Source organism: Candidatus Pelagibacter sp. HIMB1715 (assembly GCF_052047595.1).
Taxonomy (GTDB): domain Bacteria; phylum Pseudomonadota; class Alphaproteobacteria; order Pelagibacterales; family Pelagibacteraceae; genus Pelagibacter.
In genome coordinates, this window is sequence record NZ_JBNAJY010000004.1 from 1 (window position 1) to 57,671 (window position 57,671).

Here is a 57,671-nt window from a genome sequence, read left to right on the forward strand (position 1 = left end):
TTATTACAGCACTTATATGTAAGGCAACTAAACCAATAAGCACATAGTTTGATATTATATGAATGTTATAAAATTTATCAGCAAGCTCAAAATTGTCTTTTATTTTTATTTCTTTTAAAAAAATCATCAGAGGCTCACCATTGAAGAGTTTCTTTAATATTCCTGATATGGTTATTGATAAGACTGCGATGTATAACAATAAATGATTGAGTTTAGCAATAAACCTTTGTCCAATAAAAGTAGCAGGTCCTAACTTTGGAACAGGGTTAATTAAATTATTAAGTAACCTAAAAATTATAACGTAAAATATCCAAAGCCCAATTGTCACATGTATATTTTCAATAGTTATTCTTTCCTCTCCAAAATCTAAATCTACTAAATAAAAGCCAAGAGGAATTTGTATCAAAAGTAAAATTGCACTTAACCAGTGCATTAATTTTGAAATTAGTCCATATTCTGTTAAGGTGTTCTTAACATGCATAACTTATTAAACCATACCAAGAAGATCTTTGGTACAATAATATTATCTTCAATTATGGTGTTTTCTGGCTCATTAGCTAATGCAGAGTTGTCAGTAGAAGATATTATAAAAAGTAGAAAAGCACTATTTAGTAAGAATTATAGCACCGCTAAGAGGGTTCAGTCTTTTTCCTCAAATGGAGATTTTGATAAAGCGATAGAACTAATGAAAGAAATGAATGAAAATTACATTACTTTGTTAGATCTATTTCCAGAAAATTCTAAAGAAGGATTTAAAACAGAAGCACTTCCTATAATTTGGGAGGAAAAAGATGCTTTCAACGCATTAATGCAAAAATCTGCTGATGATATGATTAAACTCACTTCTATTATAGAAGATGCAGATGATATTAGAGGAACTCTTAGAAAATTAATGTGGGCAAATTGTAAGGCCTGTCATTCCAAATATAGAAAACCTCATTAATAAATTCATATACCCATTTTGGTTAATTAAAATTAATTTTGTTTAATTAATTTGAAATCTTAGTAGTTTCTTTTTTTATGGATAAAATTCAATCTCACGCAAAGCTTGTAATTGTTGGCGGTGGAATAATGGGAGTTAGTTTACTCTACCATCTTACAAAAGAAGGGTGGAGTGACGTCGTATTAATTGAAAAAAGCGAACTTACTTCTGGATCAACTTGGCATGCTGCAGGTCAATGTCCTCATATGTTAACAAGTTTAAATCTTGCAAAAATACATCTCCATTCAACTAACCTTTATAAGTCACTAGAAAAAGAAACTGAGCAACCAACAGGATTTCACGAGACAGGAAGTTTAAGGTTAGCATATACCAAAGAAGATCTTGAGTGGTTTGATTATACTAAAGGAATTTTAGATATAGCTGGTTCTCCATGCTCAATTATATCAACAGAGGAAATTCATCAATATCATCCCTTTATTAAGTTAGATGGAATTAAAGGTGCTTTTTTAACTCCAGAAGATGGCTACACAGATCCAACTAGCACAACAAATGCAATGGCTAAAGGAGCAAGAAATGGTGGAGCCAAAATTTATAGAAAAAATAGAGTAACTGATATTGAACAATTGCCTTCAGGAGAGTGGAAAGTAATTACTGAAAAGGGTGATATTGTTTGTGAGCATGTTGTTAATGCTGCAGGAAGTTTTTGTCCAGAAGTAGCACAGATGGTTGGTTTAAAAAATGTTCCAAGTATAAATATGATCCATCAATACTTAGTCACAGAAGCACATCCTGAAATAGAAAAATTAAGCAAAGAATTACCAGTTGTAAGAGATCCAGACTCTTCTTCTTATCTAAGACAAGAGGGTAAAGGACTTTTAATTGGTCCTTATGAAAAAGATGTAGCAGCTTGGGCTTTAGATGGAATGGATTGGAAATTTGATATGGAGTTGTTAGATCCAGATCTTGATAGAATTGCAGAACACTTAGAAAAAGGAATGGATCGTATTCCACAGTTTAAAGATGTAGGTATTAAAAGAATTATATGTGGTCCTATTACACATACTCCTGATGATAATTTTTTAGCTGGTCCTGCACCTGGACTAAAAAACTTTTGGATGTTTTGTGCAGCAAGTATTGGAATTGCTCACGGAGGGGGAGCTGGGAAATATATGGCTCAGTGGATTGTACATGGTGACTCAGAAATAAATATGATGGAATTTGAACCAAGAAGATACATGAGCTGGGTTGATAAAAATTATTCAGTTGAAAAATCAAAAGAGCAATATCGAAGAATGTATGTAACTCCAATGCCTAATGATGTTGTAGAGGTTGGAAGACCAATGAAAACAACGCCAATTTACCAAAAGTTGAGAGAAAAAGGTGCTGAGTATTTTGATTTATATGGATGGGAAAAACCAGCTTGGTTTAATAAAGATAATATTAAAGAAGAATTAAGTTACAAAAGAAATAATTTATTTCCCATAATTCAAAAAGAATGTCTACATGTTCACATCAATGTAGGCTTGATAGATCTATCAACTTTTTCAAAATATGAAATTACTGGAGAAGATAGTTATAACTTTTTAGAAAGACTTTGTGTTAATAGAGTTCCAAAAAAAGATGGAAGTATTGTTTTAACTCATCTTTTAAATGATATTGGAAGAATTCAAACTGAAATAACTTTAACTAAATTAAAAGATAACCATTATTACGCATTATCAGGTGCAGTATCAGAAATTAGAGATTTGGATTGGCTAAATCAGAATAAAAAAGAAAACGAAAAAGTTGAAATTAAAAATATAACTTTAGACAAAGGTGTAATTGGTATTATAGGACCAAAATCAAGAATGGTTTTACAAAAATTAACAGATACAGATTTAGGAAATGAAAATTTCCCTTGGTTAAAAAGTAAGGAAATAAGTTTAGGTAACATTACTGTAACAGCCTTAAGAGTAAACTATATGGGTGAACTAGGTTGGGAACTGCATCATGACTTTAATGACATGGAAAAACTATATGAGTTATTAAGTGAAGCTGGTAAGGAATTTGATATTATAGATTTTGGAGCTCATGCAATGAATTCTATGAGGATTGAGAAGGGATACAGAGGTTGGGGGTCAGAATTAACTCCAGAAATTAGCGTAGTTGAAGCAGGCTTGGAAAGGTTTTTTAATATTGAAAAAAAATCTGAATTTAAAGGATCCAAAATTGTATCGAATTTAATAAAAAATGGTCCAAAAATTAAATTAGTTTATATGGAAGTTGATGCTGTAGATGCGGATGCTCGTGGAAATGAACCAATTTACTCTGATAGTAATATAGTTGGTCTTACAACATCAGGTGCTTATGGGTATAGAGTAAACAAAAGTTTAGCTTTTGGATATGTTGAAACTAAATTTGCAAAAGTTGGAAATGAGTTTTTGATTAAAATCCAAGGAAAAGATGTTAAATCAAAAGTTATTGATGAACCTGCTTTTGACTCAAATAACGATAGGCTAAAGTCTTAAAATAAACAATGCTTCCAGTATCAGTAACAGATCATATAGAGGAATACGTTTCTCAAGAGATATATGTTCAAGTTGCAATAATTAAAGGTAAAGAAAAAATTTCTACAGATTTAGCAATAAAAAAATATTTTATTAGCAATCATTTTAAAGAATTAAGTTTAGGAAAACCTTACGATCATTTTATTGATGGTTTGAAAGACAAATGTTTAGGGAAATTAAAAAAATCACCCATGAGAAATACAGAAACTGATGATGAAACAATTATAATGTTACAAAAAAAATTAAATGAATTAAGTGAAGTGGAATTAGAGGATACTTACTGGGAAATAGAAACTGGAGAATTTTTTTCAGGTGAACAAATTAAAGAGTTAGAAAAAGATCGAGATAAATTAATTACAAAATTAAACTCAAAAGATGAAAACGAAGTTGTAAAAACAATTTTTAACTTTTGTGAAATTTATGAAAAGATGTGTGAAAAAAAATATCCAGAAGCACCACTTCCGCTAGAAATACTAAAGTCTAAAAATTAATTTTTAAAGGGTTCGCTCTTTAGTTGATACCTAAAGAGCTCCCTTTTTATCGCCTCTTTGGCATTAAATCCAAACGGATTTTATTATTTTAAGTTTTTTTATATCTAAAGATCTTCAGCTAAGTATCAGGTGGTAGCAATTTTAACATAAACCTCCTTCATATAAAAAGGTAATTAAATCAAAATTATTTTCAATAAATTTATTTGCATTTAATGCAAATATATAACTTGAATACAACCTACTGCTTTAGTAGATTCTCGATATCTTATTTAACTTCCTTCAATTATTTTTTATTAATTAATTCACTAATAAAATTTTCTCCATAACCATCATCAACAGCTTTTTGAAAATAATTTTTATTTAGTTCAGCAACTTTTTCAGCTTCAGGAAAATCTTTTAAAAGATCCTGAATGTAAGTTAAATCTTTAACAGAGTTACTTGCGGTAAATTTAAATCCTGTGTAATCACCTTTGAGTAAGTTATCAAAAACTCTGTTCAGAGCAGCAGAGTTTCCAGATCCTAGCTTTGCAACATCAAATACTTTTTTTAGATCTAATCCTAATCCAGTAGCACATTTTGCTAAATGATTTACTAATGCTCCATTTCCTAAAGACAAAAAGTTATTTAAAAGTTTTGATTTTGCACCCATACCTACTGGACCAAAATGAAAATAATCCTTACAAAATATATTAAAATAAGGCTCTGCTATTTTAAAATTCTCATCTGATGCCCCAACAATACCACCTAAAACACCTTCTTCTGCTTGGACAGGTCCTCCCATTACTGGACATTCAACGTAGTTGATATTATTTGATTTAAAAATTGCCTCAGTTTCAATAGATCCTGTTTTATTGTGAGTAGTAATATCAATTACAATTGTTTTATTGCTTAAGATATTTGATAATTTTTCTGAAATAGATTTCGCAATGGGTGTATTGGTAACACACATAAACAAAGCATCTAAATTTTTAGATGCAAAATCTTCAAAAGATTTAACTTCTTTAGCTCCCTCACTTACTATCTTTTCAATAGGCTTACGATTTTTGTTAGCAATTACAAAAAGATTATTTTTGTGCTTAATGATGTTTTTAGCAATTCCATAACCCATATAACCAACACCAATAAAACCAATATTTTTCATCAAACCTCCAATTTTAAGTTTTTTTACCTTCAGTTCTTATAAATAATAAACCAAATATTATTACACCCACAACACCCACAATCTTATTTATATCAAATGGTACACCAAAAATGAAAAAATTAAAAATTGTAGACCAAACTAATTGAGAATATTGAAAATTAGTTACAAAAGATAAATTTGATAATTGAATTGCATAAATAATTAAAGAGTGGCTTACAAAGCCTGCAAAACCAAGTAGCGCTAAGTATAACCAAAAAATATTATTACTTAATGGTTCCCATTTAAAAAAAATATAAATACTAAATATTATTGCTCCCAAAATAGAAGTATAAAATATTGCTGCAAATGGATCGTTATCACTTGATACTACTTTTGTAAAAAATTGGTAAAGCGCCCAACATATAGGTGGAACGATTGGAAAAATTAAATCTACACTAAATATTTTCATGCTAGGACTTAAAGAATAAACAATTGAACTAAAACTAAGGAGCATCAAAAGAATTCCTTTAAAAGTCAAAATATCTTTTAAAAAATAAGCAGAAAGTAAAGCAACGATTAATGGGGCTGTAAAGAAAACTACATAAATATCTACTAGGTCAAACTTTTGAAGAGAAAAAAACATAAACGTTGTAGCTGTCACCATTAATGTTGATCTAATTATTTGAACTTTGAAATTTTTTTTTAAGTTTACTTTGGGTTTCAATATTAAAAAAAATATTATCAAGGAAACTAAATGGAAAAAAAACCTTCCCCATATAGCCTGTGGAATAGGCATGACTGTTCCTAGATATTTTGCAGTAGAATCCATACAAACAAACATAAAGAAACCACTTGCAGCTAATATAATTACCTTTAATAAAGATGTTTGATTTTGCACTTTAGGAAATTTTTTACATTACAACGCCTACTTGCCAAGGATTAAACTCCTCGTCACCGTAGCCATTGATTTCACTCTTAGATTTATTTCCTGATGCAGTATTTACTACTAATTCAAATATTTTTTGACCAACTTCTTCAACTTTTTCTTTTCCTTCAGCTATTGTTCCGCAATTAATATCCATATCTTCTGACATTCTTTCAAACATTGCTGAGTTGGTTGATAGTTTTAAACTTGGTACTGGTTTACATCCAAAACAAGATCCTCTTCCAGTTGTAAAACAAATTACATTTGCACCTGATGCAACTTGCCCTGTAACAGATACTGGATCATATCCAGGTGAATCCATAAAATTAAAACCTTTATTTTTAAGAGGTTCAGCATAATTCAATACGTCTTGTAAAATTGAGTTTCCACCTTTAGCAACTGCTCCTAAAGATTTTTCTAAAATAGTTGTAAGACCACCTTTTTTGTTTCCTGGGGCAGGGTTATTATCCATAGAACTATTATTTATCGATGTATAATGCCTCCACCACTCTATTCTTTTTATTAATTTATCTGCAGTTTGTTGTGAATTAGCTCTATTAATTAATAAATGTTCTGCCCCATAAATTTCTGGTGTTTCAGATAATATTGAGCTTCCACCTTTTTTAACTAAAAGATCTGCAGCAACTCCCAATGCAGGATTTGCTGTAATTCCTGAATAACCATCAGATCCTCCACACTGTAAGGCTAAAGTTAAATGACTAACAGGCTGAGATGTTCTTTGAACATTATTTGCTTCAGATAAAAGATTTTTTATTTGAGATAATACTTTATCAACAATTTTTTTAGTTCCACCTTCATCTTGGATTGTTAGAAAATGAATTCGGTTATGTTTCTTTAATGACTCGTCAAATAAACTTACCTGAGCACATTCACAACCTAAACCTATAACAAAAACATGAGAAAAATTAGGGTGATTTTTAAATCCATCTATAGTTCTTTGAAAAATTTGCATTCCTTCACTTTCAGTATTCATCCCACATCCTGTTGAATGAGTAATTGGCACAATTCCATCTATATTTGGATAATCTTTTAAAATTTCTGAATATTTTATTTTTTCAACAATCATTTTAGTAACTGTTGCAGAGCAATTAACGGTACTAACTATTCCAATATAATTTCTTGTAGCTACTTGACCGTTATCTCTTAATATTCCATTAAAGAAAGTATCTGCTTTTTCTTCAATATTATTTGATTTATCAGTTACTTTAAAATCTCTTTTAAACTCTCTAAATTCTAAATTATGAGAGTGAACATGCTCTCCTGGTTTAATATCATTTAAAGCAAATCCAATAATTTGATCATATTTAATAATAGGATCACCTTTTTTAATCTCTTTTAAACATACTTTATGACCAAAAGGGATTGGATCTAAAGTACTTATATCGTGACCTTCAATTTTAGTTTTTTCTGGTATGATAAATTGACTTACGCCAACATTGTCATTGCCATTTAAAACTATTAGATTATTCATTAAAATATTATATAACTATTATCTCTTGCAAACCATTAATAAAATTTATGCCTAAAAAAAGAAAAAAAGTCTTTAGAAGTCAGCAGTGGTTCAATAATCCAAAAAATCCAGATATGACCGCATTATATTTGGAAAGATATTTAAACTATGGTCTTACAAGAAAAGAATTACAATCAGGAAATCCAATTATAGGTATTGCTCAATCGGGCAGTGATCTTTCTCCATGTAACAGACATTTTATGTCTTTGACTAAAAGAATTAAAGATGGGATCAGAAGAGCTGGAGGAATTCCAATGGAATTTCCAACTCATCCTATTCAAGAAACTGGAAAAAGACCAACAGCAATGTTGGATAGAAATTTATCTTATTTATCTTTAGTAGAAGTTTTATATGGTTATCCAATCGATGGAGTTATTTTAACTACAGGGTGTGATAAAACTACTCCTGCAGCCTTGATGGCAGCAGCCACAGTTAATATTCCTGCAATAGTTCTCTCAGGTGGTCCAATGTTAGATGGAGTTTACAAAGGAAAACTTGCTGGATCTGGTTTAGTGGTTTGGGAAGCTAGAAAGATGTTAGCTAAAGGAGAAATTAAATACGAAGAATTTATGGACATGGTTGCATCCTCTGCACCAAGTGCTGGTCATTGTAATACTATGGGAACAGCATCTTCAATGAATTCAGTTGCAGAAGCTTTAGGCATGTCTTTACCGGGAGGAGCTGTAATTCCTGCACCTTACAGAGAAAGAGAGCAGATTTCATATGAAACAGGAAAAAGAATTGTCGGAATGGTTCATGAAGATTTAACACCATCGAAAATCATGACACGTAAAGCATTTGAAAACGCAGTAGTAGTTGCAAGCGCAATAGGTGGATCAAGTAACTGCACAACACATTTAAGTGCAATAGCTAAACACATGGGAATTAAGTTTGATTTATCTGATTGGCAAAAATTAGGACACGATATTCCTTTGCTAGTTAATTGTCAGCCAGCTGGTGAATATTTAATGGAAAGTTTTCACAGAGCAGGAGCGATACCAGCGGTAATGAAAGAATTAATTAAGAATAAAAAAATTCACACCAATATAAAGACTGTAACCGGAAAGACAGTAGGTGAAAATTTGAAAAAGAAAATTGATGTAGATAGTAAAGTAATCAAAACATTTAAAAATGCTCTAACAGAAAAAGCTGGTTTCTTAGTTATGAGAAGTAATTTCTTTTCATCTGCAATAATGAAAACATCGGTAATTAGTAAAGAATTTAGAGATCAATATCTATCAAACCCAAAACACCCTAATGCTTTTGAGTGTAAGGCAATTGTTTTTGAAGGTCCTGAAGATTACCACAAAAGACTTAATGATAAGAAATTAAAAATTGACGAGAACTCAATATTAATTGTTAGAGGATGTGGTCCAGTAGGTTACCCAGGTTCTGCAGAAGTTGTGAACATGCAACCACCTGACAGGTTGTTAAAAAAAGGTATTAGACATCTACCTACTTTAGGAGATGGAAGACAAAGCGGAACATCTGAAAGTCCTTCAATACTTCATGTGTCACCAGAGTCTGCAGTTGGAGGAGATTTAGGAATAGTTAAAACAGGTGACAAAATTAAAATTGATTTAAATAAAAGAAGAGTTGATTTACTAATTTCTCAACCTGAATTTAAGAAGCGAAGAAAAAATAGAAAGAAATTTAAAGCAAATAATCAAACACCTTGGCAGGAAATATTCAGAAATACAGTAGGTCAATTAGATGATGGTGCTTGTATTAATTCTAGAGGAAAATATTTGGATGTATCTCATACAAAAGGTTTACCTAGAGACTCACATTAAATGAAACCAAAGATATTAGTTTCTAGAAAAATTTCAGATTTAGCAGAAGAAAAATTAAGTAAAGAATTTGATGTAACATTAAATCCAAAAGACGAGCCAATTCAAGAAAGTGAATTAATTAAGATAATAAATGACTATGATGGGATGATTTCTACAGGATTTGATAAAATTGGAGAAAATTTTTTTAATAATCTGAATGGTAAATTAAAAATCATCGCTCAGGTAGGAGTAGGGTACGATAATATTTCTGTTAACTCTGCTTTAGAAAAAAAAATAAAAGTTACTAATACACCTAACGTATTAAACGAAGCTGTTGCAGAACTGACTATTCTTTTAATATTAGCTGCCTCAAGAAGAATTGGTGAAGCTTATAATTTAGTTAGAACTGATAATTGGAAAAATCAAAAACCTGACTTAACTAAATTTATGATTGGTAACTCAGTTACTGGCAAAACTTTAGGTATTATTGGTATGGGACGAATAGGAAGAATGGCTGCTAAAAGTGCAAAAGCATTTGGAATGAAGATAATTTATTATAATAGAAATAAGTTGTCTGCAGATTTAGAAGATGGTGCAAAATATTATTCAGATTTAAATTCGATGTTACCAAACTGTGATTTTGTAAGCATACACACGCCAGCTACTGCTGAAACAAAATACATTCTTAATAAAGATACAATTAGCTTACTACCAAAACATGCAGTTGTCATAAACACATCAAGAGGATCAACAATTGATGACGATGCATTAATTGATGCACTAGAAAATAAAAAAATTTATGCAGCTGGTTTAGATGTTTTCAACAATGAACCAAATTTAGATAACAGATATTTAAAACTAGATAACTGTTTTGTTCTTCCTCATGTAGGTAGTGCGACACATGAAACACGTCTTGCAATGAGTATGATGGCAGTTGATAATATTTACTGTTTTTTCAATAAAAAACCCTTGATTTCAGAAGTAGTTTAGAACAATTCTATTCTCTGTGTTTATAAAATATATATAATTTCTATATATAATAACTAAACTGATTTAATTGAAATAGAAAATCATTTATGATTAACTTTCAAAAAACATAAACGAGAGGAAGATAATGTTTAAATTAATATCTAAAACTTTAGCAGCAGTGGCTATGGTTTCAGTTGCTTTATTTGGCTCTGCAAATGCAAAGACTTTAAAGATTGAAACTCACTTTACTGCTAGCTCACCAAATGGTGAAGTTGCGGCTCAGTTCGCAAAAAATGTAGAAAAGTTTTCTGGTGGAAGCTTGAAAATTGAAATGTTCTACTCATCTTCAGTAACAGGTAAATCTGCTGAGGTATTTAACTCTGCACAAACTGGAATTATCGATTGTGATATGACTGGTGCTGGTTACCAAACTGGTAAAAATGCAGCGTTCCAATTCGCAGGTGATGTAATGGGTGGATACGATAACCCATACCAACAATATGAATTCTTGAACTACCCAGGTGCTCAAGAAGCTGTTGATGCATTATACAACAAATATGGAATGACTTTAATTGGTTGGTGGATACCAGGACACGAGTCTTTAATATCTAGCAGACCAATTCCAGATGTTGCTTCATTGAAAGACTTTAAATTTAGATCACCTCCAGGAATGGAAAGTATGATCTTTACAACTTTAGGTGCGAAGCCAATCGTTATGGACTTTGGTGAAGTTCCTACAGCTTTACAAACTGGTCTAATCGATGGTGCTGACTATTCATCTTTAGCAACTAACTATGCTGGTGGACACTATGAGCAAAACAAATATGCTACATACCCAGGTTTCCACTCTATGCCAGCTGACCACTTAGCTTGTAACACAAAAGTATGGAACAAGTTAAAGCCACATGAGCAAGGTGCTATGAAAGCAGGAATAGAAATAGCTGGAAGAACTATTACTAGCTTAGTTGAGAGAAAAAACGCTGAAGCTGTTAAAGCTTTAAATGAAATGGGCGTTACTCTTCATGACTGGTCTAGAGAAGATAGACTTAAATTCAGAACAGCTGCACTTGCTGCTTGGGAAGAATGGAAGACTAAATCTCCAGAAGCTGCGGCTTTAATAGAAATACACAAAGCTTACATGAAAGCTAATGGTATTATGTAATAAATAAATTTTGAAGGGCCTGAAAAGGCCCTTCGAATAAAATCTAAAATTTTTACTCAATGATAGATAAAGAGTTACAAGAACAAAACGAAAAAGTAGCGAGTAAAGATGATTTTCCAATAAATTGGATTGATAGAGTTTCCTTATTTTTAAGTCACACAATAAAATATTTAATTCCTGTAATTGTAATTGTGATGATGTATGAAATTTTTATGCGATATGTATTATTTAAGCCAACCTTGTGGGCAAATGAGTTATGTTTGTGGCTTGCTGGTGTTTGTTATTTAGTTGGTGGAATTTATGCCACAAGGTTAAGAAGTCATATTAGAATAGTTTTACTTTATGACTGGGTTGGAAGACCAACTCAAAGAATTTTTGACCTAATTAGTACGATTATTATTGTACTTTTTGCTACAGCAGTAATTTATGGTGGATGGGAAGATGCGCACAGATCTTTCACTACCTGGGAGAGATTTGCAACTTATTGGGATCCTCCAATTCCGGCTACAATGAAACCACTTACACTTTTATGTGTATTTCTTATAGCAGTTCAATCTGTAAATAACCTAATCATTGATTGGAGAAATCCAAAAGAGAAACAATACGACCCTTCTAAAGAATTAAAGTAAGATGGAATTTGAAATAGGAACACTTTCGATAATATTAATAGTTGGATTATTAGCACTAATATCTATTGGTGTTCCGATGGGATTTGCATCAGGTTTCATGGGTGCAGTACTAGTATTTTTATACATAGGTGAGCATGCATTAGGAATATTGCTTTCGAGGTATTACTCACTGGTTGTTACTTATTCTTTTTTATCAGTACCTTTGTTTATCTTTATGGCCTCCTTGCTCGAACGCTCGAATATTGCACGAGATCTTTATGATGCTTTAAACGCGTGGTTAAGAAAAACTAGAGGTGGAGTAGGTGTAGTTACTGCAATCATGGCAACTATCATGGCTGCAATGAGTGGAATTATTGGAGGAGAAATAGTTTTATTAGGATTAATTGCATTACCTCAAATGTTAAGACTTAAATATGATCAAGACATGTCTATTGGTATTATTTGTGCATCTGGATCTTTAGGAACAATGATACCTCCATCAATTGTTTTAATTATTTATGGATTAACAACAGAGACTTCTATTACGATGTTATTCCAAGAAGCAATTGTTCCAGGTTTAATGATTTCAGGTTTAATTATTACATACATTCTTATTAGAACAAGGTTACAACCTCATTTAGCTCCATTGAGTGATGAGCCGGCTTTAACTTTAAAAGAAAAAATGTCTTACTTACCAGGTCTGCTTCCACCAATTGGAATTGTAATTATTGTATTAGGTTCAATTTATTCTGGAATGACTGGTATTACCGAAGCAGCAGGAATGGGTGTTGTTGCTACTTTAATTATTATTTTTGCTAGAAAAGAACTGACATGGTTTTTATTTAAGGATGCATTAACAAGAACTTTCAAAGCATCTGGAACAATTTTAACTATTACTTTTGGTGCAACGGTTTTAGCAGGAGCTTATTCTCTTGCCGGTGGACCGAAATATGTAGCAGAAACAATTTTAGCGTATGATTTGAAACCAATGTATTTAATTTTCATGATGCAGATTATGTTCTTAATCATGGGAGCATTTATGGACTGGGTTGGAATTGTATTATTAGCAATGCCAGTATTTTTACCAATTGTAATTGCACTTGGTTTTGATCCTATTTGGTTTGGAATATTATTCTGTGTAAATATGCAGGTTTCATTTTTAAGTCCACCTTTTGGGCCCGCCGCTTTCTATTTAAAATCGGTTGCTCCTCCACACATATCTTTAACAGATATCTTTAGAGGTTTTGCTCCATTTATAGTAATTCAGTTAATTGTATTAGCATGTGTTATGTTCTTCCCTGAAGCAATGACACAAAATTTCCACGAGTTTAAACCAAAACCATGATAACAATTGGATTTATTGGAACAGGCCTAATGGGCCTTCCAATGGCTAAAAATATATTAAAATCTGGATTTAAATTAAAAGCCTTTAATAGATCAATAGAAAAAGCAGAACCACTAAAAGAGTTTGGTGCAGAAATTTCAAAAACTATAGGTGATGTAGTTAAAGACAGCGATTTTATTATTACTATGTTAACTGATGATAGTGCTGTAGATGCAATAACTTCTAGTTCAGATTTTCTAGATAACTTAAAATCAGGCTCAACAGTTATTGATATGAGTTCTGTAAAACCTACTACAGCAACAAAACATGGAAATAATTTAAAATCGAAAAACGTAAATTATTTGGATGCACCAGTTTCTGGGGGAACAATTGGAGCAGAGGAAGCTTCACTAGCTATCATGGTTGGGGGTGAACAAAGTGTTTTTGATAATTCTGAAAAAATTTTAAAAGCAATGGGAAACCCAACATTGGTTGGACCTATTGGAAGTGGACAAGTATCAAAACTAGCAAATCAAATTGTTGTTGGAGTTACAATAGGAGCTGTTGCAGAAGCCATAACATTATGTGAAAAGGCTGGAGCAGATCCAAATAAATTAATCAAAGCTCTTTCAGGTGGATGGGCAGATAGTAAAATACTTCAAACACATGGAAAAAGAATGATTGATAAAGATTTTAGCCCTAAGGGTAAGACTTATACTCATTTGAAAGATATGAATAACATTTTAGAATGTGCAAATTCTTATAATACTCATTTACCTATTTCAAATTTAGTCAAAGAAATGTATAAGACCTTAGTTGATAATGGTCATGGCAACACTGATCACAGTTCACTTTATAACGAGATTGAAAGGATAAATAAAAAATGAGTGGAAGACTTAATGGCAAACAAATTGTTGTAACAGCAGCAGGACAAGGAATTGGAAAAGCAACAGCAATTGCATTTCATAAAGAAGGAGCTCATGTAACGGCTACAGATTTAAACGATAAAACTTTAGCAGAATTAAATAAAGAATATCCAGATATTAAAGTTACCAAATTAGACTCAACTGATAACAACGCTATCTTAGAATTTACTAAAACTCTTGATAAAGTAGATGTATTATTTAATGCAGTTGGATTTGTTCACCATGGAACAATTCTTGAATGTGATGAAAAAGATTGGGATTTCTCATCAAATGTGAATGTGAAATCAATGTATTTTATGTGTAAGGCGATATTACCATTGATGGTAAAACAAAATGGTGGAAGTATAATTAATGTGTCTTCATGTGCTTCAAGCTTAAAAGGTTTTCCAAACAGATTTGTCTATGGAACAACAAAGGGTGCTGTCATAGGTTTAACTAAAGCAATTGCTGCTGACTTTGTAAAACAAAATATTAGATGTAATTCAATTGCTCCTGGAACAGTTTTCTCACCATCTTGGCAAGACAGAGTAAACCAGAGCCCAGATCCAGTTCAGGCAAAAAAAGATTTTATTGCAAGACAACCAATGGGAAGATTAGGAACTGCAGAAGAGATTGCTGCAGTTGCAGTTTATTTAGCAAGTGATGATGCAACATTTACAACAGGAACTACAATTTCTGTTGATGGTGGAATTTCAATATAATTTAATAACAAAAGGACAATTATGAAATTATTAAGAGTAGGTCAAAAAGGACAAGAAAAGCCAGCAGCTTTAGACAAAGATGGTAAAATTAGAGATATAAGTTCACATATTTCAGATTTAAATCCTGATCATTTAAATTTTGAAACTATTTCAAAATTACAAAGTGCTGACTTAGCAAGTCTTCCAGAGATATCTTCAAGTGAAAGAATTGGTTCATGTATTACAAAGCCAGGAAAATTTATTGCAATAGGTTTAAATTTTTCAGATCACGCTGCTGAAACAGGAGCAGAAGTTCCGTCTGAGCCAATTACTTTTATGAAAGCAACAAGTTGTATCAATGGTCCTAACGATGATATCGAAATTGTGTCTGGTTCAAAAAAATTAGACTGGGAAGTAGAATTAGGAATTGTAATTGGAAAACATACAAAACATATTTCAGAAGCTCAATCACAAGATCACATCTTAGGATATTGTTTAGTAAATGATATTAGTGAAAGAGAATGGCAAATAGAAAAAATGGGTCAATGGGTTAAAGGAAAATCTCATGACACGTATGGACCAATTGGACCTTACTTGGTAACCAAAGATGAAATTGCTGACATTAATAATTTAAAAATGAGTTTAGATGTTAATGGTCAAAGAATGCAGACTGGAAATACTAATACTATGATCTTTAATGTAAACGTTATTGTATCTTATTTAAGTAAATTTATGTCATTACAGCCAGGTGATATAATTACAACTGGTACACCTCCAGGAGTTGGTATGGGAATGAAACCACAACAATTCTTGAAAGCTGGTGATACAATGAGATTATCAATTGAAAATTTAGGAGAGCAAAACTCTAAAGTAGTTGCTTTATAATCTTTTGTGAAAATAACTTCTATTAAAAGTCATGTACTTAAATATGAGTTAGAGAAAGAACTGGGTTATTCACAACAATATTATAAACACCGAACAGCCCATTTGGTTGAAGTACAAACTGACGAAGGCATTACGGGATGGGGTGAATGTTTTGGTCCGGGTAATATTGCTTTAGCCAATAAGTTCATTGTTGAAAAAGTAATTCAGCCTTTAATAATAGGCGAGGATCCTTTGAATAAAGAACATATCTGGCAAAAAGTTTACAATCTTTTAAGAGATAGTGGTCAAAAAGGAATGCCAATACAAGCTTTGTCAGGAGTTGACATAGCTCTATGGGATATCTTAGGAAAAAAAACAAACTCTCCTCTTTATCAACTTGTTGGTGGAAAATGTAATAACGAAGTTCCTGTGTATGGATATGGAATGATGTTACAAAACAAATCAATTGATGAGCTAATTCCATTGTTTGAAGAAGAAGCTAAACAGATTAAATCAAAAAACTTTAAAGCAATGAAAATGAAGGTTGGATTAGGTCCAAAAGAAGATTTAAAGTTAGTTCAAGCAGTTAGAAATTCTATAGGTAAAGATTTTAAATTAATGGTGGATGCTAACCATGCTTATAATTTGAAAGATGCTCTTTATGTTGGAAAAGGACTTGATGAACTAGATATTTATTGGTTTGAAGAACCTGTCGCTCCCGAAGATTACAACGGTTACCGAGAATTAAAAAAAAATATATCAACCAGTGTTGCTGGAGGTGAAGCAGAATTTACAAAGTATGGATGGAATAAATTAATTACTAATGAATGCATTGATATAGCCCAACCAGAAGTATGTGGATTAGGAGGTATTACAGAATATTTGAAAGTTGTAGCCTTGGCACAGGCTAACTTTGTTCCTGTAATTAATCATGTTTGGGGATCTGCTGTAAGTATAGCGGTAAATCTACATTTATTGACTGCACAACCAGATATGCCAGGGGGATTATTCCCAACAAAATCTATGCTCGAATTTGATACAACAGAGAAAAATATCTTTATTACAGATCTACCAAAAGAAAATTTTTCAATTTTAGATCAAGTTAAAAACAATAATGGATTTGCATCAGTGACAGACAATGTAGGTATTGGTATAAATCCTAATGAGGACTTTATTAAGGAGTTTGAAGTAAATGAATAAAATTAAAACTACAGAGCCAAAACCTATTTGGAAAATAAGATGTACTTTAGGCGAAGGAACACTTTGGGTTAAAGAACACAACTCAATTTATTTTGTTGATATAAAGAAAAAGAAAATTTGTTCTTTAAATATAAAAAATAAAAAAAAGAAAATATTTAAAGTAAATAAAGAGATAGGTTTTATTGCTCATATAAGAGACCATATATTTATTTTAGGATTGCAAGGTGAAATAAGAATTCAAAATTTAAAATCAAAAAAAGTTTTAAAATCGATACCTATAGAACACAAAATAAAATTAAATAGAATAAACGATGGTAAAACAGATCCTGCTGGAAATCTTTGGTTTGGAACTATGGATAATTTAGAGAGAAAAATTGAAAAAGGATCTTTGTATAAATTAGATAAAAATTTAAAATTAACTAGAGTTGATAAAAATTATAGAATTACAAATGGCCCAGCATTTATTGATCAATATAATTTTTACCACACAGATAGTCCTAAAAAAACAATCTATAAAATTAAGATAAATAAAAATAATAAAATAATTAGTAAAAAAATATTTAAAAAATTATCTTTAGAAGAAGGTTCACCAGATGGAATGACTGTAGATAAGAATAAAAATTTGTGGGTTGCACATTTTCGTGGGGCATGTGTCTCAGTATTTAATAGTAGAGCAAAATTAATTCACAGAATTAATTTTCCAGCCAAAAATATTACTAATTGTGCGTTTGGTGGTAAGAATAATCAAGAACTGTACGTTTCAACAGCTACAAAAGGAATGGACAAGGCTGATTTGCGAAAATTTAGATATTCAGGATTCTTTTTTGGTGTAAAAACAAACACAAAAGGAGTTTTACAAAAAAAATTTATTTTAAGTAATGAAGCAGAGAGATCTTTACTATGAACGAATACCTACTAAGCTTTTAAGAGAAGATATAAGATTATTAGGAACTTTTCTTGGAAGAGTGATCAAAGATCAAGAAGGCACAAAATTTTTTAATATTGTTGAGCGATTAAGATTATTATCTAAAAATACCTTATTAGATAAAAATAAAAGTAAAGTATTTTCCAAAATTTCAAAAGATATAAGAAAGCTTTCACCTGAAATTACTTTTAAGGTCACTAGAGCTTTTTCACATATTCTAAATTTAATGAATTTAGCTGAATCGTTAGATGCTTCTAGAAAACTTAATGAATACGATAATCCATATTTTAAGAACAAAAAACAAAATCTATTTATTGAGGATATAATTAACAATCTATTTAAAAATAGAAAAATCTCTGACAAAAAAATTTATGATCAGGCAACAAAACTTGATATTGGAATAGTTCTCACAGCACATCCAACAGAAGTTAAGAGAAGAACACTAATTCAAAAATACGCAAATTTAACCACTTTGATGGAGCAACGCCATCTTTATAAAAAATACCCCGCAAAGATTATTGAAATAGATCGAAAACTGTATTCTGAGATAGCTATTATATGGAAAACTGATGAACTAAAAAGAACCAAGCCATCACCACTTGATGAAGCTAGATGGGGTTTGGCTGTAATAGAGGATAGTTTATGGGACACAATTCCAAGAGTTTATAAAAGGTTGAATGATATTTTTAGGAAAAATTTAAATAAAGATCTTCCCAGAAATTTTAATCCTATTCAATTTGGTTCCTGGATGGGTGGTGATAGAGATGGAAATCCAAATGTTACATCTGAAGTAACAAAAAAAGTGATTTTATTTTCAAGATGGCAAGCTGCAAAGTTATACGAAAGAGAACTCACAAAATTAATTCAAGATTTATCAATGGAAGAATGTTCTAATAAAATTAAAAAAGTTACTGGAAATAGTTTTGAACCTTATAGAGTTTATTTAAGACCTTTAAGAGACAAAGTAAGAAGAACACATCAGTTAATTGAAGCACATATAAATTATAATAAACCATTAGATGAAAATAAATTACTAAAAGATAAGTATGAAATTATAAATCCATTAAGAGAAGTTAGAACTTCCTTAAACATGAACAAAGGTCAACACATTGCTAATGCAGATTTGTTAGATTTGATAAGAAGAGTTAGATGTTTTGGAATAAATTTAGCAAGATTAGATATCAGACAGGAGTCTGATAGACATGAAAAACTTTTAAATGAAATATTTAAAAAGAAAAATAAAATTAATTATTCACAATTACCTGAAGAAAAGAAAATTGAATTACTTAATAAATCAATAAAACAAAAAAAATCTTTTGTTAATAAAATTAATTTAAGAGACAAAGAGAATTTAGAAGTTTGGAAAACATTTAAACAAATATCTAAAGAGCCAGAGCAATGTATGGGTGCTTATGTAATTTCAATGACTTCAAAAGCATCTGATATTTTATCTGTTTATTTATTGCAATTACAGGCTGAAACAAAGAATTTGTTAAGAGTAGTACCACTTTTTGAAACTTTAGATGATTTAAAGAATGCCAAAGGTGTTATGCAAAATTTATTTAAACTTCCTTGGTACAGAAAAATGATCAACTCAAAACAAGAAGTAATGATTGGATATTCAGACTCTAGTAAAGATGCAGGAAAACTATCAGCAAGTTGGCATCAATATAAACTTCAAGAAGAACTTAGAAATTTAGCTAAAAAATATAAAATAGATCTTGTATTTTTTCATGGAAGAGGAGGATCTCCAGGAAGAGGAGGAGGACCAATTCAGGCAACTCTTAAATCTCAACCATCTGGAACAGTAAATGGAAAAATTAGAATTACTGATCAAGGAGAGGTGATACAGCAAAAATATGGATATAAGCCTTTAGCTGAATACAATCTATGTAGTTATATCGGAGCAGTAATGGAGGCAACTCTAAATCCACCTCCTAGATCAAAACCAAATTGGCGAGAGCTTATTCAAAAAATGTCTGAGATTTCTACATCTGCTTACCGAAAGTATTTAAATCAAAGCGAAGATTTTATTAGATATTTTAAAACTGTTACTCCGCATAAATCTCTTGGAAAACTTGCAATTGGTTCAAGACCTACCAAAAGAAAAAATGTTGATAATATTCAAAGTTTAAGAGCTATTCCTTGGGTATTTGCTTGGACTCAAATTAGATTAATGCTTCCTGGGTGGCTCGGTACAACTGAGGCTTTGAGATATGGATCAATTAAAAAGTTTAAAAAAACTCTGACAGACATGGAGAAGAACTGGCCTTATTTCGTATCAACAATGGATATTTTGGACATGGTGATTTCAAAGGTTGATCCTGAAATATCAGTGATTTATGAAAATAATTTGGCTGATAAATCTTTAATAAGAATTGGAAAAAGATTGAGGTTTCAATTTGATGCATTGGTCAAATTGCACAATAAAATTACTCCAAAAGAAGTTATAAAAGAGAGAAAAGAGTTTAGAAAAGCATTATTTATCAGAAACAACTACACTGAGATGCTAAACATTCTTCAGGCAAATATAATGAATAAATTAACAAATAAAAAATATAAAAATTTAGATAAGAAATATTTAGACGATGCTTTAATGACATCTATCGCAGGAATTTCTGCAGCAATGAAAAACACTGGATAGATGATTGAATATTTAATTGCTTTTGGAGCAGGGTTAATAAGTTTTTTATCACCATGCGTTCTACCTTTGATACCTGGATATATATCTTTTGTATCAGGCCAATCTCTTAAAGAAATAACTGAGAAACAAAATTTTAATATTATTCCTTTGATTAAATTTTGTTTTGGTTTTTCATTAGTATTTATAATTTTTGGAGCTTCAGCATCTTTTTTGGGACAAGTATTGTTAGAGAATTCTCAATCTTTAAGATTAATTGCAGGACTGATTGTTATATTTTTTTCACTACAATTATTAGGTGTTTTTAATTTTGGATTTTTAAACATTGATAGAAGATTTGATTTTAAAAAAATTGATAGTTTTTTCTTTCCTGTGATAATTGGTGCTGCTTTTGGATTTGGATGGACACCTTGTATCGGTCCAATATTAGGATCAATTTTAGCTTTAGCTTCAATTGAAGATACTTTATCAAGAGCAATTATTTTATTAAGCTTTTACTCTTTAGGTTTGGCTATACCTTTTATTTTATCAGGATATTTAATTCAAAAGTTTTTAATTTTTTCAAAAAATATGCGTCAGTATATAAATATTATCTCAAAAGTAGGTGGTGCAATTCTTTTAGTAACTGGAATATTAATTATTACAAATAAATTGCAAGCAATTGGGTTTTATTTAATTGAGATCTTTCCTTTTATGCAAAACTTTGGTTAAAGTAATTAATGAAAATTTATCAAATAGATTCAAGTGCTAGAAAAAAAGGCTCAACATCAAGAGCATTAGCAAAAAAACTTTTGGAAAAAATCAAAAAACCAGAGGATGAAGTAATTTATAGAGATTTAGATGATGAAATGCTTTTTGTAAGCGGCTTAACAGAATCTGGAATGAAAATTGATGAGAAAGATCAAACTGAAGAACATAAGAAAATGTTTGAACTTTCTGACAAGCTTGTAAAAGAATTAAAAGAGAGTGATATTATTATAATTTCAGCTCCAATATATAATTACGGACCACCCGCAACTCTTAAAGCTTGGTCAGATTTAGCTGCAAGAATAGGGGAAACCTTTAAATTTAAACCTAATGGTAGAAGAGAAGGGTTATTAAAAAATAAAAAAGCATATCTTGTAATTACTTCTGGTGGAACAAAGCTTAATAGCTCTGAGGATTTTTTAACGCCTTGGTTAAAATTTATTTTAAACTTTTTTGGAATTGAAAAAGTTGAAGTTATAAGCGCTGATCAAATGGCTTTAGATTATGAAAAATCTATTAGAGATGCTGAAGCTCAAATAGAAAATATTTCTATAGATTAAACTTTCTTTTTAAGTGTCTTAATTTTCCTTCGGTACTATCGTAGTCTATATAGCAACCTTGTAAAAATCTTTCTCCTTCATTAGCATCATAAACTGTTCGTCCATGAAGTAACCTATGATTATCCATCATCATTAAATCTTTTGGAGCAAGTTTAAATTCTATTCTATATTTATCTGAATTGTACATTTCAGACAGTTTTTTTCTTGCTTGATAGTATAAATCTAATTCTTCTTTATCTAAGATTGGAACAAAATCTAATCTTGGACTAAATCTTACTTGTTTAAAATTTTTATGCTCATCTAATTCAATCAAAGGACACAAAGATTCTAAAATTACTTCTTTATCAATAAATTTAAATCTTACTTTTACTTCTGTTAAGATTTTATAATAATCAGGATAACTTTTCTTTAAATCTTCAGTAACAGTATATCCATCAACCAATGTAGAATATCCTCCTGAAACTTTACTCTCTATGCAATGTAAAAGTTGGATACATGGAACTGGGTTTCGATATGGATTATCTGTGTGCGGTGCAAGAGCTAAAGAAGTATATGCAAGATCATTAGGATCAGGTTTTGATTTAACATCAAAATATTCTCCAAAGTTAGTTCTTCTTACACTGCCAATTGAGTTTGCAAATTCAACGATATAATTTTTAGTTGTTGGTATATTTTTAATTACTACAAATCCAAACCTATAGAAAGAAACGAGTAAGTCATGCATTTCTTTACTTTCATAAAAATTATCTTGGTATTCAAAATTTTTGATATTACTTAGACCAGAATCCCATTTAGTTTTTTCTATAGATTTTATAACTGTATCTTCTTTTGAAAATTCTAATGCAATTTTATTAAGATTAAGCTTAGAACTAATTCCATCATTAAAGTTAACTTCTAAAAATTCCTCATGAATAGAGGCTTTATTAATGATTATATCATTACTTAAACTAGTTGGGTCAAAAAGTCTTTGTTGAGTTCCTTTATCAACAAATTCTTCACCATCCACTCTTTCTCTTAACCAAAAAGGATGTATTTCTTTTTTTTCAGTACCATTATTGAAGTAAACTTTATTTTCGTGAAGCTCAATTTTCATAAATAATACTTGAGCATTATTTAAAATTTAACTTTAATCAATATAAATTAAATAGTAAGAATTCTTTGTGAATAATTTTGATACAAAAAAATATCCAGTATTTTCAAGTTTTTTAAACCAGCTAGCAAAAGATCTAACAAAATTTTATTATGCTAAGTTAGATAAGCCATTCAAGATAACCAATAAAATGAAAGGCAAAGGTTATGATCCAGTAACTACATCTGACAAAGCTTTTGAAAAGTTTATAAGATCCAAAATTTCTAAAAGATTTCCAGATCATCAAATTATAGGTGAGGAATACGGTCACAAAAATACTAAAAGTGAATTTTCATGGGTAATAGACCCAATTGATGGAACTAGATCATATGTTGTTGGAAATCCTAGTTGGAGTAATTTGATTTCATTAAATTATAACGGGGAGCCAATTTTAGGATTAGCAAATTTTCCTAAAATGAAAAAATATTACTTAAATGTAAACAAAAACACCGCATACGTTTTTGAAAATAATAAAAAAAGAAAACTAAAGGTTAATTCTAAATTAAATTTTTCAAATTCAAAATTAGCTGCTGCTTTCCATAACCAATTGTCTTTAAAAAAACAGATGAAAATAAAAAAATTTATAGACCGTATGCAATTTCCTTGCTTTGATGCACTTACATATTGTCAGTTAGCAGAAGGTAGGATCGAAATAGTTTTTCAATGTGCAAATAAAATTTGGGATATTCATCCCTTAATTCCAATTATGAGAGCAGCAGGTGCAATTGTTACAACTTGGGAAAATAAAAATCCTGTAATAGGAGGAAATATTATTGTTTCCAACAATAAAATAAACCATCAAAAAGTTTTAAAATTGTTAAAGCCAGCTATTTAATGATACCAGAAAGAGCTCAAGTAATCCTAGATTTTTGGTTTAAAGAAACTCCTTTTGAGATGAGATTTAAGAAGGATGATAAATTTGATCGAAAAATAAAGGATAATTTTTTAAAAGATTATGAACTTGCTTGTCAAAATGAATATGATGATTGGCAGGATAATCCCATGAGCTGTTTAGCTTTGGTAATTTTGTTTGATCAATTTTCAAGAAATATGTTTAGAGATGATAAAAAAGCATTTGCTCAAGATCAAAAAACTAGATTGATAGTAAATGATGCAGTGTATTCTGGATATTTAGAAGCTATGAATGTTGACCAAAGATTTTTTATGCTTTTACCTTTAATTCATAGTGAAGAAATTAGTGATCATGAAATGGCTTATTACTTATTAAATAAATATTTAAGAGAACACGAAGGATACAATAAGATTAAAAAATTTTGGCAAGACCACACTAAAGCAATTAGACAGTTTCATAGATACCCACATAGAAATGAAATTTTAGGAAGAGAGTCTACTGAAGAAGAACTAGAATTTTTAAAAGGACCAAACTCTTCTTGGTAAAATGAATTTAGAATTTATTTTTAAAGTCATAGATAAAGAAGAATGGCAAAAAGCTAAGCAATCAGGAACTTATGGTGGATCTGAAAAAGATATTAAAGATGGCTATATTCATTTCTCAGAGGAAGATCAGGTCGAGGAAACCTTAAAAAAACATTTCCCAAATAAAGAAAACCTTGTTTTGTTGAGAGTAAATGCTTTTAAACTTGAACACTTACTTTGGGAACAAGCTTCAAATGGTGATATGTATCCGCATTTATATTCTCCGTTAGATACAACTACTGTTGTTAATGAATATGAACTATCTTTAAATGAAGATGGAAGTTATCAACTTCCAGATATTTTAAAAAAATATCAATTTAATCGACCTAAGTAATTAACCATTACAACGCCAATAATAATAAAAGCGATTCCAATTATCCCATAAATATTAGGAACTTGATTAAATTTTAGTACAGCAAAAAGAACAACTCCTGTAACTGTCAAACCACTATAAATCGAATAAGCAAACCCAACAGGTATTGCATGCATAGCTTTTGCAATTGAAAACATTGTAATACACATAAACAGGATACATAAAATTGAAGGAGTTAGCTTTGTAAAACCTTGAGAAATTTTAGCAAAACTGTTTGAAGCTATTCCAAAAATTATACCGTTAGCTAAAAACAAATATCCTATAAGAGGTTTCATATTATTTACTTCCTAACAAATTAACCATTAAAACTCCAATAATTATAAATGCTAGTCCGATCATGGAGTAAAGATTTGGAACTTGATTATATTTAATTACACCTACTATAACCGTTGCAATGATTGTTAATCCCGCAAACGAAGCGTAAGTTATACCCATTGGTATATTCTTCATCACCAACGAAAGTGCATACATGCACAGAACAATTGTAATTGCGGTGATTATACTTGGAAAGAGAAGAGTAAAACCTTCAGCACTTTTAGCAAAACTATTTGAGGTAACTCCTAAGAATACAGCAATACCTAGGAATAAGTATGAAGTAGCGAGACTCATTTAATAATATTAAATGAAATCCCGCTAAATATATATAATTATTTAGGCATTGGAGTAGCACCAGTTTCTAAACTAACAATTTTTCCATTGTCATATTTATAAACCGCCATTACAGCCTCAACATTTCCATCGTTAAATGTAACAAAAGCATGATGAATTCCAACTTCATCATTCTCGTAAACAATTCTAACTTTATCTTGATTGATGTCACCACTCATTGCCCATTTGATAACATCACTTTTTGTTAAAACATTTCCTGATTTATGCATCGTAAATTTAAAATCATCATGCAAAAGCTCATTCATAGCTGCTTCGTCTTTATTTTTTAATGCAGCACTATATTTTTCTAAGATAGACATTTATTCCTTTCTTTTATTCACCTGGTTTTTTAAAGTTTTTTCCAGCATCTGCAGCTTTGTTGAAAGTTTTATTATAATCAAATACCTCATGAATCATAATATCTTCCATTAAACCTGCATTCATAATTGCAACTTTCATTCCAAGAACACTTTCGTAATCTCCTTCAATAACATTGATTACATCAAATCTTCCTCGAACCCACTCATAACTATGAAACTTTACTCCAACAGTATCACAAATTGCTTTGATCGCTGCTCCTCTATCTGCATTTGGATCGCTCTGCATTCTTAAAGCAAGATCACGACTGATTTTTCCAATAATATAAAATTTAGACATATTTTCTCCTTTCCTAATAGTTTAATTTAACCTTTATACTGTTCAAGAAAGTCATCACTCATTGGAGTTGTTACATTTTTTTCTAAATCAACACCAGCTGCTGCTCTTTCTTTATGCAGTTCCTCATCATTTTTGAAACCTTGCATACCTTCCATCGTGTCAAATTTTACAATAGTTATGAATTTAGTATCATCACTCTTTTCAGTTCCAGCGTACAAAAATGTCATTCCATATTTTTTAACCTTCTCTGAATTATTGTGAACCATCGCTTTCCATTTAGCAAAAGTTTCTATTGGTCCTTCTATTTTTACTATCATATTTTTATTCCTTTCTAATATAGAGTTTGTACTACTTTTTTTACTCTATCTTCTCCATTAGGTACCGTTGAGTTTATAAATTCATGACAGGCATTAGTTTTAGCCTCGTCAAATTTAGATCCATAAAACTTATCAACAGCTTTGTTTACTCCTTCATCCCATTGCTTTTCAGGGATTCCGACTTCTAAAGCATAAGCTTTTAAAACTTTAACTGATGCCATAGATTTTTCTTTCATACTATATTCAAACGTTTCACCAATTGGCAAGAAATAGTTAGCCATATAAATACCACTACATTCCCAAGCTTTACTCTTGTCACTATCAGACATATCGGCGTGTACAGAAGTTAGAAATAAAACACTGAATAAAGTTATTATTATTTTTCTCAAAATTTTCTCCTTTCTATTCTATCGTGACAACAGTTGTTCCAGGAAATGTATATCCCACAACATAACTGAATAGCATTTGTTGAAATTCTTGTATCATTGGCCATTTGCTTCCAAGCTCTTGGTGATTTTGAAAACCAGCAGGATTTTCATAATACTCAGTTAAAATAAAATACATATTTCCAGTCATACCTTGTGAAGGATCTGCAGGATTATTCCATTCAGGTCCTTTGATAACTGAATATGAATTTAATTTTTTCTCACCTGTCATTGGATGAGTTTCTTTCATCCATTTATGGTGTGTTTTTAACATTTCTTCAACTTTAGCAACATCACTAGCTGGAACTTTCAAAGTAATAGCAAACGCATTTGCTTTTGCATGGCCGTCAGCGTTAGCAATTGTAGTAAATAAACTAAGCACCAAAACTATTATTATTTTTTTCATTTTATCTTTCTTTTTAATTATTAATTATAAGTAATCGAAGACTGTTACATATTCATGACAAAGTCTCTCGTGTTTATAACGCGCGTCAGTTATGCATTTAAGGAGCACAAAAATTGCTGATTATGTTGTTTTATCTGATGATAAAATTTGATAGGGTTTTGACATGATTGAAAAATTTAATGGAATTTTTTATTTAATTATATTTTTAGTACATTTTATTGTTTTTGCTGCTTACGCATATCAAACCGTTTTCGCTACAAAGAAATTTTTAGATAAGTTCGGTATTGATGATACTGGTGCTGGAATGACCAGATTTTTTGGTTCTTTGTTTATAGGTGCTGTTGTAATGGCAATATGGGTTGGATTTATAAGACCCGATGGTCTTCAAGGTACGTGGGCATTTTTTAATTTAGTATTTTTACAAAACCTTTCAGCTTTTATTGTTGGTATATATAATATTAAAATCAATAAGCTCGGTCATACACCACAAACATCTAATGAAGGAATTATTGCACCAGGTATTCTAACTTTGTTAAGTGCAATACTTTGTTACGGATTAGCAGATAAGATTTATATCTAAAACCAACTAGGTATTGGTAGACCTTTTTCTTCTAAGAATTGTTTATTAAACATTTTAGTTGCATATTTATCGCTTCTATCACAAAGGATTGTGACTATAGTTTTACCAGGTCCCAATTCTTTTCCCATTCTAATAGCGCCAGCAATATTTATTCCACAACTAGTTCCTAAACTTAGACCTTCATTTTGAATTAAATCATAAAGAATAGGTAGAGCTTCATGGTCATCAATAGAGTAGGCATCATCAATTTTGGCCTCACCAAAGTTTGCTGTAACTCTACTTGAGCCAATTCCTTCTGTTATAGATCCTCCTTCTGATTTTAATTCTCCATTCTTAATATAATTATAAAGAGCAGAACCTTTGGGATCTGAAAGGTAAACTTTGATATCTTTATTCTTTTCTTTTAATGCATTACTTACACCCGAAATGGTGCCCCCAGTTCCAGATGAACAAACAAAACCATCTACTTTACCTTCTGTCTGTTCCCAGATCTCTTGACCTGTTCCCTCATAATGACCTTTTGCATTTGCAGTATTATCAAATTGGTTAGCCCAAATAACTCCATTGTTATTTGAGGGTCTTAATTCATCTGCAAGCCTTGCAGCAACTTTTACAAAGTTATTGTCATCTTTATAGGGCTTCGGTTCAACTAATCTTAACTCAGCGCCAAGGTTTCTTAGTAAATCTTTTTTCTCTTGAGTTTGATTGTCATTCATTACAATAATAGTTTTATAACCTAAAGAATTTCCTAAAAGACCCAAACCAATTCCAGTGTTACCAGCTGTACCTTCAACAACAGTTCCTCCTTTAGAGATTAATTTTTTTTCTTGTGCGTCTTTTATTAATGCAAGTGCAGCTCTATCTTTTACAGATCCGCCTGGATTTAAAAATTCTGCCTTACCATAAATATTACAACCAGTAATCTCTGATGCAGCTCTAAGTTTTATAAGAGGAGTATTTCCAATTCCAGAAATAAAATCGTTTTGCGTATTATTCATTTTCTGATTTTTTATCACTATCAGGGGTAATTCCGTAAGGTTTAAATTCACTATCAGCTATTCCAACATTCTTAGCAGGAATTCCAACCATCACTGCATTTTCAGGAACATCTTTTGTAATTACAGCGTTAGCTCCAATTTTTGCACATCGTCCAACAGTTACTGGACCTAACACCTGTGCTCCTGATCCAATAACTACTTCATCTTTAATTGTTGGATGTCTCTTCATGTTTCTTTGATCGTTTGAATTTATACTTGGTGCAATTCCACCCAATGTAACCATATGGTAGATAGTAACATTATCACCAATATCTGAAGTCTCACCAATTACAACTCCCATACCATGATCTATAAATAAATTTTTTCCAATTTTTGCATTAGGATGTATTTCAATTCCAGTTAAGAATCTTGAAAATTGAGAAATGATTCTTGCAACAAGATAAAATTTAGCAGTACTAAAAAAGTTTGCTATTCTATGAAAGAATACTGCTTTGACACCTGGATAGGTTAAAATCAAACTAAGCTTTGATTTTGCTGCAGGATCTCTATCAATTATCGATTGTAAATAATCATTCATTGTATTTTATGTTCACTTGAAATTTCAATAAGTGGCTTATATAGTCATTATATTCTGTTATTAAAGATTAATTATGTATAAAAACACTAATTGTTTTCATTTAGCCATACCTTGTGGTGATCTAGAGGTAGCAAAAAAATTTTATAGCGAAACTTTAGGATGCAGATTAGATAATTCCGCGCAAGAGTGGGCCGATGTTGACTTTTGGGGTAATGAATTAACACTTCATAAAAGTGATCATAAATTAGATAATGAAAGACATGATGTGGACATGGGGAATGTATCTGTACCCCATTTTGGTGTTCATTTATCGAGAAAAGATTTTGATGCACTTAAACAAAGATTAAAAGATAGTGGTACAAAATATTATGACGAACCATACTTAAGATTTAAAGGCACTAAGTATGAACAAGAAACATTCTTTGTAAAAGACCCTAACGAAAATATACTGGAGATTAAAACTCTTACATCTAACCCAGAATAGTAAAAATACATCTAATTTTTAGATATTTATTTTCTTTGACACCTTCTCTCAATCCGCGTTAGACTTTATTTATAAATAATTAAGGAGAGATAATGAAAATAATCAAATCTACACTTGTAGCTGGATTAATTTCAGTTTTATCAATTTTCTCTGCAAACGCAGAAAAAGTTAAAATTGGAGATCCAGGTTGGACAGGTGCAACTGCAATTGCAAATTTACTTGCTGCAGTAGTTATAGACAAAATGGGTGGTGAAGCAGAATTAGTTCCTGGAAACAATACTGCAATATATGCAGCAATTGACAGAGGAAAAGGTGAAATCGATGTTCACCCGGATATTTGGTTACCAAACCAAGAAGCTTACACTAATGATTTAGTTCCAAAAGGAACTTTAAAATTAAGTAGCAAACCATATGAAGGAAACCAAGGTTACTGTGTTTCTCAACAGTTTGCAAAAAAAATGAATATTACAGCAATTGAAGATTTAGCTAGACCAGAAGTTGTTAAAGCAATGGACAGCGATGGAAATGGTAAAGGTGAATTTTGGATTGGTGCTGATGGTTGGGCTTCTGCAAATGTAAACCAAGTTAAATTAAGAGACTATGGTTTATATGATGCTGGTATCGAAGCAGTTAGAGCTGCTGAAGCAGTTAAAAATGCAAGAGTACTAGACTCAATCAAAAAAGGTGAAGGTTATGCATTCTATTGTTACAAACCTCATGCAATTTGGGGAATGGCTGACGTAGTAATGTTAACAGAACCAAAATATGATCCTGCAAAATATAAAATGATTCAACCTAAAGCAGATGCTGACTGGTATAAGAAATCTTATGTTGCATCAAAAGATGCTCTTAAGCAAATCCAAATCGGTTGGGCTACTTCTTTAGAGAGTCAGTCACCAGCAATTGTAGAATTCTTTAAGAATTTTCAATTAACAGCTGATGATGTTTCTGCAATGGCTTATGCAGTTTCAGTTGAGAAAAAAGATCCAGCTGATGTAGCAAGAGCTTGGATGGAAGCAAATAAATCAACTGTAGACGGTTGGTTAGGACTATAATCTAAATCAAAATCTATACTCGGCAATTTATGATTGCCGAGTATATTTTCCTAAATTAAAAGACAAAAATGGATTCATCGAGTTCAGCAATACAAATTCAAAATGTTTGGAAAGTATTTGGTAATACTTCTAAAGAAGCATTAGATGCAATCCAAAATAAAAAAATTTCAAAAACAGAAGCTTTAGAAAATTATAACTCAGTTATTGGAGTTTCAGATGTTTCTTTTGATGTTAAACAAGGTGAAATATTCTGTGTTATGGGGCTTTCTGGAAGTGGAAAGTCTACATTAGTAAGGCATATTAATAGACTTTTAGAGCCAACATCAGGCAAAATTTTAATTAATGGTCAGGATGTAATGGCCTTAGATAGAGAAAACCTTCAAGAATTAAGAAATAAAAAAATAGGTATGGTTTTTCAAAACTTTGCACTTATGCCTCATAGATCTGTTGTTGATAACATTGCAATGCCACTTGAAATAAGAGGTGTTAGTAAAAATGATAGATTAGATGCTGCAAATAAAATTTTAGAAATTGTAGAGCTGCAAGGTTGGGGCAATAAGTTTGCTCACGAACTATCTGGAGGAATGCAACAAAGGGTAGGTCTAGCAAGAGCACTAGCAGCTGATCCTGAATTTCTGTTAATGGACGAACCTTTTAGTGCATTAGATCCACTGATTAGAAGACAGCTTCAAGCTGAATTCATTAAACTTTCTAAACAAATGAAAAAAACCACAGTATTTATTACTCATGATTTAGATGAAGCAGTAAGGGTAGGACACAGAATTGCAATTATGAGAGATGGAAAAGTAATCCAAATAGGTACTCCCGAAGAAATAGTTGTAAGTCCTGCAGATGAATATGTTGCTGACTTTGTAAAAGGAATTTCAAGACTAAAAGTTGTTCAAGCAAAAACAATCATGCAATCCATTGAGAGTTATGAGAGTGCTAATGGAAAATTAAATGAAAACAGCAAAAGTGTTGGAGAAAATGAATTATTAAGCAAGCTCATTGAGTTATCAAAATCTAGCGAAGGACCATTGGTAGTTAAAGATAATAATCAAAATAATGTTGGTGTGTTAACACAATCAGATCTTTTAAAGGCGGTTATAGAGGGTGGAGATGGAGAATAAACAAATACATAATCCAACTAGATCAGAATTAATTACAGATTTTGTAAAATCTAATCCTGAATATTATATTAAAGAGTTTCAAAAAATTGGAAGCAAACCATCTTTTTCATTTTCATTTAATTTGTATGCTGGAATTCTAGGACCTATTTGGTTTGGAATGAGAAATATTTGGAATTGGGCTTTAGCCTTTCTAATTATTGAAACCTTTTCTGTTGTTCAAATTATTAGAGGTTTATTTGGTAATATCACTAAAGAAGCTGTAGAAAAAATTAAACAAGTCGAATCAACAATAGCTTTTAGAAACAAACAGTTAGAAGCTGCTATTACAAATAATCCAGACAAAGTTGAAGTTTATAAAAGAAATATCAAATCACTAGAAGATGCAATGCAAGGCTACATAGATGAAGTGGCAAGAATAGAAGCATCAGCTATTTGGATTACAATATTTGGTATTGGATTGTTAATAGCAATCAAAATTGTTCAAGGAATTTTAGCTAACTCGATATTAGAAAAAAGATATTCAGAGTGGTTGTCAGATAAAACAATAAGACCTGGAATGCAGGTTAAGAACTTTGTATCGAGCACAATGTTTGCTGCAGTTATTATGTTTTTTTCTGTTGTGCATTATAGTTTTCCAGGTGTTATTACGTTAATGGATGATTTCCCAACTCATCCAGATATCAGGTTAACATCAATAAAATGGGTAGAAACGATCTTCGATTATGCGGTATTAAAAGGAGATGCTTTGTTTACTGCAATTACTATTGGAATCAGATCTGTATTAGATTTCTTAGAGTTGCTATTTGTAAAAACTCCTTGGATAGTAATTATCACAACTATTGTAACCTTAACAGGATTAGCAGCAGGACCTAGAGCTGCAATATATTCAGCAGGATTTTTATGTTACATGGGATTTTTAGGTTTCTGGGTTAAAGCTATGACAACACTAGCTCTTTTAGGAACAGCAGCTGTATTAAGTATTGTAATTGGTATTCCACTTGGAATTTTTTGTGCAAGGCGTCAAAGATTTTATTCAATGATCAGACCAATTATGGATTTTATGCAAACAATGCCTGCTTTCGTATTCATGATTCCTGTAATAGCATTTTTTGGAACTGGAAAAGTCGCAGCAGTTATTATTACAATGATATTTGGTGGAACACCTGTAGTTAGACTAACAGTTCTTGGCTTAAGAGGAGTACCTGAAACAATTAGAGAAGCTGCAATCGCTTATGGTGCATCTAAATGGTATTTGCTTAGAAAAGTAGATTTACCATTAGCAACTCCATCTATATTAGCAGGTGTTAATCAAACAGTAATGTTAAGTTTAGCAATGGTAGTTGTTGCATCATTAATCGGTGCCAAAGGTTTAGGTCAAGATGTATTAGAAGCACTTCAGTATGCCAATGTAGGACAAGGTATTTTAGCAGGCGTTGCTATATTATTTGTAGCTCTTATTCTTGATAGAGTTGTTCAGGGTAGAAAAAGAGTTTAAGAAAAATCAATGGAATATGTATTATTAGGTTTTTTAACCAGCTTAAGTTTAATTTTAGCAATTGGTGCTCAAAACATATTTGTAATTGAACAGGGTTTAAAAAAACAGCATGTATTTTTAGTTTGTTTAGTTTGCTCTGTTTCAGATTTGATATTAATTTTTGTTGGAATTTTTTTATTTCATTTTTTTAACCAATTTTTTAATCCATTAGTAGAATTTATTTTCAATTTTGTTTTGGTGGTTTTTTTAATTCATTTTATATATTCAAAAATAAAAACTCATTATAAAGAAGTTAGTTTTCAAAGTAATGTTAGTGCAATATCAAAGATAAATATTTTCTTAAAAACTTTAGGGTTCACATATTTAAATCCACATGTTTACTCTGATACAGTTTTTATTCTTGGAAATTTCTCTAAGAATTACTTATTAAATCAAAAATTAGCATTTGGGATAGGAGCGTCTTTTGCTTCATTTTTGTTTTTCTTTACTTTAGGATATTTATCAAATTATCTATCTAAGTATGCCAATGACAAAAAAATCTGGCAGGTAATAAATATTTTCATCATAGCTTTTATGAGTTTTTTAGTTTTGTTTATTTTAAAGGAAATGATAATTAAGTTTTTATGAGTGATATTTTTGTAGATGATAAGGGAGAAGGCTTTCCATTTGTTTTAGTCCATGGATATCTGGGTTCTTCAGAAATGTGGTGCTTTCAAAAAGATTATTTTTCAAAAAATTTTAGAGTTATAGCTCCAGCTCTACCTGGTTTTGGTGAAAGTCATAATGCTCGATCATTAAATTCTATTAATGCTATGGCAAAAAAAATAATTGAAATACTAGATGAAAAAAAAATCGAAAAATTTAATTTAATTGGACATTCAATGGGTGGAATGATTGTTCAAGAAATAACAAAGTTAATTGGTAATAGAGTTAATAAATTAATCTGTTTTGCAACAGGATCTATTGGAGATATCCCCGGTAGATTTGAAACTATGGACGAAACAAGAGAGAAACTTAAGAAAGAGGGTACTGAAGTATCATTTTCAAGAGTTCCACCTAAATGGTTTGTAAAAGGAGATAAAGATAAAAATTATTTTTTATGCGCTAATGCAGTTAAAAATGTTTCATTAGAAACTGCTGATAAAGCTTTACTTGCAATGAAAAATTGGAGAGGTATTGATAATTTAAAAAATATTAAAAATGACACTCTAATAATATGGGGTGATAAAGATATCTCTTATAATTTTGATCAGGTAGACACATTAAATAAAAATATTAAGAGTAGTCGACTAGAAATATTTGAAAATTGCAGCCACAATGTTCACTTAGAAGAACCAGATAAATTTAATAATCTTGTAAATAATTTTATCTCAGAATAATATTTTTTTAAGCTTACTTAACTTTTATACTTTAGCTTTGAGATTTGTCTGACTACTAATCTTTTAATTTTTCCCACTCTGACATACCGCCAGTAATATTTTTAACATTCTTAATTCCCATTTCTTTCATTGTTTTTGTAGCAAGAGTTCCTTGTCCACCTAGACCACAAAATACAACATATTCTTTGTCAGGATTTTTTTTAAAAGTATCGTTTTCGATAGGACTTCCTTCAGCTAAATAAAATTCTAGCAAACCTCTATCTAAATGCATTGCATTTCCAATAGTCCCTTTAGAAAAACTTTCTTTGTCTCTAACATCAATAAATTGAACGTTAGGATCGTTTAATTTTTTTTTTGCTTCTTCAGCAGTTATGTTTTCTATTTCATTGCTGACGCTCATTACTTCTTCAAATTTTTTCATTTTAACTCCTGTTAAGTATTTTTAATAACCGTATTTTTTAAGCCTAACGTCACCAGTTCTTGCATGAGCTTCCATACCTTCGTATCTAGATATTCTGGCAGCTGCTGCACCAACTAGTTCTGTAGATTCTTTTGTCATTCTTTGAAAACTTAAAGTTTTAATGAATTTACCAACAAAAAGACCTCCAGTGTATCTGCCAGCACCTTTAGTTGGCAAAATATGATTTGTTCCAGAACATTTATCTCCATAAGCAACTGTTGTTTCTTCTCCAACAAATAAAGAACCATAATTTGTAAGTCTTTTATGAAACCATTCTAGATTTTCAGTTTGAACTTCTAAATGCTCAGGAGCATATTCATCACTAATTTTAACCATCTCCTCATCAGTATCACAAAGAATTACTTCTCCATAATCTCTCCATGCTGCATCAGCATTTTGCCTTGGAACCTCTGGAAGTTCTGCAATTAATTCAGGAACTCTTTTCATTACTTTTTCTGCAAGGTCTTTGCTTGTTGTGTATAACCAACATGGTGAGTTATACCCATGTTCTGCTTGACCCACTAAGTCAACTGCAACTATTTCAGGATCTGCCTTAGCATCAGCAATAATTCCAATTTCAGTAGGGCCTGCAAATAAATCAATCCCCACTTTTCCAAATAATATTCTTTTTGCTTCAGCTACAAATTGGTTACCAGGTCCTACAATTATATCTGCTGGAGGATTATTAAATAATCCATTTGTCATTGCAGCAATAGCTGGAACTCCACCTAAATTTAAAATTACATCTGCTCCACATAAATCAGCCGTATAAACAATCGTTGGATGAGCTCCAACACCTTCTTTTGGTGGGCTACATGCAATAATATTTTTAACACCAGCAACTTTAGCGGTAGTTACACTCATTACGGCAGATGCAATGTGAGCATATCTTCCTCCTGGTATATAGCAACCAGCAGTGTTAACAGGAATTAACTTTTGACCGGCAAACAAACCATCAGATAATTCTACCTCAAAATCTTGACCATAATTTTTAAGCTGAGCTTCAGCAAATTTTCTAACTCTATCATAAGAAAATTGAATATCGTCTTTTGTTTTTTGATCTAGAGTTTTCTTAATCTCTTCAATTCTCTCCTTGGAAACAATTATTTCACCATCGTATTTGTCAAATTTTTTTGTTAAATCAATGCATCCTTGTTCTTTTGTATTTTCTAAATCATTTAATAGATCCTGAACAATTCCAGTTGTTTTAGTATCATCTGTTGAAGATGTTTTTGGTGATTTTTTTAGATATTGTATAGTCATTGAATGTTTCCTTTTTTTTGAGAGTAGTTGTTTAAAGTATAAAAGATATTAATTCAATTGATTAATAATTTTAAATTAGTCTAAAGCTACTACTGCCGCAGCTATTGATGCTAATCTTGCTTGTGCTTCATCTGATCTACTAGTTATTACAACTGGGACTTTTCCTCCTACCACAACTCCTGCAGCACAGGCTCCCATAAAATAAATCATCATTTTAACTAGAGCATTTCCAGTTTCAACACTTGGAACTAATAATACATCAGCTTCTCCAGCAACTAAATTTTTAATACCTTTAATTCCAGCAGATTTTTTAGAAATACTATTATCAAATGCTAAAGGTCCAAATACATCCGCGTTCAAATTTTCTTCTTTAGCAAGTTTTGTTATTTCAGCAGCTTCAATTGAACTTGGTACACTCTCTAAAACTTCTTCTGTTGCAGACAATACGGAAACTTTTGGTCTTTCAATTCCAATACGATTTGAAAAATTTATTACATTTTTCAAAATATGCATTTTAGTTTTAACATTTGGCAATACATTTAAAGCACCATCAGTTATTATTAATGGCTTGTCATCTTTTCCAATAGTCATATGCCAGATATGACTTAATCTAGTTTTGCCTAATAAATTATACTCTCTCTTTAAAACTTCTTTCATTAGAACATCAGTATGAATATGTCCTTTAACAATTATTTTAACTTTACCTTCACTTGCAAGTTTAGCTGCAATTTTTGCTGTATTGTTTTCAACTGGCTCATGGATAAGTTCATATTTTGAAATATCCCAACCAAGATCCTCAGCACATTTTTGTATTTCAACTTCATGACCAATAAAAACTGGTTCAATTAAATTTTCATTTACAGCATCTTGAACAGACAACATAGGTAAAGGTTTACCAGCATTTACAACTGCAACTCTTATTCCTTTTTTACTATGAGCTATATCTAATAGTTTATTTGGACAGACAATTTCTTTGTTTGAGAGCATTTTTTACAAATATAGTATTATTAAAATATGTATATAGAAATAATATACGAAAAAGTTATAATTTATCTGAGATTTAAAACATGGAAATAGTTACTAAAATAGCACCATTAGCTTTAGCATTGATAATGCTTGGCCTAGGACTTGGTTTATCTGTAAAAGATTTTACTAGAGTAATTAGAAATCCAAAAGATTTTTTAATTGGAATAACTTGCCAATTAATTCTTTTACCAATTGTTGCATACATATTGGTTTTAATTTTAAGATTACCGATCGAAATAGCTTTAGGTTTAATGATTATAGCTGCAGCACCAGGAGGTGTTACATCAAATGTTCTTACTAAGTTTGCAGATGGAGATGTAGCTTTATCAATTTCTTTAACAGCTGTTGGAAGTTTAATTAGTATTATTTCAGTTCCATTTATAGTTTTTACTTCAGCTGGAATGCTAGGGGTTACTGAAATGTCTACAGAGATTACCATGACAGGGATTGCACTTAAAATGGCTTTAGTTGTAACTGTTCCGGTAATTATAGGAATGGTTATAAGAGGATTTGCAGAGAATTTTATTTCTTCAAATATTAATATCGTGAATAGAACGACTAGTTTATTATTTGTTATTGTATTTGCAGCAATTTGGATTGAAGAAAGAGAAAATATTTTTAATTATTTAGCTCAAGCTGGAATAGCGGTTTTAGTTTTAAATATAGTGATGATGATTTTAGCTTTTTATATAGCTAAAGCTTTTGCAACTGGAGTTGCTCAGAGAAAATGTATTTCTTTAGAGTGTGGTCTTCAAAATGGAACTTTAGCAGTATTCGTTGCAACTCAAATTTTTAATGATGTTGCTTACATGATACCAACAGCTGCTTATGCTTTAGTCATGTATATTACAGGATTTATTTTTATTTATATCTTAAGAAGATCTAGTTAATTGTAGTTTTATTTAAAATTTTATAAATTAGTTCTGAAATCTCTTTTACTGTTCTTTCTTGCATTTTCTGAGTATTTGAAAAAACTTTTTTTTCAATGCTAACTGAAATTAATTTTTTTTGATCTATTTTAGCATAACCTTTTTTGATTAAAAAATTTACTTTTCGAACAACTGTTGGTCTCGGAATACCTGTTATGTCTGATATAGACATAGAATTTAATCCAACTTTGTCTGCATAAGATATTCTCTTTCTCCACTTTTCAATATCTATATCGTGTAAAACTAAATCTTTATTTGATGATGCATTAGATATTAAAAGTAAGGCTATACATAATGTTTCTAAATCACCTAATTCCTTCCTCCATCGGAAATAGTAAGAAAAAATAAATTTATAAAATTCGTACCAACAAAAAGAAAAATGTTTCTTAATACCATCTGATATTTCTGTTGAGGAAAGAGAGTTTGTAATTTGATTTTCTTGTTTTAAAATTTTTGAAGAAATAGATATTAAATACGATAAATTTTTTAATGCAGATATTGGCTGCACTGTTTCATAATTAGATCTATCAATAAAAATTTTTTTTCTTGATCGTTTAATTACGCCTATTTTTTCTAGATAAATAATCTTTCTTCTTACACTTTCTTTAGGGATTTGAAGACCTCTAGAAATTTCAATAATTTTAATTTCTTCGATTTCTAAAGTTTTATCTTTATAAAAGGTGTTGTAATCGACCTGAATTCCATTTTTTTTATAGAATTTAAAATCATTATTAACCAAATAGATTAAGACCATGTACATTTCTATGTCTTTGAAATTGGAATAAGCATTAATTATCCATTCAGATACAAATTTATAAAAAGCTGGAACGAAATTATTAAATTTTTTGTTGATTACTGAAGTAACCATTTTTTCATCCAGTGCGTCAGATATGCTCGGTAATGTACTCATGATTTAAAAAAAAAACCCAATATGGACAATACTAAAAGAAGTGTCAACCCATTTTGGACATTCCTAGTATGTAATAATGTAACTAGTAATGATTATATAAAATTGTAATTAAAAATTTATGAGTACAGAGAGCTTAAATAGAACATCCGTTGAAATTGAGAACCCCTCTCAAAGTCTTGAAGCTCAACAAAGAGTGAATGTGGATGTTCTAAAGCAAAGACTTCTTGAAGAGAAAAAAAAGGAAAAAGTTAAAAGAACAATCATTGTTTCTTCTGTTGTTGCTTGTTTAGGAGTTTTAACTTTTTTAACTTATTAAAGTTTCTAAATCTTTTTTAATAATATCTGGAATATTGATTTCTTTTTTAAGATTTTGTTTGTAACGATTAAATTTGTTTTGTCCTGGATACATTATTTCTTTAACACCTTTAATCTTAGGAAGTTTTTTAATTGTTTTAATATTGTCTTTAATTCTTTGATTATAATTTTTTTGAAATAAGTTTGCTTTAAACGTTATAAATAAATGTCCAATATTTTGTGGTCCTGAAAAATCATCAAAAGGATCTTTAACTCTACCTGCATGATTTCCTCCAGTTAGTACACCACTTAAAATATCAACCATCCAAGCAAGTCCTGAACCTCTAAAACCAGCAATAGGTAATTGAACTCCCGCTAATGCTTTTTTAGCATCAGTGGTTGGTTTTCCAAATTTATCTAATGCAACACCCGCAGGAATTGTTTGATTGTTTCTTGCGGCAACTCGAATTTTACCTCTGTTAATCATTGAGATTGAAGTATCTAAAATAAAAGGAATTTTAGAACCAGTAGGGGTTCCAAAACATATTGGATTAGTTCCAAATAAAGTTTTTAATGCACCATGAGGAGCAACTGCTGGAGGAGCATTAGTATAAATCATAGCAATTAAATTTTTTTTAACCGCTTGTTCTGCGTAATAACCTGATAAACCATAGTGACCACTATTTTTAACTGCAACCATTCCTATTCCAGTTTTTTGTGCATGTTTAATTGCAGTTTTTATTCCAAGATCAGCAGCTACAAATCCAATACTATTGTTAGCATCAATATGAGAAATAGAAGATGAAATTTTTTTAATTTTTATTTTTGGTTTTGGATTAATTACTTTTTTAGAAATTCTATCACAATACATTTTAAGTCTTGATAAACCATGACCGTAAGCTCCAACTAACTCTGCATTGATTAAAGCATTAGCAGAAATTAAAGCATGATCTTTACTTAAACCAAACTTTTGAAAAATTTTAATTACTTGATTTTTTAATAAAGGAGTTTTCACTTATTTGAATATTTTTAAATCTTCGTTAAAAAAATTTTTAATATCATTAATTAATAAATTTGGAACCTCTAAAGCTGCAAAATGACCACCTTTGGGAAATTTTTTCCATCTTTTAATATTAAAAATTCTGTTTACGTAGGATTTTGGAGGCCATTCTAGCATTTCTTTTGGAAATTCTGCTATTGCTGTTGGGACATTTATTTTTTTAAAGTTTTTTGGAAAAGACCTGCCGCCTTCTTTTCTTCTTCCAAAATAAATCCAAGCAGCAGTATTAAAACTATTTGTAATAATATAGATCATTATGTTTGATATTAATTCATCATTTGAAAATGTTTTTTCTATCTTGCCTTTGTTTAGGTGGGACCAACCATGAAACTTTTCTAAAATCCATGCTGCTGTTCCGACTGGACTATCTATCATTGCATAAGACAAACTTTGGGGTTTAGTTGCTTGTTGAGTCCTGTAGCCTTCCTGCATTATTTGATCAAAATTGAATTTTTTTTCCCATTTTTTCTCTTTATTATTTCTTGGTCCTTTTGGATGTCTGATTGGTAAACAATTAATATGAATTCCCTTACAATTTTTTGCACTATCAAGACCAATCCATGCAGCAATAGTGGCCCCCCAATCTCCACCTTGTACAATATAATTTTTATGACGTAAATTTTTGACCATAAATTTATTTAAAATTTTTCCAATCCTTCTTGGACCTAAAGCTTTTTTAATTGGAGTTGAAAAACCAAATCCTGGTAAAGAGGGCACAATGACATCAAAACCATCTTCAATTTTTCCACCAAATTTTTCAGGATGAGCAAGCTTTGGAATGATATCAAAAAACTCAATTACACTGCCAGGCCAACCGTGCAAAAGTAACAATGGTCTAGATTTAGGATTTTTACTTTTTTCAATAATAAAATGCAGATTTATACCATCCACATTGGTTTTGTAGTTTTTAAAAGAATTAATTTTGTTTTCAAATTTCTTCCAATTATATTTTGAAACCCAATATTGAGAGATTTTTTTTAAATAGTTATAATTAGTTCCATACTCCCATCCATTTACATTTTGCATCATGTTCCATGGATAGGCTCTTACTTTTTTGTAAATATTATTAAGTGTGCTTTTAGGCACACTTATTTTGTATGGTTTGATCATCAATTAGCTATGACTTATCCAGATTGTTTTCGTTTGAAGAAATGAATTCAAAGCTTCAGTACCTTGATCTCTACTTAAGGAGCCCGATTGCTTATATCCACCAAAAGGTGTTTTGATATCTCCCTCAGAAAAAGTATTCACTGACACAGTTCCACAGGGCAAGCTCTTAGCTAAATGAAATGCTCTGTTTATGTCTTGAGTAAACACACTTGCATGCAACCCATATTTAGAATTACTGGCAATTTTCAAAGCTTCTTCATCATTTTTTACAGTTAATACTCCAAGCACTGGTCCAAAAATTTCTTCCTGAGCGATAGTCATATTTTCCTTTAATCCATCAAATAAAGTTGGTTTTGCATAAAAACCTTTTTGATTTTTGCTTGAAACACCTCCGGATAAAAGTTTTGCCCCTTCATCAATACCTGTTTGAATGTATCCATCAACAGTTTGTAGATGACCTTTCGAAATCATAGATCCCATATTCGATTTAAGATCTAATGGATCTCCAACTTTTAACTTTTTAACTTTTTTAATAACTTTATGTAAAAATTCATCTTTAACTTTTTTATGAACTATCTGTCTCATATTTGCTGAACAGTTTTGTCCACCATTCCAAAATGCAGAATTCATAGCATTATCTATTAAATCATCAGTAATTTTAGCATCTTCTAATACTATAAATGGACTTTTTCCTCCCATCTCTAATGCAACAGGTTTTAAATTACTTTCACTTGCATATTTTAAAAAGTATCCTCCAACCTCAGTTGAACCTGTAAAAGAAACGGCATCAACATCTTTGTGTCGACCCAAAGCTTCACCAACATCACCATAACCTGGAAGCACATTTAAAACTCCATCCGGTACACCGGCTTCTTTTGCAATTTGAGCAACTCTAATAGCTGTAAGCGGCGTATCCTCCGCTGGTTTAATTATTACTGAACAACCCGCTGCAAGTGCTGGGGCCATTTTCCATACTGCCATCATTAAAGGAAAATTCCAAGGAACAATTCCAGCAACAACACCAATTGGTTCTTTAACAATTAGACTAGTGATAGATGGCTCCGTTGGACCAACTTTTCCAAAAACTTTATCAATTAATTCTCCATACCACTGAAAATGCATTGGAGCATCATTTGCGACTTCATTAATACAATCAGCAATAAGTTTACCTGTGTCTATACATTCTAAAACTGAATTTTCATCACCATGTTTTCTTAGTAATTGAGCAAATTTTAATAAAACTTCTTTCCTGTGTTCTGGAGAACTTTTAGACCAAACTCCACTGTTAAAAGCTTTTCTTGAAACTTTAACTGCTAGATCAACATCTTTATGATTACATTTTGCAACAGCACAAAGTTTTTTACCAGTTGCAGGATTTATTGTTTCAAATTTTTTTCCATCAATAGCATTTACATATTTTCCATTAATAAATGCTCTTCCTTCAAATTTAATTTTACTGGCTATTACTTTGTATTTGTTACCTGAGCTCATAAATTTTTCCTATACATTGTATTTATTTTATTTCTGAAATTTAGTCTAAAATACCTTGAGACTAAAATAAATAGATTAACTTCTAAATTATTAATTCAACTTTTGATTGTAATCCCATTTTGAATAAAATTTTTTTTTTATGTATACTTCGGTTGTAAACTTCACTAGGCTAAAATTAATTTAAATTAATACTTTAACTAACTAAGAGGAGATAAATAAAATGTTTATTAAAACAATAAGCAAGACACTTATTAAAGTGGTTGCAATTATTTTCTTTGCACAAGCTGCTTATGCAGAAATAACTCTTAAGCTTGGAACTACTGGTAGATTGGGTATGCCAATTGGTGACGCAATAGATCAGGCTTTAATACCAGCTATGGAGAAAGCATCTGGGGGTAAAATGAAAATTGAACCTCATTATCAAAGAAGCTTATGCGCAGAACAAAAATGTGGTGAACAAGCTAACCAAGGGCTTATAGCTTTGTGGACTAGTTCTACTGCAAACTATGGTAACTTTGGGCCTGAATTAGCAATTTTCGATTTGCCTTTTATTTTCAAATCATTAGAGGACGCTAAAAGAATATCAGATGAATGGTTAGCTGAAAGACAGTGTAAACTAGCTCTTGAAAATGCTGGTCACATTTGCCTTTCTGTATATTCAAGTGGAGGATTTAGACAGCTTGGAAATGCAACAAAACCTGTTCACGAACCAGATGATATGAAAGGACTTAAATGGAGAACTACTAAAAGTCCAGTTGAGTTCATGCTAGTTAAAAATTGGGGTGCAACACCAACACCTTATGACTGGAGTCAATTATATCAAGGTCTTCAATCAGGTGTAGTTGAAGGTCAATATGTTGCTAGTCCATGGCAGCATGTAGCAAAACTTCATGAAGTTGCAAAATATTTCACTGAGATCGGAGGAATGTGGTCTGGAAATATTTTAGCGATGGATGCTAAACAGTACAATGCATTGTCTGACCAACAAAGAAAATGGTTACATGAGGCAGCTGATGCTTATGGAGAAAAAGTAAACGAGTTGGATAACGCTTGGATTAAAAATGGTGAAGATGCAATTAAAGCATCTGCTAAAGAGTGGTATGTTCCAACAGAAGCAGAAATGACTAAGTGGAGAGCTGGTGCAATCGGTGCTTGGTTAGATGCTAAGGGTACTTTTGAACCAGAAGTAGCTAAAAGAGTACTTCTAGAACAAGGTATGGATGGATTTGTAGCTCAGTTAGAAGCAGCTGGAGCTCTATAATTCATTAATTAAAACTTTGTGAAGACCATTTAGTTCTATTTTAGAATTAGATGGTCTTTACCTAAAAATAATCATAACTTATAAATATCTATGGAAAGTATTATTTTACTTGTAGTACTCCTTTTGCTAATTTTATTAGGAGCTCCAATTGGTTTTATTTTAATACTGATACCATTTGTTTATATTCTATTAACAGATGCTGTTCCTCTTGTTTTAATTCCTAGTCAAATGTTTACCGCTATAGACTCGGTTCCATTGACCGCCATTGCATTCTTTATGTTAACAGGTGAGCTGATGACAAGCGCAACAATTACTGACCGTTTAGTTGCTTTAAGTAGAGCATTAATTGGACGTATAAGAGGAGGGTTGGCTCAAGTAAATGTTCTTGTGAGTATGTTTTTTGCAGGCATGAATGGTTCTGTTGTAGCAGATACAGCAACCGTTGGAGCGTTAGTTTTACCAGCTATGAAGAAAGCTGGCTATCCTGCTGCATTTTCAGCTGCGGTCACAGGTGTAAGTTCGACAATAGGAGGAATTATTCCACCTAGTATCATGATGATCGTTCTTGCTAACGCAACTGAAATTTCAATTGCATCTTTATTTGCAGCTGGGATTGTTCCAGGTATTTTGATTGGTGTTGTTATAATGGTAATCAATCATTACTTTGCAGTTAAATACAATTTCGAGCGTAGTGATCAGCCGTTCTCAGTTCGTCGAGCTGGTAAAGAATTGTATCGTTCTTCATTTGCTCTATTAATACCTTTGGTATTGGTAGGTTCAGTAATGGGAGGTGTCGCATCTGTTGTTGAGGCAGGTGCTATCACTGCTTTAGTTGCATTGTTTACAGGCGTATTTGTATACCGAACTATCAAATGGAAAGATTGCACAGGTGCTTTTCGTAGAGCATTCCGTAATTCAGCAATGGTTTTTATTATCATAGCTGCTTCAGGACCTTTTAGTTGGTTGCTTACTTCTCTTGGAGCAATTGGTGATCTTGAAACTTGGCTTTTAGGTTTAGCAGATTCTCCAATATTATTTATTTTAGCATTAATATTATTTATATTTCTTCTTGGAACTGTGATGGACTCAGCAGTAAACATTATTATTGTTGGTCCAGTACTTGTGAATGTTATGTCTCAAGCAGGTTTTCCAGAGGTGCAAGCTGCAATCGTTGTGATAGTAGGTTTTTTAATTGGTTCAGTGACACCACCAGTTGGCGTTGCGTACTTTACATCTGCAACAATTGCACAAGTTCGTTTAGAAAAAGTAGCTGTTGCTTTAATTCCTTACCTGGTTGGACTATTTTTACTATTATTTTTTATCTTAGTTGTTCCAGAATTAACAATGTTTCTTCCTAATCTATTGAGTAATTAATGATGAAATTTTTGAATAGTATTGATCGTTTTGTTCATAGGGTGCTTGAAGCTATGTGCTCAATATTTTTAGCAGCAATGGTTGGTTTCACTCTTTATAATGTTACGATGAGATATGTTTTTAATAATCCGCCTGTTTGGGGAGATTTACTAACAGTATTAAGTAATATTTGGTTGATGTTTATAGCTCTTTCTTTGACAGCTAGAGACAATGAACATGTGGCTTTAAATTTAATATATGAAAAATTACCTGAGAGAGTTTCCTTATACATTCGTCAGTTCTGGAAAGTTATGATTATGATAATTGGTATCGTCTTAATGATATATGGAATTGAACTTGTAGAAGGTATGAGAGGAAAGTATTGGGAAATGTGGTATTTTGAAATTAGTATGCAGGGTATTGAGTTCAAACCTAATTATATGCCTAAAAAATATGCAGTTGCAATTTTGCCATTAGCTGGATTTTTAACTACTGTTGGTGCTGCAATAAGTTTTATTAAAAAAGTCTAACTTTAAAATTAAAGTTAATTAACCTTTACCTCTCCAAGGTATAGTTTTATCGATTATTTTTCTTAGAGTTACATCGAATAATAAACCAAGAAGACCCATAATAAATATCGTTATCCAAATAACTTCATACTGGAAGTATTTTTTAGCAACGTTTTCAACAAAACCAATACCAGTTGTTCCAGCTAAAAATTCTGCTGCAACCAATGTTCCCCAACACATTCCAACAGCAACTCTTATTCCGGTTAAAATTTCTGGGAGAGAATTTGGGAAAATTACATATCGTAATATTTGTTTTTTTGTAGCTCCTAATGAGTGAGCAGCATGAATTTTTGATAATTGAGTTCCTGATGCTCCAGCTCTTGCTGAAATAATCATAATAGATAAAGAGACCATAAATAATAAAAATATTTTTCCAGAGTTATCAATTCCAAGTACAGAAATAATTAACGGAGCCCAAGCAAGAGGGGGAACAGGTCTATAAAGTTCAATTAATGGATCAAAGAAACCTTTTGCAAATCTGTTTAGACCCATAAATAATCCTAATGGAACACCAATGATAATTCCAAATACTAATCCTAAAAATACCCTCATAAAAGAGTCCCAGATATGTCCGTATGGAACAGGAACTTTGAATAATTTAAAGTCACCAGTAACAACTTTTAAAACATTGCTTTTAAAGTTTTCTTTAACTATTCCATCTTTTGTATGAACCGGATAATCACCAGGCAAAATATCAGCTATCCAATCTGGTAAAACGAAGCCAATCATTTTACTTACATCAACCATTTCAATCCATAAAAGAGGAACATTTTTGTATCCAACACTTGGTTTAGACATCAATACAAACTTATTAAATGTATCAGATGGTTTAGGTAACCATCTACCAGAACCTTGCTCCGAACAAGTAGGTCCACTTGCTACAATTGTTCCAGCAGGAAATAAAAGTATATCGATTAATCTTAATCCAGCTTGTTCTTTATTTTGTAACTCATCAAATTCTATGATTGCTGCTTGCATTTCATTTAATGCATTAGGAGGGTAGATACTTGCAAATTCTATTCTTCTTGCAATTTTAACTATATTTTTTGCATAGTCAGATGCTAACTCTTCATTGTCATCTAAACCTTTTCTGTAAGCTTTAATGTCATCTTTAAGTTGTTTAATTGAGCTTTTGAAAGGTGGATTATGATTTTTTAATTTAAAAAATTTGTCATCAATTTTTTTTAATTCTGCTGCAGCCGCATGAAATTTTAAACCCTTATTAGTTTGAGGGGCGGTTGGTATTTCAATAGTATTTTCAATAGAACCACTTCCAGAGTCTATTGTGGTAATTCCCCATCCACCTTGTTCATCAATAAGTTTTTGCCTTTCAGTTTTTTGAGCATCTGTCTCAAAAGGATAATCTTTCTTTTGGAAGTTTGAGCTTAGAAGTTTTATTTCTTCTGTTATTTCTTGAAGTTTAATTTTGGTATCCATTTCCATTAACTCTTCACTTGTTAACAATGGAATTAATTTAGAAGTTCTATCAATGTAGCTTACAAGAATTGTTTTTTGTTGATCATTTAGATCTGGAGATCCATTTATTTCATTTGCAATTTTTGTAAGATTTTTATTTTCAATTTTAATAATGGATGTACTTTTGAACTCTCTTTCTTCAATAGGGAATTGATATTTTAAACCTAATAAGGACTCATTAATTTTAGCAACCTGACATAGTTCATTTGCTGATTTTGGATAAAAGCCTTTTGCAATATCCCATGAATAATAAAGCCATAGCATTAGGATTGCACTACTACCAACAATTACCCAGTGCGTTCCACCTTTAGCTCTTTCTGGATTTCCAAAAACAGCATCTACTTTTTCAGTTCTGATTAATCTTCTTCCATAAAGAATACATCCAATAACTGAAACGATAATTAGTATTGTTACAAATTGGGTTAACATTAATTATCTTTCCCCATTATCTCTTCTTCCATATTCCAGATCATGGATAAAATTTCTTCTCTAGTAGATGAAAATTCTTTATTTTTTTTAATTTCTCTTAAATCTTGAGTAAGACCCATTTCAGCAAATGGAAGATTGTACTCTTTATGTATTCTTCCTGGCCTTGGTGCCATTACATATAATCTTTCACCAAGCAAAAGAGCTTCTTCAACAGAGTGAGTAATTAAAATAATTGTTTTTCCAGTTTCTTTCCAAATTTTTAAAACTAAAGACTGCATCTTTTCTCTTGTTAATGCATCTAAGGCACCTAATGGCTCATCCATTAAAATTAAATCAGGATCATTGATCAAACATCTTGCAAGAGCAACTCTTTGCTGCATACCACCTGACAATTGATAAGTAGGAGTGTTACCAAATCCTTTTAACCCAACTATATCTAACCATTCTTCAACTTTTTTTGCTGTTACCTCTGGATCCTCACTTTTCATACGAAGACCAAAGTTTACGTTTTCAGCGACTGTTAACCATTCAAATAAAGCACCTTGTTGAAACACCATTCCTCGTTCAACACCAGGTCCATCTATTTCGTTGTTGTTTAAAGTAATTTTTCCTGAAGTAGGTCTTAAAAATCCTGCAGTAATATTTAATAAAGTTGTTTTTCCACAACCAGATGGGCCAAGAACAGTAAGTAACTCACCTTTTTTTAGAGTAAAACTAACATCTTTTAATGCATGAACTGTTTCTCCTTTTGGAGTTTTAAAAATCATATTTAAATTTTGAGAAACAAGATCACTCATAGCGCCCTTATATTAGAAATTTTTTAAAAAAAATAGGCACTAATTTTTAAATCAGTGCCTATTTAAAAAGTTTTAAACCTTTAAAATTATAAAGGTAAGAAACTTGTGTCTACGTTACCAGATGGAGTTCCCATTCCTTTTAAGAAACCATCTAAGTTTCCGCTCTCCATAGAAGCTTTAGTTTCTTCTGGAGTTAAGAATTTAAATCCACTTAAAGTTTCTTTCATATCAGCAACTTTCATTTCAGAAGCTTTTGCCATAGAATTCATATCAGATTTACCTGATCTGTATCTGTCGTTTGCTTCGTGAGTTACTTCGATGAAAGTTCTTAACATTCCTGGATTTTCTTTCATGAATTTATCTGTAACAGATGTGATATCTATACCTAAGATACCAGCAGCTCTTGCTTCATCTACAGTTAATAATCTTGAACCAACTGCAGTTGCTGCTTTAATAGAGTTACCACCAAATAAACATGCCATTACAACATCACCGCTTACTAATGCAGCAGCACCTTCTTCAGGGTCCATTTGAATGATATCCATTTTACCTCTGTCAGCACCAACAACTTTCATACTTTCATCAAAAACGTATTCAGCCATTGTTCCTAGTGGAACAGCAACTTTTTTACCTTCTAATTCAGTAGCGTTAGCTTTTGTAATTCCAGATGCATTTGATGTTACACAAGTAGTTCCACCCATTCCGTATTCCATTGCGATATCAACTAATTTGATTGGCGCATTAGATTTTACAGCGTTGATGAAAGGTACTAAACCTTGTGAGTAAGAAATATCAATATCTCCTGCTAACATTGCATCAGTCATAGCTCCACCGTTAGTGAAGTTTGTCCACTTAACTGGTACACCAAGAGCTTTTGCAAAATTTTTCTTCTGCATGTCCTCTAGATTTGGACTTGGCCATTCTAGAAAGTATGCAACTCTAACTTCAGTAGCGGCAGAATTTGCAACTGAAATTGAAAGGTTAAGAGCAAAAATAGATCCTAGAATAAAACTTAGTATTTTTTTCATTTATTCCCCTATGTTAATTTAATTAAATTATCCTTATTTAAATTCAATTTTGGGTGGTTGTAAAACAAAAAGATACGTTCAATTAAAAGTTGTATACATATGACGCATCATTTTGGGTGGTCAAAATATTTCTAGCAAACTAATTGATTTAGTCTAATAGTTGGAAATATTAATAACAGTTATTAAAGAGAGAAAAAAATTTATGAGCTCAGAGACAAGAACTTCAGTTCCAAATTCATTAAATGAACATTGGATGCCTTTTACATCGAATAAAGACTTTAAAGCAAACCCAAGATTAATTACTGAAGCAAAAGGAGTTTATTTAAAAACTCACCATGGAAAAACACAAATTGATGCGAGCTCAGGATTGTTTTGTAATCCGTTAGGACATGGAAGAAGAGAAATTACAGAAGCAGTTACCAAACAATTAGAGACATTAGACTACGCACAACCATTTCAACAAGGTTTTGGTGGCTCATTTGAATTAGCAACAAAGATTTCAAAACATACTCCAGGTGATTTAAACAAAATGTTTTTTACTATTTGTGGTTCAACTGCTGTTGAGACTGCAATTAAAATTGCAATTGCTTATCACAGAGCAAAAGGAAACGCTCATAGATTTAGATTTGTAGGACGTGAAAGAGGTTATCACGGGATGAATATTGGATGTGTTTCAGTTGGTGGAATGATCAATAATGTTAAAACATTTGCAAGTATCTTGATGCCAGGTGTTCAACACATGAGACATACACATTTACCGGAACATAAATTTGTTAGTGGTCAACCAGAAACAGGAGGAGATCTTGCAGATGATTTAGAGAGAATTGCAAGTAACTTTGGACCAGAAAATATTGCAGCTTGTATCGTAGAACCAATCGCTGGATCTACTGGAACTTTAGTTCCACCAAAAGGATATTTACAAAGATTAAGAGAAATTTGTGACAAGCATGGAATTCTTTTAATATTTGATGAAGTAATCACAGGTTGGGGAAGAACAGGTTCTTCTTTTGCAAGTCATGAATTTGGAGTTACTCCAGATCTAATGACTATGGCTAAAGCAACAACTAATGGTGTTGTTCCAATGGGTGTGGTTGCATGTAAAGATGAAATTTATGATGCGGTAATGGATGCCTCTCCAATGGGATCTGTTGAATTATTTCATGGTTACACTTATTCAGGAATTCCAGTTGCAGTAGCAGCAGGTTTAGCTGTTCAAGATATTTTTGAAAAAGAAGATATCTTTAATAGAGCAAAAAATTTAGCACCTTATTTCCAAAAAGGATTATTTTCTCTTCAAGACTTAGAGTCTGTTGAGAACATAAGAGGTTATGGAATGATGGGAGGTATTGATATGAAAATGAATACTAAACCAGGTAAAGCAGGTTATGAATGTTTTAAAGCTTGTTATGAAGCAGGAGTTAACTTCAAAGCAACTGGTGACTGTTTAATTATCGCTCCTCAATTTATATGTGAAGAAAAACATATAGATGAGATCATTGATAAACTTAGAACAGGTATTACGAACTATCAAAAAAACCAAAAGAACTAATTAGTTTTTTAAAGACATGGAGAGTGCTTATGAAGATAGGCGTACCTAAGGAGATAAAACCTCAAGAAAATAGAATAGGGCTAACACCAGATAGTGTTAAAACTTTAGTTTCTGAAGGTCACGAAGTTATTGTTGAAAACAATGGTGGTTTTGAAGCTGGATTTGAAAATGATCAATATACAAATGCAGGTGCAAAAATAGCTAGCACTGCAGCAGATATTTTTAATGATGCAGATATAATTGTTAAAGTTAAAGAGCCTCAAAAAGTTGAGGTTGATATGATTAGAGAAAATCAAATTGTATACACATATCTTCACTTAGCAGCAGCGAGAGAATTGACTGAAGGGTTAATTAAATCAAAAAGTGTTAATATAGCTTACGAAACAGTAACAGATGATAACGGAAGATTGCCATTATTAGCTCCAATGAGTGCAGTTGCTGGCAGAATGTCGGTGCAAGCAGGAGCACATTGTTTGGAGAAAAATCAAAACGGAAGAGGCCTTTTGTTAGGTGGTGCTCCAGGTGTAACTGGTGGAACTGTAGTTATTTTAGGTGGTGGTGTTGTAGGTGAAAACGCTGCAGTAATTGCAACAGGCATGCAAGCTAAAGTTCATATAGTTGATAAATCAGAAGCTAGATTAAAACAATTAGTAGAGATGTTTGGTGATAAAATTATTCCAGAGCAAAGTGATAAAATTGATCTTCCAAAATTAGTTTCTGAAGCAGACTTATTAGTTGGAGGAGTTTTAATTCCAGGTGCAGAAGCCCCAAAATTAGTTACTAAAGATATGATTAAAAGTATGAAAAGAGGTTCCGTTATAGTTGATGTTGCAATTGATCAAGGTGGATGTGTTGAAACAAGTAAACCAACTACTCACGGTGAACCAACTTATATCGTTGATGATGTTGTTCATTATTGTGTGGCTAATATGCCGGGTGGAGTTCCTAGAACTTCTACTTTAGCATTAAATAATGCAACGTTACCTTATCTGGTTAAACTTGCTAACAATGGTTATCAAAAAGCATTAAGTGAAGATAAAAACTTTTTAGCTGGATTAAATGTTCATAAAGGAATGGTTACTTATAAGGCAGTTGCAGATGTATTTGGTCACAACTTTGTAGATCCAGGAGAAGCTGTCAAACATTAGTAATGGAAAAAAAGTATCCTTCTAGCACAAAGGTAGTTGTTGTTGGAGGTGGGGTTATAGGTTGTTCTGTTGCTTATCACTTAACAAAATTCGGTTGGAAAGATGTTGTTCTTTTAGAAAGAGATCAATTAACATCTGGAACAACTTGGCATGCAGCAGGATTAGTTAGTCAGTTAGGACCTACAGCAGCCGTTACAAAAATCAGAAAATATACTTTAGATCTTTATAAAAAATTAGAAAAGAAAGTTGATCACTCAGCTGGTTTAAGAATTAATGGAGCCTTATCTATTGCTCAAACAGATGCTAGATGGCAAGAGCTTCAAAGACAGGCAACTACAGCTCAATTGTATGATGTTGATATTAAGATTTTAGACAAAGATCAAATTAAGAAAAATTATCCAATAATGTACACAGAAGATTTAAAAGGTGGAGTATTAATGCCAGGTGACGGTGCTGCTGATCCAAGTGGTGTTACACACATGTTGGCGAAAGGTGCAAGATTAGGAGGAGCAAAAATATTTGAGCAATCACCTGTTGAAACAATATTAACTAGAAATGGTAGAGTTAGTGGTGTTAGAGTTAATGGGCAAGATATTGAATGTGAATATGTAGTTCTTGCAACAGGTATGTGGTCGAGACAAATTGGAGAAAAAATAGGAGTTAGTATTCCTTTGTATCCTGCAGAACATTTTTATGTAATTACAGAACCAATTGAAAATCTTTCACCAACATTACCTGTTATAAGAGATTTTGACAGCAGCACATATATTAAAGAAGATGCTGGAAAACTTTTAATTGGAATATTTGAGGGTAAATCAATTCCAGCATTTAAAGATACTAATAAAGTTCCAGAAGATTTTTCATTTGGTGAATTTCCAGAAAATTTTGATCATTTTGAACCTTATTTAGAAAAATCTATGAAACGGTTTCCAGTTTTAGAACAAGCTGGAATTAGAAAGTTTTTTTCAGGACCAGAATCTTTTACACCTGATACCAATTCTTTATTAGGCGAAGTTCCTGAAGTTAAAAATTTATTTGTTAGTTGTGGTTTGAATAGCATTGGCATTGGTAGTGGAGGTGGAGTTGGAAAAGTAACTGCTGAATGGTTAATGACTGGCCATATTAACGAAGATATTTTTAATTATGATATTAAGAGATTTCAAAAGTTTCATTCAGAATTAGGTTTTATTAAAGATCGTATTACTGAGTCACTCGGGGATTTGTATGGAATGCATTGGCCTTACAAACAACATAAAACATCAAGAAATGTAAAAAAATTACCATACCACAATGAATTAAAAAGTTTTGGTGCATGCTTTGGAGTTTCAGCTGGATACGAAAGACCAATGTGGTTTGCTCTTGATGGAGAAAAAGCTGAGTATGAATACAGTTATAACTTTCAAAATTGGTACCCATCAGTTGAATACGAAACCAACAACACACTTACAAATGTTGGATTATATGATTTATCTCCATTTTCTAAATTCGAAATTAAATCTGAAAAAGCTCATGAAAATCTTCAGAGAATTTGTACATCAAATATAAAGCAAGAACCTGGAAAATGTACTTATACACATATGCTTAATAAAGATTGAGGAATTGAAACAGATCTTACAGTAGTTTGTATTGATCAAAATCATTTTAGAATAATTAGTTCTGCAGCAACAAGAGAAAGAGATAAATTTCATATTAAAAAGCATTTGTCGGATGATGTTGAGTTAACTGACGTTACTGATGATTATTGTGTGTTAGGAATATTTGGGCCAAAGAGTAGACTGTTAATGCAAGATTTAAGTTCAGATGATTTTAGCAATGAAAATTTCAAGTTTGCGAATTCAAAATATATAGAAATTGATGGAACTAAAATATGGTCTCAAAGATTATCTTACGTTGGAGAGTTAGGTTATGAGCTTTATGTTAAAAATTCTGAGTCTAAAAATATATATGAGAAATTAATAGAAAAAGGTAAAAAATACAATTTATCTAATTGTGGAATGCATGCGTTAGATACTATGAGAATGGAAAGTGGTTTTTTACATTGGGGCCATGATATTTCACCGGAAGAAAACCAATACCAGGCAGGTCTTAACTTTACTATTAGCTACAAGAAAGACTTTAATTTTATTGGTAGAGAAGCTTTGGAAAAAATAAAAGATAAAAAAATTGATAAGAAATTTGCTATGTTTGTTCTTAAAAATAATGAACCTGGAAAACCTCTTCTACTTCATGATGAACCAATTTATAAAGATAATGTAATAGTTGGAAGAACTACATCAGGTAATTATTCTTTTAACTTTAAAAAAAATTTAGCATTTGGTTATATAAATAACGATTATTCAGATAATGAACTTTTAAATGGCAATATTTCAATAGAAATTGAAAAAGTTAAATATCCAGCAGAAATTATCTTTAAACCATTAAAACAAACTAATTTTAAAAATAATTAGTTTTGGTTTAGATTAAAAGTTTATTGAAAAATTATTGATTTATAATAAAAGTATGTTTTTTTATGGCGGGGTAGCTCAGTTGGTTAGAGCGCGGGACTCATAAGCCCGAGGTCAGTGGTTCGATCCCACTTCCCGCTACCAATTAATGACCTGGAAAATCAATTAAATTTTCAACTTTGTAATTACTCTTAACTAAATTATCAGAACCACCTAAATCAAATAAATTAATAACAAAAACAAATGCAGCTACTTTTGCATCACATATTTCAACCAATTTAGCAGCAGCTTCTGCGGTACCACCTGTTGCAATTAAGTCATCAATTATTAAAACAGATTCATCTTTTAAAATAGAGTCTTTGTGAACCTCAATAGTTGCAGTACCATACTCTAATTCAAAATCTACAGAATGTACTTCAGCTGGTAATTTATTTTTTTTTCTCAACATTATAAAAGGTTTTTTAAGTATATAAGAAACTGCAGAAGCAAACACAAAACCTCTTGATTCTATTGCAGCAATTTTATCAATTTTGTATTTTTTTGATCTCTCAATAATTTGATTAATCGTTTCAGCAAAAGCTTCCTCGTTTTTAATTAGAGTAGTTATATCCCTAAATAGAATACCTTTTTTAGGATAATCAGGAATTGATCTAATATGATCTTTTAAATTCATAATACTCAATTATAAATAAATATATTTTAAATTATGACAACAAATAAATTAGCAATAATTGGTGGAAGTGGTCTTTATGATGTTGAAGAATTTACTGACAGAGAATTATTACAAATTGATACACCTTGGGGCAAACCATCTGATCAAATATTAAAAACCAATTACAATAATAAAGAAGTTTATTTTTTGCCAAGACATGGGAGAGGGCATTTTGTTTCTCCTTCTAATATAAATTTTAGAGCAAATATCGATGCGTTAAAACAGTTAGGTGTTACTGATATTGTTTCAGTTTCAGCCGTAGGATCTTTGAAAGAAGATTTGCCACCTGGAAAATTTGTTATTGTTGATCAGTTTATTGATAGAACTTTTGCAAGAGTAAAAACTTTTTTTGATGATGAAATCGTTGCCCATGTATCGATGGCACATCCTACATCCAATGGACTAATGAATGCTTGTGAAGATGCAATTAAAAAATCCAATATAGAATATCAAAGAAATGGAACCTATGTTGTTATGGAGGGTCCTCAATTTTCAACATTAGCAGAATCTAATTTATATAGATCTTGGAAAGCAGATGTAATTGGTATGACCAATATGCCTGAAGCAAAACTCGCAAGAGAGGCAGAAATTAGGTATGCATCAGTTTCAATGGTTACAGATTTTGATTGTTGGCACCCAGATCATGAAAACGTTGATGTTCAACAAGTAATAAAAGTTTTGTTAGGAAATGCTGAAAAAGCAAAAGTGATGATTAAAAATTTAATTGAGAATTTTGAAGATCATATAGATCCAAATGATCCAACTAATAATTGCTTAGATGTAGCAATTATTACTGCTCCAGAAAAACGAACCCAAAAAACAATTGATAAGTTAAAAACCGTTGCTGGTAGAGTTTTGAATAAATGATAATTCAAGGAAAAGAGTATCGAACAATATGGTATGAAGATAATATAGTAAAAATTATTGATCAAACAAAACTTCCTCATCAATTTATAATAAAAGATCTTAAATCAGTAAAAGATGCAATAAATGCAATCAAAGTTATGGAAGTTAGAGGTGCTCCTTTAATTGGGGCAACAGCTGCTTACGGAATAGTTTTGGCTATTCATGAGAACAACTCTCAAGAATTTATAAACAAATGTTCAGAAGAGTTAATTCAATCAAGACCTACTGCTATAAATTTAAAATGGGCAGTTGATCGTATGATGAAAAAATTATCTGGCATCAATAGTGATCAAATTTTAGATATAGCTTTAAAAGAAGCTAAAGAAATTTGTGATGAGGATGAGAGGTTTTGTGAGGATATAGGCATTAATGGATTAAAAATAATAGAGGAAATCTACAATAACAAAAAAAATACAGTAAATATTTTAACTC

The 57,671-nt window shown here is 31.2% G+C and carries 60 protein-coding genes, 1 tRNA gene and 1 pseudogene (1 of these 62 running past the window's edge); 37 read left to right on the top strand and 25 right to left on the bottom strand.

Going from position 1 to position 57,671, the window contains the following annotated elements; translation table 11 throughout:
- Positions 1-481, bottom strand: a 481-nt coding sequence (locus tag ACTTAY_RS01465; protein WP_440672108.1) for a cytochrome b, incomplete at its 3' end; no start/stop codon positions are given.
- Between ACTTAY_RS01465 and ACTTAY_RS01470 the strand changes: the two genes are divergently transcribed.
- The 3 genes from ACTTAY_RS01470 (at position 476) to ACTTAY_RS01480 (ending at position 3,980) form a co-directional block, all read left to right on the top strand.
- The gene (locus ACTTAY_RS01470) at positions 476-943 is read left to right on the top strand and encodes a c-type cytochrome (RefSeq protein WP_440672109.1); all 468 of its coding nucleotides are present in this window, start codon (positions 476-478) and stop codon (positions 941-943) included. The two genes, ACTTAY_RS01465 and ACTTAY_RS01470, sit on opposite strands and share 6 nt — an antisense overlap.
- Before the next feature lie 77 nt (positions 944-1,020).
- Positions 1,021-3,450: an FAD-dependent oxidoreductase gene (locus tag ACTTAY_RS01475; RefSeq protein WP_440672110.1), complete on the top strand. Its 2,430-nt coding sequence runs from the start codon at positions 1,021-1,023 to the stop codon at positions 3,448-3,450.
- Positions 3,451-3,458: 8 nt separating this feature from the next.
- Positions 3,459-3,980, top strand: coding sequence for a hypothetical protein (locus ACTTAY_RS01480; RefSeq protein ID WP_440672111.1), 522 nt, complete (start codon positions 3,459-3,461; stop codon positions 3,978-3,980).
- Positions 3,981-4,263: 283 nt separating this feature from the next.
- Here the strand turns inward: ACTTAY_RS01480 and ACTTAY_RS01485 are convergent, their stop codons facing one another.
- The 3 genes from ACTTAY_RS01485 to ACTTAY_RS01495 are packed head-to-tail and all read right to left on the bottom strand — an operon-like array spanning position 4,264 to position 7,517.
- The gene (locus ACTTAY_RS01485; protein ID WP_440614163.1) at positions 4,264-5,121 is read right to left on the bottom strand and encodes an NAD(P)-dependent oxidoreductase; all 858 of its coding nucleotides are present in this window, start codon (positions 5,119-5,121) and stop codon (positions 4,264-4,266) included.
- Between the two features lie 13 nt (positions 5,122-5,134).
- Positions 5,135-5,998 (bottom strand): DMT family transporter, encoded by an 864-nt coding sequence (locus ACTTAY_RS01490; protein WP_440672112.1) that lies wholly within the window; start codon positions 5,996-5,998, stop codon positions 5,135-5,137.
- Positions 5,999-6,011: 13 nt separating this feature from the next.
- The gene (locus tag ACTTAY_RS01495) at positions 6,012-7,517 is read right to left on the bottom strand and encodes a UxaA family hydrolase (RefSeq protein ID WP_440634421.1); all 1,506 of its coding nucleotides are present in this window, start codon (positions 7,515-7,517) and stop codon (positions 6,012-6,014) included.
- Positions 7,518-7,564: 47 nt separating this feature from the next.
- Here ACTTAY_RS01495 and ACTTAY_RS01500 point away from each other — a divergent pair, with 47 nt between their 5' ends.
- The 13 genes from ACTTAY_RS01500 (at position 7,565) to ACTTAY_RS01560 (ending at position 21,934) form a co-directional block, all read left to right on the top strand.
- Complete coding sequence (locus ACTTAY_RS01500) at positions 7,565-9,349, top strand: IlvD/Edd family dehydratase (RefSeq protein WP_440672113.1); 1,785 nt, start codon at positions 7,565-7,567, stop codon at positions 9,347-9,349.
- Entirely contained in the window at positions 9,350-10,318 is a 969-nt protein-coding gene (locus ACTTAY_RS01505; protein ID WP_440672114.1) for a 2-hydroxyacid dehydrogenase, read from the top strand.
- Between the two features lie 124 nt (positions 10,319-10,442).
- On the top strand, positions 10,443-11,459 hold the full coding sequence (dctP, locus tag ACTTAY_RS01510; RefSeq protein ID WP_440634424.1) for a TRAP transporter substrate-binding protein DctP: 1,017 nt from the start codon (positions 10,443-10,445) through the stop codon (positions 11,457-11,459).
- Positions 11,460-11,518: 59 nt separating this feature from the next.
- Positions 11,519-12,088 (top strand): TRAP transporter small permease subunit, encoded by a 570-nt coding sequence (locus ACTTAY_RS01515; RefSeq protein WP_262590473.1) that lies wholly within the window; start codon positions 11,519-11,521, stop codon positions 12,086-12,088.
- Between the two features lies 1 nt (position 12,089).
- Positions 12,090-13,412, top strand: coding sequence for a TRAP transporter large permease (locus tag ACTTAY_RS01520; RefSeq protein WP_075506115.1), 1,323 nt, complete (start codon positions 12,090-12,092; stop codon positions 13,410-13,412).
- Entirely contained in the window at positions 13,409-14,278 is an 870-nt protein-coding gene (locus ACTTAY_RS01525) for an NAD(P)-dependent oxidoreductase (protein WP_440672115.1), read from the top strand. The genes ACTTAY_RS01520 and ACTTAY_RS01525 overlap by 4 nt, the downstream gene beginning before the upstream one ends.
- Complete coding sequence (locus ACTTAY_RS01530) at positions 14,275-15,018, top strand: SDR family oxidoreductase (protein WP_262590475.1); 744 nt, start codon at positions 14,275-14,277, stop codon at positions 15,016-15,018. The genes ACTTAY_RS01525 and ACTTAY_RS01530 overlap by 4 nt, the downstream gene beginning before the upstream one ends.
- 21 nt (positions 15,019-15,039) lie before the next feature.
- The gene (locus ACTTAY_RS01535) at positions 15,040-15,882 is read left to right on the top strand and encodes a fumarylacetoacetate hydrolase family protein (RefSeq protein WP_075505861.1); all 843 of its coding nucleotides are present in this window, start codon (positions 15,040-15,042) and stop codon (positions 15,880-15,882) included.
- Between the two features lie 6 nt (positions 15,883-15,888).
- On the top strand, positions 15,889-17,061 hold the full coding sequence (locus tag ACTTAY_RS01540; protein WP_440672116.1) for a mandelate racemase/muconate lactonizing enzyme family protein: 1,173 nt from the start codon (positions 15,889-15,891) through the stop codon (positions 17,059-17,061).
- Complete coding sequence (locus tag ACTTAY_RS01545) at positions 17,054-17,965, top strand: SMP-30/gluconolactonase/LRE family protein (RefSeq protein ID WP_440672117.1); 912 nt, start codon at positions 17,054-17,056, stop codon at positions 17,963-17,965. The genes ACTTAY_RS01540 and ACTTAY_RS01545 overlap by 8 nt, the downstream gene beginning before the upstream one ends.
- Positions 17,940-20,630 (top strand): phosphoenolpyruvate carboxylase, encoded by a 2,691-nt coding sequence (gene ppc, locus ACTTAY_RS01550; protein WP_440672118.1) that lies wholly within the window; start codon positions 17,940-17,942, stop codon positions 20,628-20,630. The genes ACTTAY_RS01545 and ppc overlap by 26 nt, the downstream gene beginning before the upstream one ends.
- Entirely contained in the window at positions 20,631-21,338 is a 708-nt protein-coding gene (locus tag ACTTAY_RS01555) for a cytochrome c biogenesis CcdA family protein (RefSeq protein ID WP_440672119.1), read from the top strand.
- Between the two features lie 8 nt (positions 21,339-21,346).
- The gene (locus ACTTAY_RS01560) at positions 21,347-21,934 is read left to right on the top strand and encodes an FMN-dependent NADH-azoreductase (protein WP_075505866.1); all 588 of its coding nucleotides are present in this window, start codon (positions 21,347-21,349) and stop codon (positions 21,932-21,934) included.
- On the opposite strand, the gene ACTTAY_RS01565 is transcribed toward ACTTAY_RS01560, so the two are convergent.
- Positions 21,924-23,027 carry a TauD/TfdA family dioxygenase gene (locus ACTTAY_RS01565; protein WP_440672120.1) on the bottom strand — a complete coding sequence of 368 codons (1,104 nt, stop codon included), beginning with the start codon at positions 23,025-23,027 and terminating at the stop codon, positions 21,924-21,926. The two genes, ACTTAY_RS01560 and ACTTAY_RS01565, sit on opposite strands and share 11 nt — an antisense overlap.
- Positions 23,028-23,094: 67 nt before the next feature.
- On the opposite strand from ACTTAY_RS01565, the gene ACTTAY_RS01570 reads away from it, so the two are divergent.
- From ACTTAY_RS01570 to ACTTAY_RS01580, 3 genes are read left to right on the top strand one after another with little or no spacing between them, the layout of a single operon-like run.
- Entirely contained in the window at positions 23,095-23,898 is an 804-nt protein-coding gene (locus ACTTAY_RS01570) for an inositol monophosphatase family protein (RefSeq protein WP_440672121.1), read from the top strand.
- Positions 23,898-24,461, top strand: coding sequence for a DUF924 family protein (locus tag ACTTAY_RS01575; protein ID WP_440656871.1), 564 nt, complete (start codon positions 23,898-23,900; stop codon positions 24,459-24,461). The genes ACTTAY_RS01570 and ACTTAY_RS01575 overlap by 1 nt, the downstream gene beginning before the upstream one ends.
- A 1-nt stretch (position 24,462) precedes the next feature.
- Complete coding sequence (locus ACTTAY_RS01580) at positions 24,463-24,834, top strand: DUF952 domain-containing protein (protein ID WP_440614178.1); 372 nt, start codon at positions 24,463-24,465, stop codon at positions 24,832-24,834.
- On the opposite strand, the gene ACTTAY_RS01585 is transcribed toward ACTTAY_RS01580, so the two are convergent.
- The 7 genes from ACTTAY_RS01585 to ACTTAY_RS01615 form a co-directional block, all read right to left on the bottom strand.
- Entirely contained in the window at positions 24,813-25,148 is a 336-nt protein-coding gene (locus ACTTAY_RS01585; RefSeq protein ID WP_440672122.1) for a DMT family transporter, read from the bottom strand. The genes ACTTAY_RS01580 and ACTTAY_RS01585 overlap by 22 nt on opposite strands.
- A 1-nt stretch (position 25,149) precedes the next feature.
- Positions 25,150-25,482 (bottom strand): DMT family transporter, encoded by a 333-nt coding sequence (locus ACTTAY_RS01590; protein WP_262590487.1) that lies wholly within the window; start codon positions 25,480-25,482, stop codon positions 25,150-25,152.
- 38 nt (positions 25,483-25,520) lie between these two features.
- Positions 25,521-25,841 (bottom strand): nuclear transport factor 2 family protein, encoded by a 321-nt coding sequence (locus tag ACTTAY_RS01595; protein ID WP_023854077.1) that lies wholly within the window; start codon positions 25,839-25,841, stop codon positions 25,521-25,523.
- A gap of 13 nt (positions 25,842-25,854) precedes the next feature.
- Complete coding sequence (locus ACTTAY_RS01600; RefSeq protein WP_075505873.1) at positions 25,855-26,178, bottom strand: GYD domain-containing protein; 324 nt, start codon at positions 26,176-26,178, stop codon at positions 25,855-25,857.
- Positions 26,179-26,204: 26 nt separating this feature from the next.
- Positions 26,205-26,495 (bottom strand): hypothetical protein, encoded by a 291-nt coding sequence (locus ACTTAY_RS01605; protein WP_262590490.1) that lies wholly within the window; start codon positions 26,493-26,495, stop codon positions 26,205-26,207.
- A gap of 14 nt (positions 26,496-26,509) precedes the next feature.
- The gene (locus tag ACTTAY_RS01610; RefSeq protein WP_440672123.1) at positions 26,510-26,824 is read right to left on the bottom strand and encodes a hypothetical protein; all 315 of its coding nucleotides are present in this window, start codon (positions 26,822-26,824) and stop codon (positions 26,510-26,512) included.
- Positions 26,825-26,897: 73 nt separating this feature from the next.
- Positions 26,898-27,326, bottom strand: a complete 429-nt coding sequence (locus ACTTAY_RS01615; RefSeq protein ID WP_075505876.1) for a hypothetical protein — start codon at positions 27,324-27,326, stop codon at positions 26,898-26,900.
- A gap of 163 nt (positions 27,327-27,489) precedes the next feature.
- Between ACTTAY_RS01615 and ACTTAY_RS01620 the strand changes: the two genes are divergently transcribed.
- The gene (locus ACTTAY_RS01620) at positions 27,490-27,906 is read left to right on the top strand and encodes a hypothetical protein (RefSeq protein WP_440672124.1); all 417 of its coding nucleotides are present in this window, start codon (positions 27,490-27,492) and stop codon (positions 27,904-27,906) included.
- Here the strand turns inward: ACTTAY_RS01620 and ACTTAY_RS01625 are convergent.
- Together ACTTAY_RS01625 and epsC are read right to left on the bottom strand one after the other, a co-directional pair.
- Positions 27,903-28,904: a cysteine synthase A gene (locus ACTTAY_RS01625; RefSeq protein ID WP_440672125.1), complete on the bottom strand. Its 1,002-nt coding sequence runs from the start codon at positions 28,902-28,904 to the stop codon at positions 27,903-27,905. The genes ACTTAY_RS01620 and ACTTAY_RS01625 overlap by 4 nt on opposite strands.
- On the bottom strand, positions 28,897-29,481 hold the full coding sequence (epsC, locus tag ACTTAY_RS01630; RefSeq protein WP_262590495.1) for a serine O-acetyltransferase EpsC: 585 nt from the start codon (positions 29,479-29,481) through the stop codon (positions 28,897-28,899). Before epsC ends, ACTTAY_RS01625 begins: the two co-directional genes overlap by 8 nt.
- 73 nt (positions 29,482-29,554) lie before the next feature.
- Between epsC and ACTTAY_RS01635 the strand changes: the two genes are divergently transcribed.
- From ACTTAY_RS01635 to ACTTAY_RS01660, 6 genes are all read left to right on the top strand, one after another.
- Positions 29,555-29,965 carry a VOC family protein gene (locus ACTTAY_RS01635; protein ID WP_145595791.1) on the top strand — a complete coding sequence of 137 codons (411 nt, stop codon included), beginning with the start codon at positions 29,555-29,557 and terminating at the stop codon, positions 29,963-29,965.
- Positions 29,966-30,057: 92 nt separating this feature from the next.
- Positions 30,058-31,020 carry an ABC transporter substrate-binding protein gene (locus ACTTAY_RS01640; RefSeq protein ID WP_075505881.1) on the top strand — a complete coding sequence of 321 codons (963 nt, stop codon included), beginning with the start codon at positions 30,058-30,060 and terminating at the stop codon, positions 31,018-31,020.
- 68 nt (positions 31,021-31,088) lie between these two features.
- Entirely contained in the window at positions 31,089-32,150 is a 1,062-nt protein-coding gene (locus tag ACTTAY_RS01645; RefSeq protein ID WP_440672126.1) for a quaternary amine ABC transporter ATP-binding protein, read from the top strand.
- On the top strand, positions 32,140-33,645 hold the full coding sequence (locus ACTTAY_RS01650; protein ID WP_440672127.1) for an ABC transporter permease: 1,506 nt from the start codon (positions 32,140-32,142) through the stop codon (positions 33,643-33,645). The genes ACTTAY_RS01645 and ACTTAY_RS01650 overlap by 11 nt, the downstream gene beginning before the upstream one ends.
- Positions 33,646-33,654: 9 nt before the next feature.
- A complete protein-coding gene (locus tag ACTTAY_RS01655) occupies positions 33,655-34,272 on the top strand; it encodes a LysE/ArgO family amino acid transporter (protein ID WP_440672128.1) in 618 nt (205 codons plus the stop codon).
- Positions 34,269-35,024 carry an alpha/beta fold hydrolase gene (locus ACTTAY_RS01660; RefSeq protein WP_440672129.1) on the top strand — a complete coding sequence of 252 codons (756 nt, stop codon included), beginning with the start codon at positions 34,269-34,271 and terminating at the stop codon, positions 35,022-35,024. The genes ACTTAY_RS01655 and ACTTAY_RS01660 overlap by 4 nt, the downstream gene beginning before the upstream one ends.
- Before the next feature lie 55 nt (positions 35,025-35,079).
- Here the strand turns inward: ACTTAY_RS01660 and ACTTAY_RS01665 are convergent, their stop codons facing one another.
- The 3 genes from ACTTAY_RS01665 to ACTTAY_RS01675 form a co-directional block, all read right to left on the bottom strand.
- A complete protein-coding gene (locus tag ACTTAY_RS01665; protein WP_440672130.1) occupies positions 35,080-35,445 on the bottom strand; it encodes a rhodanese-like domain-containing protein in 366 nt (121 codons plus the stop codon).
- Positions 35,446-35,466: 21 nt separating this feature from the next.
- Positions 35,467-36,747 (bottom strand): histidinol dehydrogenase, encoded by a 1,281-nt coding sequence (hisD, locus tag ACTTAY_RS01670; protein WP_440672132.1) that lies wholly within the window; start codon positions 36,745-36,747, stop codon positions 35,467-35,469.
- A 75-nt stretch (positions 36,748-36,822) separates the two neighbouring features.
- Entirely contained in the window at positions 36,823-37,734 is a 912-nt protein-coding gene (locus ACTTAY_RS01675; RefSeq protein WP_440672133.1) for a bifunctional enoyl-CoA hydratase/phosphate acetyltransferase, read from the bottom strand.
- An 80-nt stretch (positions 37,735-37,814) separates the two neighbouring features.
- On the opposite strand from ACTTAY_RS01675, the gene ACTTAY_RS01680 reads away from it, so the two are divergent.
- Complete coding sequence (locus ACTTAY_RS01680; protein WP_075505896.1) at positions 37,815-38,663, top strand: bile acid:sodium symporter family protein; 849 nt, start codon at positions 37,815-37,817, stop codon at positions 38,661-38,663.
- Here ACTTAY_RS01680 and ACTTAY_RS01685 read toward each other — a convergent pair.
- The gene (locus ACTTAY_RS01685; protein WP_440672134.1) at positions 38,656-39,612 is read right to left on the bottom strand and encodes a MarR family transcriptional regulator; all 957 of its coding nucleotides are present in this window, start codon (positions 39,610-39,612) and stop codon (positions 38,656-38,658) included. The genes ACTTAY_RS01680 and ACTTAY_RS01685 overlap by 8 nt on opposite strands.
- A gap of 118 nt (positions 39,613-39,730) precedes the next feature.
- Here ACTTAY_RS01685 and ACTTAY_RS01690 point away from each other — a divergent pair, with 118 nt between their 5' ends.
- A complete protein-coding gene (locus tag ACTTAY_RS01690) occupies positions 39,731-39,928 on the top strand; it encodes a hypothetical protein (protein ID WP_440672135.1) in 198 nt (65 codons plus the stop codon).
- Here ACTTAY_RS01690 and ACTTAY_RS01695 read toward each other — a convergent pair.
- Genes ACTTAY_RS01695 through ACTTAY_RS01705 form a run of 3 tightly spaced genes read right to left on the bottom strand, consistent with a single transcriptional unit; the run spans position 39,917 to position 43,567 of the window.
- The gene (locus ACTTAY_RS01695; protein ID WP_440672136.1) at positions 39,917-40,921 is read right to left on the bottom strand and encodes an Ldh family oxidoreductase; all 1,005 of its coding nucleotides are present in this window, start codon (positions 40,919-40,921) and stop codon (positions 39,917-39,919) included. The two genes, ACTTAY_RS01690 and ACTTAY_RS01695, sit on opposite strands and share 12 nt — an antisense overlap.
- Positions 40,922-42,076 (bottom strand): epoxide hydrolase family protein, encoded by a 1,155-nt coding sequence (locus tag ACTTAY_RS01700; protein WP_440672137.1) that lies wholly within the window; start codon positions 42,074-42,076, stop codon positions 40,922-40,924. It abuts the gene before it with no gap.
- Between the two features lie 3 nt (positions 42,077-42,079).
- Positions 42,080-43,567 carry an aldehyde dehydrogenase gene (locus tag ACTTAY_RS01705; RefSeq protein WP_440672138.1) on the bottom strand — a complete coding sequence of 496 codons (1,488 nt, stop codon included), beginning with the start codon at positions 43,565-43,567 and terminating at the stop codon, positions 42,080-42,082.
- Positions 43,568-43,787: 220 nt separating this feature from the next.
- Between ACTTAY_RS01705 and ACTTAY_RS01710 the strand changes: the two genes are divergently transcribed.
- The 3 genes from ACTTAY_RS01710 to ACTTAY_RS01720 all read left to right on the top strand — a co-directional run bounded on the left by ACTTAY_RS01710 (position 43,788) and on the right by ACTTAY_RS01720 (position 46,711).
- Positions 43,788-44,828 carry a TRAP transporter substrate-binding protein gene (locus tag ACTTAY_RS01710; RefSeq protein WP_428079873.1) on the top strand — a complete coding sequence of 347 codons (1,041 nt, stop codon included), beginning with the start codon at positions 43,788-43,790 and terminating at the stop codon, positions 44,826-44,828.
- Between the two features lie 90 nt (positions 44,829-44,918).
- Complete coding sequence (locus ACTTAY_RS01715) at positions 44,919-46,202, top strand: TRAP transporter large permease (protein WP_440633518.1); 1,284 nt, start codon at positions 44,919-44,921, stop codon at positions 46,200-46,202.
- A 2-nt stretch (positions 46,203-46,204) separates the two neighbouring features.
- Positions 46,205-46,711 carry a TRAP transporter small permease gene (locus ACTTAY_RS01720; RefSeq protein WP_440672139.1) on the top strand — a complete coding sequence of 169 codons (507 nt, stop codon included), beginning with the start codon at positions 46,205-46,207 and terminating at the stop codon, positions 46,709-46,711.
- A gap of 18 nt (positions 46,712-46,729) precedes the next feature.
- Here ACTTAY_RS01720 and ACTTAY_RS01725 read toward each other — a convergent pair whose 3' ends face one another.
- The 3 genes from ACTTAY_RS01725 to ACTTAY_RS01735 all read right to left on the bottom strand — a co-directional run bounded on the left by ACTTAY_RS01725 (position 46,730) and on the right by ACTTAY_RS01735 (position 50,480).
- Positions 46,730-48,655, bottom strand: coding sequence for an ABC transporter permease subunit (locus ACTTAY_RS01725; protein ID WP_440672140.1), 1,926 nt, complete (start codon positions 48,653-48,655; stop codon positions 46,730-46,732).
- Positions 48,655-49,452 carry an ATP-binding cassette domain-containing protein gene (locus tag ACTTAY_RS01730; protein ID WP_179850418.1) on the bottom strand — a complete coding sequence of 266 codons (798 nt, stop codon included), beginning with the start codon at positions 49,450-49,452 and terminating at the stop codon, positions 48,655-48,657. Before ACTTAY_RS01730 ends, ACTTAY_RS01725 begins: the two co-directional genes overlap by 1 nt.
- Before the next feature lie 86 nt (positions 49,453-49,538).
- Entirely contained in the window at positions 49,539-50,480 is a 942-nt protein-coding gene (locus ACTTAY_RS01735; RefSeq protein ID WP_440633514.1) for an ABC transporter substrate-binding protein, read from the bottom strand.
- A 202-nt stretch (positions 50,481-50,682) separates the two neighbouring features.
- On the opposite strand from ACTTAY_RS01735, the gene ACTTAY_RS01740 reads away from it, so the two are divergent.
- The 4 genes and pseudogenes from ACTTAY_RS01740 (at position 50,683) to ACTTAY_RS01755 (ending at position 55,765) form a co-directional block, all read left to right on the top strand.
- Positions 50,683-52,029 carry an aspartate aminotransferase family protein gene (locus ACTTAY_RS01740; protein ID WP_075505902.1) on the top strand — a complete coding sequence of 449 codons (1,347 nt, stop codon included), beginning with the start codon at positions 50,683-50,685 and terminating at the stop codon, positions 52,027-52,029.
- Positions 52,030-52,058: 29 nt separating this feature from the next.
- Entirely contained in the window at positions 52,059-53,177 is a 1,119-nt protein-coding gene (gene ald, locus ACTTAY_RS01745) for an alanine dehydrogenase (protein WP_440672141.1), read from the top strand.
- Positions 53,178-53,179: 2 nt separating this feature from the next.
- Positions 53,180-55,624 (top strand): annotated as a pseudogene (locus ACTTAY_RS01750) (GcvT family protein).
- A gap of 64 nt (positions 55,625-55,688) precedes the next feature.
- Positions 55,689-55,765: transfer RNA gene (locus ACTTAY_RS01755), tRNA-Met, on the top strand.
- 1 nt (position 55,766) lies between these two features.
- Here the strand turns inward: ACTTAY_RS01755 and ACTTAY_RS01760 are convergent.
- Positions 55,767-56,294 (bottom strand): adenine phosphoribosyltransferase, encoded by a 528-nt coding sequence (locus ACTTAY_RS01760; protein WP_440672142.1) that lies wholly within the window; start codon positions 56,292-56,294, stop codon positions 55,767-55,769.
- 33 nt (positions 56,295-56,327) lie between these two features.
- On the opposite strand from ACTTAY_RS01760, the gene ACTTAY_RS01765 reads away from it, so the two are divergent.
- Positions 56,328-57,200, top strand: coding sequence for an S-methyl-5'-thioadenosine phosphorylase (locus tag ACTTAY_RS01765; protein WP_440672143.1), 873 nt, complete (start codon positions 56,328-56,330; stop codon positions 57,198-57,200).
- Positions 57,197-57,671, top strand: partial view of an S-methyl-5-thioribose-1-phosphate isomerase gene (mtnA, locus tag ACTTAY_RS01770; protein ID WP_440672144.1) — the beginning only. 596 nt of this gene lie beyond the right edge of the window; the window shows 475 of its 1,071 coding nt (coding positions 1-475); its start codon is at positions 57,197-57,199; the stop codon falls past the right edge of the window. Before ACTTAY_RS01765 ends, mtnA begins: the two co-directional genes overlap by 4 nt.

Coding starts and splice junctions, on each gene's coding strand:
- ACTTAY_RS01705 (WP_440672138.1), bottom strand. CDS start 43,567: ATGAGCTCAGGTAACAAATACAAAGTAATAGCCAGTAAAATTAAATTT.
- ACTTAY_RS01545 (WP_440672117.1), top strand. CDS start 17,054: ATGAATAAAATTAAAACTACAGAGCCAAAACCTATTTGGAAAATAAGA.
- ACTTAY_RS01625 (WP_440672125.1), bottom strand. CDS start 28,904: ATGAATAATACGCAAAACGATTTTATTTCTGGAATTGGAAATACTCCT.
- epsC (WP_262590495.1), bottom strand. CDS start 29,481: ATGAATGATTATTTACAATCGATAATTGATAGAGATCCTGCAGCAAAA.
- ACTTAY_RS01620 (WP_440672124.1), top strand. CDS start 27,490: ATGATTGAAAAATTTAATGGAATTTTTTATTTAATTATATTTTTAGTA.
- ACTTAY_RS01645 (WP_440672126.1), top strand. CDS start 31,089: ATGGATTCATCGAGTTCAGCAATACAAATTCAAAATGTTTGGAAAGTA.
- ACTTAY_RS01740 (WP_075505902.1), top strand. CDS start 50,683: ATGAGCTCAGAGACAAGAACTTCAGTTCCAAATTCATTAAATGAACAT.
- ACTTAY_RS01530 (WP_262590475.1), top strand. CDS start 14,275: ATGAGTGGAAGACTTAATGGCAAACAAATTGTTGTAACAGCAGCAGGA.
- ACTTAY_RS01475 (WP_440672110.1), top strand. CDS start 1,021: ATGGATAAAATTCAATCTCACGCAAAGCTTGTAATTGTTGGCGGTGGA.
- ACTTAY_RS01655 (WP_440672128.1), top strand. CDS start 33,655: ATGGAATATGTATTATTAGGTTTTTTAACCAGCTTAAGTTTAATTTTA.
- ACTTAY_RS01660 (WP_440672129.1), top strand. CDS start 34,269: ATGAGTGATATTTTTGTAGATGATAAGGGAGAAGGCTTTCCATTTGTT.
- ACTTAY_RS01735 (WP_440633514.1), bottom strand. CDS start 50,480: ATGAAAAAAATACTAAGTTTTATTCTAGGATCTATTTTTGCTCTTAAC.
- ACTTAY_RS01580 (WP_440614178.1), top strand. CDS start 24,463: ATGAATTTAGAATTTATTTTTAAAGTCATAGATAAAGAAGAATGGCAA.
- ACTTAY_RS01765 (WP_440672143.1), top strand. CDS start 56,328: ATGACAACAAATAAATTAGCAATAATTGGTGGAAGTGGTCTTTATGAT.
- ACTTAY_RS01485 (WP_440614163.1), bottom strand. CDS start 5,121: ATGAAAAATATTGGTTTTATTGGTGTTGGTTATATGGGTTATGGAATT.
- ald (WP_440672141.1), top strand. CDS start 52,059: ATGAAGATAGGCGTACCTAAGGAGATAAAACCTCAAGAAAATAGAATA.
- ACTTAY_RS01555 (WP_440672119.1), top strand. CDS start 20,631: ATGATTGAATATTTAATTGCTTTTGGAGCAGGGTTAATAAGTTTTTTA.
- ACTTAY_RS01535 (WP_075505861.1), top strand. CDS start 15,040: ATGAAATTATTAAGAGTAGGTCAAAAAGGACAAGAAAAGCCAGCAGCT.
- dctP (WP_440634424.1), top strand. CDS start 10,443: ATGTTTAAATTAATATCTAAAACTTTAGCAGCAGTGGCTATGGTTTCA.
- ACTTAY_RS01525 (WP_440672115.1), top strand. CDS start 13,409: ATGATAACAATTGGATTTATTGGAACAGGCCTAATGGGCCTTCCAATG.
- ACTTAY_RS01725 (WP_440672140.1), bottom strand. CDS start 48,655: ATGTTAACCCAATTTGTAACAATACTAATTATCGTTTCAGTTATTGGA.
- ACTTAY_RS01575 (WP_440656871.1), top strand. CDS start 23,898: ATGATACCAGAAAGAGCTCAAGTAATCCTAGATTTTTGGTTTAAAGAA.
- ACTTAY_RS01760 (WP_440672142.1), bottom strand. CDS start 56,294: ATGAATTTAAAAGATCATATTAGATCAATTCCTGATTATCCTAAAAAA.
- ppc (WP_440672118.1), top strand. CDS start 17,940: ATGAAGCAGAGAGATCTTTACTATGAACGAATACCTACTAAGCTTTTA.
- ACTTAY_RS01685 (WP_440672134.1), bottom strand. CDS start 39,612: ATGAGTACATTACCGAGCATATCTGACGCACTGGATGAAAAAATGGTT.
- ACTTAY_RS01470 (WP_440672109.1), top strand. CDS start 476: ATGCATAACTTATTAAACCATACCAAGAAGATCTTTGGTACAATAATA.
- ACTTAY_RS01565 (WP_440672120.1), bottom strand. CDS start 23,027: ATGAAAATTGAGCTTCACGAAAATAAAGTTTACTTCAATAATGGTACT.
- ACTTAY_RS01590 (WP_262590487.1), bottom strand. CDS start 25,482: ATGAGTCTCGCTACTTCATACTTATTCCTAGGTATTGCTGTATTCTTA.
- ACTTAY_RS01595 (WP_023854077.1), bottom strand. CDS start 25,841: ATGTCTATCTTAGAAAAATATAGTGCTGCATTAAAAAATAAAGACGAA.
- ACTTAY_RS01600 (WP_075505873.1), bottom strand. CDS start 26,178: ATGTCTAAATTTTATATTATTGGAAAAATCAGTCGTGATCTTGCTTTA.
- ACTTAY_RS01650 (WP_440672127.1), top strand. CDS start 32,140: ATGGAGAATAAACAAATACATAATCCAACTAGATCAGAATTAATTACA.
- ACTTAY_RS01515 (WP_262590473.1), top strand. CDS start 11,519: ATGATAGATAAAGAGTTACAAGAACAAAACGAAAAAGTAGCGAGTAAA.
- ACTTAY_RS01505 (WP_440672114.1), top strand. CDS start 9,350: ATGAAACCAAAGATATTAGTTTCTAGAAAAATTTCAGATTTAGCAGAA.
- ACTTAY_RS01610 (WP_440672123.1), bottom strand. CDS start 26,824: ATGTCTGATAGTGACAAGAGTAAAGCTTGGGAATGTAGTGGTATTTAT.
- ACTTAY_RS01500 (WP_440672113.1), top strand. CDS start 7,565: ATGCCTAAAAAAAGAAAAAAAGTCTTTAGAAGTCAGCAGTGGTTCAAT.
- ACTTAY_RS01635 (WP_145595791.1), top strand. CDS start 29,555: ATGTATAAAAACACTAATTGTTTTCATTTAGCCATACCTTGTGGTGAT.
- ACTTAY_RS01710 (WP_428079873.1), top strand. CDS start 43,788: ATGTTTATTAAAACAATAAGCAAGACACTTATTAAAGTGGTTGCAATT.
- ACTTAY_RS01615 (WP_075505876.1), bottom strand. CDS start 27,326: ATGAAAAAAATAATAATAGTTTTGGTGCTTAGTTTATTTACTACAATT.
- ACTTAY_RS01715 (WP_440633518.1), top strand. CDS start 44,919: ATGGAAAGTATTATTTTACTTGTAGTACTCCTTTTGCTAATTTTATTA.
- ACTTAY_RS01680 (WP_075505896.1), top strand. CDS start 37,815: ATGGAAATAGTTACTAAAATAGCACCATTAGCTTTAGCATTGATAATG.
- ACTTAY_RS01690 (WP_440672135.1), top strand. CDS start 39,731: ATGAGTACAGAGAGCTTAAATAGAACATCCGTTGAAATTGAGAACCCC.
- ACTTAY_RS01605 (WP_262590490.1), bottom strand. CDS start 26,495: ATGATAGTAAAAATAGAAGGACCAATAGAAACTTTTGCTAAATGGAAA.
- ACTTAY_RS01480 (WP_440672111.1), top strand. CDS start 3,459: ATGCTTCCAGTATCAGTAACAGATCATATAGAGGAATACGTTTCTCAA.
- ACTTAY_RS01665 (WP_440672130.1), bottom strand. CDS start 35,445: ATGAAAAAATTTGAAGAAGTAATGAGCGTCAGCAATGAAATAGAAAAC.
- hisD (WP_440672132.1), bottom strand. CDS start 36,747: ATGACTATACAATATCTAAAAAAATCACCAAAAACATCTTCAACAGAT.
- ACTTAY_RS01640 (WP_075505881.1), top strand. CDS start 30,058: ATGAAAATAATCAAATCTACACTTGTAGCTGGATTAATTTCAGTTTTA.
- ACTTAY_RS01585 (WP_440672122.1), bottom strand. CDS start 25,148: ATGAAACCTCTTATAGGATATTTGTTTTTAGCTAACGGTATAATTTTT.
- ACTTAY_RS01675 (WP_440672133.1), bottom strand. CDS start 37,734: ATGCTCTCAAACAAAGAAATTGTCTGTCCAAATAAACTATTAGATATA.
- ACTTAY_RS01520 (WP_075506115.1), top strand. CDS start 12,090: ATGGAATTTGAAATAGGAACACTTTCGATAATATTAATAGTTGGATTA.
- ACTTAY_RS01720 (WP_440672139.1), top strand. CDS start 46,205: ATGAAATTTTTGAATAGTATTGATCGTTTTGTTCATAGGGTGCTTGAA.
- ACTTAY_RS01495 (WP_440634421.1), bottom strand. CDS start 7,517: ATGAATAATCTAATAGTTTTAAATGGCAATGACAATGTTGGCGTAAGT.
- ACTTAY_RS01730 (WP_179850418.1), bottom strand. CDS start 49,452: ATGAGTGATCTTGTTTCTCAAAATTTAAATATGATTTTTAAAACTCCA.
- ACTTAY_RS01700 (WP_440672137.1), bottom strand. CDS start 42,076: ATGATCAAACCATACAAAATAAGTGTGCCTAAAAGCACACTTAATAAT.
- ACTTAY_RS01560 (WP_075505866.1), top strand. CDS start 21,347: ATGAAAATTTATCAAATAGATTCAAGTGCTAGAAAAAAAGGCTCAACA.